We start from the raw sequence: 55025 nt of genomic DNA, 5'->3' as shown, positions 1-55025 counted from the left end.
AGAAGTGAAACCTCTTAGCGCTGATGGTAGTGTGGGGTTACCCATGTGAGAGTAAGTCATCGCCAGCTCATTATTCTAAACACCCCCTTCAATAGAAGGGGGTGTTTTTTTATATATATAAATTGAATTTGAAAATAATTAAAACCTTGTAATTAAATAAGAAGCTCCATTCAGTTAATTTATGCCAAAAGATTGATGATTCTTGCAATTAAAAAAAAAACAATAAATGTCAGTATGCCTATAAGGATTTAAATAATTTCAGGGACATAGTTGATGCAATACAATCCGATCTATTACACAGATGAACACTTTGCATTTGCAGATGCAGTAAAAAAATTTGTAGAAAAAGAAATTATTCCCTATGTAAATGAGTGGGATGAAGCCGAATCTTTTCCACGAGAACTCTACAAAAAAGCTGCAGAAGTTGGATTGATGGCATCAGGTTTTGATGAAAAATACGGTGGTATCCCTGATACAGATGCATTCTATACTTTATTGGGGTGTGTGGAGTTGGCAAAGGCTGCATCAGGAGGTTTAATCGCTTCATTACTTTCACATATGATCGGTGCACCGCCAATCAATAGCTTTGCAAGTGAAGAGGTGAAAGCAGAGGTTTTGCCACAAATCTTATCAGGTGAGAAGATTTCGGCATTAGCAATAACAGAACCGGGAGGGGGGTCTGATGTTGCAGCACTTAAAACAAAAGCAGTAAAAGAAGGTGATTACTATGTAGTCAGTGGCGAAAAAACCTTTATTACTTCTGGTATTCGCGCTGATTACTATACCGTTGCCGTTCGAACTGATCCTGAAGGAAAAGGACCCAATGGTATCTCAATGCTACTGATTGATGCCCATACACCAGGTATTACAAAAACGAAGTTAGATAAAATGGGATGGTGGGCTTCTGATACCGCTCATCTACACTTCGATGAAGTTAAAGTGCCTGCAAGAAATTTGATTGGTCCTGAGAATATGGGTTTCTTTGTTATCATGAATAACTTCAATATGGAACGTTTTTTCTTGGCTGCGAGTAGTTATGGTTATGCAAAAGTTTGTTATGAAGAAGCTCTAGATTGGGCTCAACAGCGACGTACTTTTGGTAAACGCTTGGTAGATCATCAAGTTGTTCGTCATAAATTGGTAGATATGGCAACACGTTTACAAACGACTCGCGCTTTACTTGAAGATACGGCATATAAAATGGGTCGTCCTGAACTTCAAGGGAATGAAATGATTGCACAAATTTGTATGCTCAAAAACGTAGCAACGCAAACTATGCAATTCTGTGCTGATGCAGCCGTTCAAACACTAGGTGGCATGGGCTTTATGCGTGGCATGAAATCTGAACGTATATATCGCGAAGTTAAAGTGAATATGATAGGCGGTGGAGCTGAGGAAATTATGAAAGATTTGGCAAGCCGACAGCTGGGCTTCTAAAAGAAATAAAAAGGTGGATTAAGCCACCTTTTTTAATTGATCAGATATAAAGTTAAGCATTCATTGCCATATCCCAGACGATATTGGTTAACTCATCAAGTGACATTTTCCCTTCTGGATTGTACCAAGTTACGGTCCAAGCGATTGAACCACCAATCAGTCTTCGCCAGATAAAAGGATCGTGCTTAATTTTGCCTTTGTCATGTAATACCTTGATGACACTCAGCCATATCCCTTCATAATCATTTCTTAATTTTAATAGTTTCTTCTGATTTTCCTCAGAAAGTGAAAACCATTCATAGACCAATACAGCCATAGCGGAACCTGTATCCCCAGAGATCGCATCGAGTTCAGCTTTAATCAGAGCCTTGAGTTGTTGCTCTGGATGGTCTGAAGTGGATATGGCACTTTCAAGGCAAGCGTGATTGTAAATGATGGTTTGTTCCATCACATGTGCCAAAATATCGTCTTTGGTTTTGAAATGATGAAATAAACTTCCAGATTGGATACCAATAAACTGAGCGAGTTCACGAACAGTGGTTTTGGCATAACCTTGTTTATGGAATAAATAAGCTGCCCCCAAAAGTAAACGACCACGTGGTGTATCGTCAAAGCAGGCTATTGGTTGAATTTGGTCAATAGAGGTCGCGATCATCTTGTTATTTTATCCTATTTTGTTTTCTAAACGCGTTGCTTCCATGCAAATTTTAGCGCAATAAGCAGATTTGCAAATAATAATAACATTTTGCACTTTACAAACCAAGCGCTTGCTTGGTAGATTAAGCTCAAATTCTAAACAGAATAATGAGATGGTTATGACAAATATTCAGGACGAACAAAAAATTGTAAAAATTGGCTGTGCTTCAGGTTTCTGGGGAGATACCAACACAGCTGCATTTCAATTGGTACACATGTCGGATATTAACTATTTAGTATTTGATTATCTTTCAGAAATCACCATGTCTATCATGGCAAAAGCCAAAATGAAAGATCCTTCTCATGGATATGCATTGGACTTTGTTAGTCGTGTTATGACACCGCTCATCAAAAAAATTGCGGACAAGAAAATCAAAGTTGTAAGTAATGCTGGCGGTGTAAATCCATTGGCATGCCGTGATGCACTTCAAGAAGTGATCAAAAATGCTGGTTTAGATTTGAAAGTTGCGGTGGTACTTGGTGATGATTTAATGGATCAGCACGTTGAACTTCAAAAACAAAATATAAAAGAAATGTTTAATGGTGAGGATCTTCCTCCACATGTCGCAAGTAGTAATGCTTATTTGGGTGCTGTAGGGATTCGTGATGCTCTGGATTTAGGTGCAGACATTGTGATCACAGGTCGAGTGGTGGATTCGGCTGTGGTGATTGGGCCTTTATTGCACGAATACAAATGGGATTTAAGCGATTACGACAAATTGGCACAAGCGGCGCTTGCAGGTCACGTGATTGAGTGTGGTGCACAGTGTACTGGCGGTAACTTCACAGATTGGCGTTTGGTTGAAGGCTTTGACAACATGGGCTTCCCAATTGTTGAAGTGAAAGCAGATTCATCATTTATCGTCACTAAACCAAATGGTACAGGTGGTTTAGTTTCTACAGGTACTGTGGGCGAGCAAATTGTGTATGAAATTGGTCATCCACAAGCTTATTTATTGCCTGATGTAACTGCTGACTTTAGCCAAGTAAAACTTGAGCAAGTAGGCGAGCACCGTGTATTGGTTACAGGTGCAAAAGGTAAAGCACCGACACAGCACTACAAGGTAAGCACGACCTATCCTGATGGTAACCGTGTTCTAGTGAGCTTCTTACTTGCAGGCCAAGATGCAGAAGAAAAAGCTTATGCCGTTTCTAATGCAATTTTAAATAAAGTTGAGCGTGTAATGGCGCTTCGTTCAATTCCACCATTTACTGAAAAATCTATTGAGATTTTAGGTACGGAAACAACCTATGGTGCAAACCGACGTGTGCAAAATCCACGTGAAGTTGTGGTGAAAATTGCAGTTAAACATATGTTTAAAGAAGCATGTATGTTCTTTGCTTCTGAAATTGCACAAGCTTCTACAGGTATGGCACCTGCATTAACAGGGATTGTGGGGGGGCGTCCAAAACCATCTCCAGTAATTAAATTATTCTCGTTCTTGGTAGAAAAATCGAAATTAAATATCGAAGTGGATATCAATGGCGAGCGTCATAAAGTTGATGTTCCGCATGGTGAAGCACCACAAGAAATCCCAACCATTCCAGCAGGTGAAGTGGCAACTTTAACAGGTAATGAAGTTGAAGTGCCTTTAGTACAAGTTGCACATGCACGTAGTGGTGATAAAGGTAACTACAGCAACATCGGTGTACTTGCACGCAAACCAGAATTTTTACCTTGGATTCGTGCATCTTTAACTGAAGCGAATGTTGCGGAATATATGAAGCATGTGTTTGAAGGTGGTAATGGTGGCGAAGTACGTCGCTATGAATTGCCGGGCTTAAATGCACTTAACTTCTTGTTAATTGATGCGCTTGGTGGTGGTGGTGTTGCGAGCTTACGTATTGATCCACAAGGCAAAGCATTTGCACAACAATTATTAGATATACCGGTAAAAGTTCCTGCAAATTTATTGTAAGCCAGCGTACGGGCATCATCTGATGCCCAAGCAAAATAAAAAAAACAATTGATTTAGATATGGAAGTGTAAGTAATGGGTTATCAGTCGATATTTAGAAATGATGCATTTGCTGGCAAAGTCGTGATTGTCACAGGTGGTGGCTCGGGCATTGGTCGTTGTACGGCGCATGAGCTTGCATCACTTGGTGCGCAAGTGGTGATTACAGGTCGTAAGATCGAAAAACTTGAAAATGTGATTGCTGAAATCACTGAAGACGGTGGTCACGCACATGGCATCGTGTGTGATAACCGCGAAGAAGTACAAGTGAAAAACATGATTGCGGAGGTGATCGAAAAGTTCGGTCGCATCGATGGTTTAGTCAATAATGCAGGTGGTCAGTTCCCATCAACATTAGAAAGTATTTCTGCCAATGGTTTTGATGCTGTCATCCGTAATAACTTACATTCGACCTTCTATCTTATGCGTGAAGCCTATAACCAGTGGATGGCAAAAAATGGTGGAGCCATCGTCAATATGGCAGCAGATATGTGGGGCGGTATGCCAGGTATGGGGCACTCAGGTGCAGCACGTTCAGGTGTTGATAACCTGACCAAAACGGCTGCGGTGGAATGGGGTAAATCAGGTGTGCGGGTAAACTGTGTGGCACCGGGTTGGATTATCTCATCAGGGATGGATACCTATTCAGGCCCTGTCGCAGAATTCATTATCCCTAACCTTTCTAGCAATGTGCCTTTACAACGTATGGGAACAGAGTCGGAAGTATCTTCGGCGATTGTTTATCTATTATCTGACGCTGCTAACTTTGTTTCAGGGATGACAGTACGTATTGATGGTGCGGCTTCACAAGGTACACGCGTATTCCCATTATCATCTGCAGAAAATAGTGAGTCTTATAACGGCTTCCACCGTGCATTTATTCCAGATGTACTAAAGAAAAAAGACGAAAAGAATTAATCGTGATTATAAGGAACAAGGAGGAAACGGAATGGCAGTGATTCAGTCCGAAGTTGCAGTAGGAAGCGAAGTATTTGAACAGAATAAAGCGAAATTGCTCGAGCAAATCGAAGAGATTCGAGCGATTCAAAAAAGTGCGCTAGATCGTTCTTATAAAGCTAAGCCTAAGTTTGATAAAAAAGGAAAGATTTTACCGCATGAGCGTGTACGTATGTTGCTCGATGCAGATTCTCCATTTGTAGAGTTGTGTGGTCTTGTGGGTTACAAGATGCATGATGATAAAGATGGTTCAGAAGCAGGTGGCGGGATCATTGCAGGGATTGGTTTTGTAAATGGTACACGTTGTATGGTGGCTGCCAATAACAGTGCGATCAAAGGCGGTACGATTGCCCCAATGGGTGTACACAAAAGCCTTCGTTTACACCAAATTGCGTTAGAGCAAAAATTACCAATCATTACTTTGGCAGAAAGTGGTGGTGCAAACTTAAACTACGCAGCAGAAGTATTTACTGCCGGTGGTACAACATTTGCCAACCAAGCACGTTTATCTGCAAAAGGGATTCCACAAGTTTCTGTAGTCCATGGTAACGCAACAGCAGGTGGTGCATACCAACCGGGTCTTTCTGATTATGTGATTACTGTACGTAAGCAAACTGAAATGTTGCTTGCAGGACCGCCATTGTTATTGGCAGCAACAGGGGAAGTGGCAACTGCTGAAGAATTGGGTGGTGCAGAAATGCATGCACAAGTGGCAGGTACAGCAGAATACTTAGCAGAAAATGATGCTGATGGTATCCGTATCGCACGTGAAATCTTTAAGCATTTAAACTGGAAAGAGCAAGTTAAGCTTGAAACACCAGAATATAAAGAGCCACGTTACTCGGCAGAAGAATTGCTTGGCATCATTCCTTCAGATCCAAAACAACCTTTGGATATGAAAGAAATCATTGCACGTATTGTTGATGATTCTGATTTCTTCGAGTTCAAAAACGAATATGACTCACATACAGTGTGTGGTTGGTCAAAAGTCGGTGGTATGCACTTAGGCATCATTACTAATAATGGCCCAATTACGCCACAAGGTGCAGCAAAAGCAGCGCAGTTTATTCAATTATGTGAACAAACCAAACGCCCAATTTTATTCCTGCATAACACCACAGGTTTTATGGTGGGTACAGATGCAGAACAAAACGGCATCATTAAACATGGTTCTAAACTGATCCAAGCTGTTGCGAATTGTACAGTGCCGAAGATTTCGATCATTGCACATGGTTCATACGGTGCAGGTAACTATGCGATGTGTGGTCGTCCACTTGGCCCACAATTTATCTTCTCATGGCCGAACTCTCGTGTTGCGGTAATGGGTGGTGCGCAAGCTGGTAAAGTTCTTCGTATTGTTGCAGAAGCAAAACAGCGTGAATCTGGCATGGAGCCCAATGAGCAAATGTTGGACTTCTTAGAGCAATCAACAGCAATGAAATTAGAGTCACAATCTACGGCGCTATTTAATACTGCAATGTTGCATGATGATGGCATTATCGACCCTCGTGATACACGTAAATTGCTGATTTTCTTATTGCAAACGATTAATGAATCACAAGCACGTGAACTAAATCCAACACGTTTTGGTGTACCAAGATTCTAATCAATTTCTCCTAACCTCCCTTTAAAAAAGGGAGGGACTTTACCCCTCTTTTTCAAAGAGGGGCAAGGGGAGATTAAAAACAAATATTGAAATTAAAGGACATAAAAATGAAATTTACTGAAGAACATGAAGCGCTACGCCGTACGACACGTCAATTTGTAGAAAACGAAATTAACCCATATACAGCAGAATGGGAAAAAGCAGGTCGTTTCCCAATCCACGAAGTATTCAAAAAAATGGGTGATTTGGGTTTATTAGGTATTTGTAAACCTGAAGAAAACGGTGGTTTGGCACTCGATTACTCTTATAACTTGGTGGTTGCAGAAGAGTTAGGTCGTATCAACGTGGGTGGTGTTGCACTTGCAATGGGTGTACAAACTGACATGGCAACCCCTGCAATTGCACGTTTTGGTAGCAAAGAATTACGTGATGAGTTTTTAACGCCAGCAGTTGCAGGTGAAAAAGTTGCAGCGATTGCGGTATCTGAAGTCCAAGCAGGATCTGACGTTGCAGCACTAAAAACCACAGCAACTAAAGATGGTGATGACTACATCATCAATGGTCATAAAATGTGGATCACAAACTCTCTACAAGCAGACTTCTTCTGTTTGTTAGCGAATACATCTGATGGTAAACCACACTTTAACAAGTCAATGATTGTTGTTCCTGCGAATACACCAGGGATTACATTCTCTGAGCCATTAGACAAGTTAGGTATGCGTTCTAGTACCACTGCACAAGTGTTCTTTGACAACGTACGTGTGCCACAACGTAACTTAGTGGGTCAAGAAGGCATGGGCTTTATGATGCAAATGCTTCAGTTCCAAGAAGAGCGTATGTGGGGTGCTGCAAATGCTATGGGCGGTATGTTGCAATGTATTGAAAAAACAATTCAGTACACGAAAGAGCGTACGACATTTGGTCAGCCGTTAATTGACAACCAATATATCCATTTCCGTTTTGCTGAACTCATGACTGAGATCGAAGCACTGAAAGCATTAACCTATCGTGCTTGTGAACTTCACATTGAAGGTGAAAATGTAACGCAAATGGCATCTATGGCAAAACTGAAAGCAGGTCGTTTAACGCGAGAAGTTGCAGATAGTTGCTTACAGTTCTGGGGTGGTAACGGCTTTATGGCAGACAACCCAGCAGCACAATTCTACCGTGATGGTCGTTTAGTTTCGATTGGCGGTGGTGCGGATGAAATCATGCTTGGCATTATCTGTAAGATGATGGACATCCTTCCTGGTAAGAAAAAATAAGCAGGAGATCTGAGATGACATTATCAAGTTCAATTGCCAATTTAGAAGTTGATGGCAGCATCATCCTAGAGCAAGACGGTGGCATTTTAACCTTATGGTTAAACCATCCTGAAAGCCGTAATGCGATGAGTCTAAAGATGGTGCAATCGATGCAAGCGGTATTTGCTGCGATCAAAGATGATGTGTCTGTACGCGCAGTAATTTTGCGTGGTAAAGGCGGTCACTTCTGTGCAGGTGGTAATATCAAAGATATGGCAGCGATCCGTGCTAAAGCAATGGAAGTGGGCAATAACACACCATATACCGAATTTAACCGTACCTTTGGTGCACTGATTGAGCAAGTGGATCAAGTACCACAAACTGTTGTGGCTGTACTTGAAGGTGCTGTACTCGGTGGTGGTTTTGGTTTGGCATGTGTCTCTGATGTGGCTATTGCGCATGCAGAAGCACAATTTGGCTTACCAGAAACAGGTCTAGGAATTTTACCTGCACAAATCGCACCGTTTGTAGTGACACGTGTGGGCTTAACACAAGCACGTCGCTTAGCATTATTAGGTATGCGCTTTAAGGGTCAAACCGCTTTAGAGGTGGGGATTGTGCATCAAGTGGTTGCAGATGAAGTTGAACTTGCATCAGCACTTGAAGAAACCATTACCCAAATTAAACGCTGTGCGCCATTGGCATCGCGTGCAACCAAAGCATTATTACATCGTACCACCAAAGAAGAATTGGGGCCGTTACTTGATGATGCAGCACGTCAATTTGCAGATGCAGTGGCAAGTGCAGAAGGAATGGAAGGCACAATGGCGTTTATCCAAAAACGCCAACCAAGCTGGGCAGAATAAACCACATTCCAACGCCTGTATGAATGTGAATTAAAAAGGATACGCTCCTCAAGATCAGAGGAGCCTAAAAAATTGGTGGAACTATGGCGTTTACAAAAGTATTAGTTGCAAACCGTGGTGAAATTGCTGCTCGTGTGATGCGTACAGCAAAAGCCTTAGGTTACGAAACCGTTGCTGTGTATTCTGATGCCGACAAAAATGCGCGTCACGTACAAGTCGCAGATGAAGCGGTTTATATTGGCCCTTCAAAAGTATCAGAATCTTATTTATCGATTCCAAATATTATCGAAGCGTGTAAGAAAACGGGCGCAGATGCTGTGCATCCGGGCTATGGTTTCTTATCTGAAAATACAGATTTTGCCGCAGCATGTGCAGAAAATGGTATTACCTTTATTGGTCCGCCAGCAGGTGCGATTGAGCTCATGGGTAGCAAGCGTTTGTCTAAAATCGCCATGATTGAAGCAGGCGTACCATGTGTACCGGGTTATGAGGGCGACCAACAAGACATCGACTTTTTAGCAGATCAAGCGAAAAAAGTAGGTTTCCCATTGATGGTGAAAGCATCAGCAGGTGGTGGTGGACGTGGTATGCGTCTTGTACATCAAGAAGCTGATTTGCTTGAAGCGTTAAAAACTGCCCGTTCTGAAGCAGAAAATGCGTTCGGTTCGGGTGAGCTGATTATCGAGAAAGCAGTGATTGCACCTCGCCATGTAGAAATCCAAGTCTTTGGTGATACACATGGCAACTACGTGTATTTATTTGAACGTGATTGCTCGATTCAACGTCGTCACCAAAAAGTGGTTGAAGAAGCACCATGTCCAGTATTGACACAAGAAACACGTCAAGCCATGGGTGATGCCGCAGTTGCCGCAGCCAAAGCTTGTAACTATGTGGGTGCAGGTACGGTTGAATTCTTACTAGATCAATCAGGTGAGTTTTATTTCTTAGAAATGAACACACGTTTGCAAGTAGAGCATCCTGTAACAGAGATGATTACAGGTCTTGATCTTGTGGAATGGCAGCTTCGTGTGGCAAACGGTGAAACATTACCGCTCAAGCAAGAAGAATTGACTATGAATGGTCATGCCATTGAAGTGCGTTTATATGCAGAAGACCCACGCCAAGACTTCTTACCACAAACAGGCAAAGTATTACGTTGGCAACCTTCGGATTTAGAAGGCGTACGTATCGATCATGGTATGATGCCAACTGATGAAGTTAGCCCATTCTACGATCCAATGGTGGCTAAAATCATCGTACATGGCAAAACACGTACCGATGCGATTCGTTTACTTGCACGTGCTGTAAATGATTCTGTACTGTTAGGTGTAAACAGTAATAAGGAATTTTTAGTTAACTTATTACGTCATCCACTTGTGGTGGAGGGTGATGTGAACACTGGTTTTATTCAACAGCATTTCCAAAGTGATGTGAGTTTGAATAAACAGAGTCTAAATTTAGAAAGCTTAGCATTGATTGCAGCGTTGTTGATAAATGCATCTGCGCAAACAGATTGGAACACAGGAGTTTCTTCAGCATTACCACTGAAACTTCGATATGATGATCAAAAGTTAGATCTCATTGTGCATCGTGATGGTCGTTCAGTGAGTGTTGAAACCTGTGGTGAAAGCCAGTCGATTGAGGTTGTAGCGCAAAATACACAGCAATTGATTTATAGCATTAATGGAATTCGACGTCGAATTGACTATGTTCTTGATGGTAATTTTGTTTATTTAGATCGCGCGAATGGCAACGTCATGGTGGAAAATATTACCTATTTACCACCTGAGACTGCCGATGTGGCAGGGGATGGTAAAATTCGTGCCCCAATGGATGGTGCAATTATAAATGTCAGTGCTCAACCTGGAGAACGTGTAACTAAAGGGCAAACATTATTGATTCTTGAAGCGATGAAAATCCAACAGCAAATTAAGTCAGATGTCGACGGTGTTGTGGGTGAAATCGTAGGACAAGTTGGTCAGCAAGTGAAAAAACGTCAAATCTTGATGAATATTGAGGTTGATGCTGAATAAGCAATAAAAAAAGCCATCTAAAGATGGCTTTTTTTATGACCGGATTTATGCAAATACTGTTTGTACGGCACAGTAAAGCACCCAAAGAATTGCAATCGCAACTACAGGTTCTAAAACTTTTGCCCAAGTTGGTGTAGCCACTACTTCTGGCTCAGCAACATCGTGGTGATCATGTTGAACTTGATTGACCATGTCATGAAACTCCTTCATCGTTTGGTCTAATGATATCTCTTCTTGAATGACAGGTTGAGAACCAATCAACTCATTTAGGTTATTTGTTAGCCAAACCCAATCTTTTGCTTTACCAGAGAGATGTTCAACTTGACCCTGAAGTAATTCATTCATGCCTTGTAGTTGATAATGACCTGTTACATCAAGTTGTTTAAGTTCATTAAGCTGTAAGGTTAAAATCTCTGATGTCGCAGTTTCAAGTTCTTGATGAGACAGCTTAGACTGATTATGTTGAGATGTCGTCAAATGCCGTGCGACTTCTTGAATATAAAGTTGGTCAGCGGCATGAATTTCTTGGTATATTTTTTTTTCGTCTTTACGCCATAGGCTGATGAGTTTACCTAAAGCTAAGATATTTAATTCATTGAGATATTCATGCCGTTGTTCAGCTGGATACTGTTTCAACAGCTGAGGCTTTTGAATTTTGGTCTGCTCAACAAAATATTGTACTAAATCAAAAGCCATTCAACTCTCCTGTAAGTTTTTAATCCAAAATTCTTAAACTCGGTTTTTTCTTTGGTGCTTCATTTTCTTGATTTTGTTGCTGTTTAGATTCTATCGGATTTTCATCCGTTTGTGCATTGGCATATTCATCAGGATCAAAGAATAATCCTTGACCATTTTCTTTTGCATATAACCCGAGTACAGCATTGATTGGCACATAAATATCTTTGGAAACACCACCAAAACGTGCAGAAAAGGTAATCGCTTCATTGCTCATGTGTAGTTGATGCACAGCATGTGGCACGATATTTAAAACAATCTGATCGTCTTGAACGAACTGTGTAGGTACATCGGTATAAGGCTGTGTGGCATCTACCAGTAGATATGGGGTGAGATTGTTATCGCAAATCCATTCATAAATCGCACGTGCTAAATACGGGCGAGTTGGACTTAATTTGATTTCTTGATCAGACATGTGACTCACTCTTTTGCTTTTTTAAGCGGATTTTAATTCAGGACTATAACGATTTTTTTCCTGAACCGTCATGGACTTAATGAAGGCTGGACGACTGAAAACACGCTGGCAATATAAATAAAACGGGCGGCATTGTTGCTTTGGAAGCTCAATACCCATCGTTCTTAACCGTATAAAAATCGGTGCCAACATGCAATCTAAAATTGTAAATTGTTCAGACATGAAATAAGGATAGTGCTGAAACAAAGGTGTCAGCGAGATAAGCGTATCTTTTAACTTTTTTTGAGCTGCCTTTTGTGCGTCAACATCAAGTGTGTCTGGGTGGCGCAACATATCATCTGCAAGTTTTAACCAGTCATTTTCAAAACGCCATATATATTGGCGTTGTTCTGCACGTGGAGCAGGAGCATCTGCATATAACTTATTCTGACGATAGCGATCATCTAAATATTCAGAAATGATGGATGTATTGAAAAGTTTTAACTCATTTTCAATCATCATTGGGAGTTGATTGTATGGGTTTAAACTCGCAAGATCCTCGTTGTCTTCGTCGACAATAAATAAATTGTGTTTAATTTGTTTTTCTGCCAGTAAGAAGCGAATCCAATGCGATCGAAAGTCATCTGCATGACTATAAATGGTGATGCCTTGTAATGGGGTAGTTTCGACTGACATATTCCAATCAAAGTATTAATGAATAGATAAGGATACTAAAAAAGCACGCTAAAATCATCGTTTAATGAGCGATGCCTATTAAAACACTTGAATTTCATATTGAATCGTATTTATGTCTGTAACGTGGTTTTTTAAATTTCTATCCTTGTATTGTTGAAATTTAATCTTTAGCTTTTTATCCAAAGCGATATAAAAAGCCGATCTTTAAATCGGCCTTGTGCACTAATGTATGATTCCACTCCACCATTGACGGACGTCGCGATTGTTAGTTAATGCACTTGTGTCGCCAGGTCTAAGTTTATAGCCACACTTGTAAACCATTGAGAATTTTTGACCTAAAGATCGATGTACCAGACTGTTATTTTGTACAGGATATCCATCTGAGCATCCAACTAACTCTAATGCTTTATTTATGTTTTCATATGAAGACATTAATCTTTGTATGGGTCCATCACAAACATGCTTACCCGTATTGGATTGCCAACACACGGCTAAAGCATCTATCGATTGTGAGTTATTTGCTTGTGCAATATTGGATGTACCTAATATTGTAGCGGCTACGGCGAATGATAAACATATTTCCCTATTTAACATTTTTATCCCTTTAATTTAAAAAACTGCATGAAAGTATTTTTTAATAAAGTTGTAAAAAGTTAACAATCCTCAAATTGGGATAGATGATTAAGCATATATTTGTTTAAGTCAGTCAAAATAGAGCAATAAAAACTAGCGTCTTTTTATTGATATCAGCGTTTAATATTCATTTTAAAGTATCGTGTACGACTGATTTTCATGAGTGAGGGAAAATATAAAGATGAAAAAAAACCTTGGCATAAGCCAAGGTTTTTTTGTCCGAATTCGGAAAACGAATTAACGTTTAGAGAATTGTGGACGTTTACGAGCTTTACGTAAACCAAGTTTCTTACGTTCAACTTCACGAGCATCACGAGTAACGAAACCAGCTTGACGAAGAGCAGGTTTTAAAGTTTCGTCAGCAGCGATCAATGCACGAGTAATACCGTGACGGATTGCGCCAGCTTGACCACCGATACCACCACCAGCAACAGTGATGTAAAGGTCATATTTCTCAGTAGCATCTAAAAGCTCTAGTGGTTGACGTACAACCATACGAGCAGTTTCACGACCGAAGTATTGTTCTAAAGAACGGTTGTTAATAACGAGTTTACCAGTACCAGCAGATAGGAAAACACGTGCAGTTGCGGTCTTACGGCGACCTGTACCATAGTTAGTAGCCATGTGCTGTATCCCTTAGATGTCCAAAACTTGTGGCTGTTGAGCTGTGTGAGGATGCTCAGCACCAGCATACACTTTCATTTTCTTGATCATAGCATAACCAAGAGGACCTTTTGGCAACATGCCTTTTACAGCGCGTTGGAAGATTTCTTCTGGCTTGTGAGCAACTAATTTTTCAAAGTTAGTTTCACGGATACCACCAGGGAAACCAGTGTGGCGATAGTATTTCTTATCAAGTGACTTATTACCAGTTACTTGAACTTGCTCAGCATTGATAATTACGATGTAATCACCAGTGTCAACGTGAGGAGTATAAGAAGTTTTGTGCTTACCGCGTAAACGACGTGCGATTTCAGTCGCAAGACGACCTAAAGTTTTGCCAGAAGCATCAACAACGTACCAGTCGTGTTGAACTTCAGCTGGCTTAGCGCTGAGAGTTTTCATTAACCACTACCTATTATAGTTGGTTTGGACGGTGGAATCTGTCCAAACAAAAAGGAGAGCGAATTCTAGCGGAAAAACACTAGAACCACAATCAAAATATTAAGATTTCGAGGGGCATATTCTATTTAATTTAGATTGAAAAGTATAGCGGTTTATTTAATCAATTTCGTTTGTAATGAGGAAATAATCATAATAATAGCTCGGAGTTTTGATGAGTTCACAAAATAATAATGATCGTTTCTCTCCTCCTGTTCGTCATTCAGATTTATCTTCACGCCATGATCAAATCAAAGTGAGCAAGGTGACGAAATTTTTGACCGGATTTTTATTCATTTTTCTCGGAATATATTTAGTGTTAGCATGGTGTTTGGCGCTATTTATGGAATCGATGTTTTAAGTGTCATTCTTATATATTCAATGTATGCACATTTTATGATTTTCCCTTGGATCATCTATTTAATCGGTGGCTTTGGTTTCTTGTGCATTAAAGATTCAGCATTTTATTCAGCGCGTTCAACGATTGGACGCATTCTTTTGTTGGGTTTGTTCTTCGTCATCGTGATTGTATGTGTATCCGAAGTCGCTCATGCTTTTGGTCTATTAGATGCAAGATTTCGTATGGATTGGCGCTAAAAGACTTAAAAGAACGATTAAAAAAATCAGAGGGCTAAGATTTTACCATTTTGGTATTGTTGAACATCGTACATTCGATCTGTATTAAAATAATAAAAATCCTTGAATGATGATCGTTATGCTTCCTTTGTATGTCACCAGCGGTGAGCCTGCTGGAATTGGTCCTGATATCTGTTTAAGCCTTGCGCAACGTTTGGATGAGCGTCCACTCGTCGTGCTTGCTGATATACAAATGCTCAAGCAACGTGCAGAAAAACTTCATCTTGAAGTTGAAGTGATTGAGTATCAAGGGCAACAAACATCGTCAAAAGTGGGTCAGCTTTATGTGGAACATATTCCTTTAAATGAAAGTGTAGTACTGGGTGAGTTAAATGCTCAAAATGCGAGTTATGTCTTAGAGCAACTCCGCCGTTCTGCAGACTATGCGATGTCAGGTAAAAGCGTTGGCGTGGCGACAGCACCTGTACAAAAGTCAGTGATCAATGAGGCAGGTATTCATTTCAGTGGTCACACTGAGTTTTACCAAGAGTTTGCTGGTGTATTACGCGTGGTCATGATGCTGGCAACCAAAACCTTACGTGTTGCACTTGCAACCACGCACTTACCCCTTCGTGCGGTTGCGGATGCGATTACAGCTGAGCGCTTGCATCAGGTCATCGACATTCTAATTCATGATTTAAGATCAAAATTTAAAATCGAATCTCCCAAAATTTTGGTGTGCGGTTTAAATCCTCATGCAGGTGAAGATGGTTATTTAGGAGTGGAGGAGATCGAAGTGATTAATCCTGTACTTGAACGCTATCGTGCGCAAGGGATAGACATGAGTTTATGTCTGCCTGCAGATACCTTATTTACACCAGAAAATTTAAAAGATGCCGATGCAGTTTTAGCCATGTATCACGATCAGGGATTACCTGTGTTAAAATCGCAAGGATTTGGTGAAGCCATTAATATTACTTTGGGCTTGCCGTTTATTCGCACCTCTGTCGATCATGGCACAGCACTCTCCCTCGCAGGTACTGGACTTGCGAAAAGCTCGAGCTTACATGTGGCTGTGGACTTAGCGCTCGATTTAGCGCGTCAGTGATCTTGTCTTAATTACACGTTGGAAATCCTTATGTATCAGATTAATGCCTTAAACCCGAAAGATGAAGGGCATCACACGCGTAAGCGTTTTGGTCAAAACTTCTTACATGACCAACGTGTCATTGCCAAAATTGTGCGTTCGGTGAACCCGCGTACTGGTGACAATATTGTTGAAATTGGTCCAGGTCTTGCTGCTTTAACATCGCCTTTAATTGGTGAATGTGATGCTTTGACTGTCATTGAATTAGACCGTGATTTAGCAGCTGGATTACCGGGTCGTGTACCGCATCCTGAACGTTTAACTATTGTGGAAACTGATGCTTTACGCTACGACTTCACTGAATTGTTTGATGGTCGTCCGTTGCGTGTTGTCGGTAACTTACCTTATAACATTTCTACGCCTTTGTTATTTCATCTCTTAGAGTTTGGTGACAAGGTTAAAGACATGCACTTCATGTTGCAAAAAGAAGTGGTCGATCGTATTACGGCATCACCAAATACCAAAGAATATGGTCGTTTATCAGTCATGATTCAGTACTACTGTAAACCGACATTCTTGTTTGAAGTGCCACCTGGTTCGTTCAACCCACCACCCAAAGTAACTTCTGCGGTATTTCGCTTAGAGCCGTATGATGTAAAACCAATAGTGGCGAAGAATGAAAAAGCCTTGGCACGTTTGGTCTCCCATGTATTTACACAACGCCGTAAGACACTTCGCAACAGTTTAAAAGGCATGTTGCAAGAGGAAGGATTTGAAAAAGCTGGTGTTGATCCAATGGCGCGTCCAGAAACATTAACACTTGCTCAATTTGTTGCACTTGCAGATCAAATGGTAGATGCATAAATGGCTGGTGAAAACATTCGATATAATTACGTGATTGGTGATGTTCAGGGCTGTTTTGAAGCTTTGAAAATGTTACTCAAGGAAATCAAATTTGATCCTGATCAGGATTTTTTATGGTTTGCGGGTGATTTAGTCGCACGTGGTGAGAACTCGATTGGCGCTTTACGTTTTATCAAGAAACTGGTCGATCGTGGCGTTGCTGCGACAGTCTTGGGTAATCATGATCTGACCTTGTTAGCGGGCGCAAGGGGCATTAAAGAGATTAAAGAGAAAGACAATACTCGTGATGTGATTGATGCGATTGACAGTGATGATTTAATCGACTGGTTACGCAAACAACCCTTATGTTTATGTCCAAATGAAAATATTGTCATTACACATGCGGGTATTCCACATATTTGGACAGTAGAGCAAGTGAAACAGTTTGCTCAAGAGGTTGAAACGGTTATTGCGCATGATGATTTTGATGTTCTGGATGCATTTTTGAAAGAAATGTATGGTAAAGAACCTACATTATGGTCAGATGATTTAACAGGACATGAGCGCTTACGATGTATTGTTAATTATCTAACCCGTATGCGTTTGACTGATCCAGAGGGACGACTCGAATTTAGTTTTAAAGATGCTTTAGATGAGCCGATGCCAGCTGGCTATCAGCCATGGTTTGAATATGAGTCAAAAGCTGCTCAAACTCATCAAGTCATTTTTGGACATTGGGCTGCCTTACAGGGCAAAACAATATCTGAGCATATTCAGAATGTTGACGGTGGTTGTGTCTGGGGCAATCAATTAATGGCGTATCGTCTTGAAGATCAGCAAATGTTTGCTGTTGATAATCCTATGTTTGCATAGAATCTACTTTTGGTCATTTTCGTCTAATAAAAAAGCCACTCATCAGTGGCTTTTTTATTTTCAGTTGTGGGTATATCAAGAGGTCGCTTTTAAAAAGTGAATAAAAGTAGGGAGCCAAACGGCTGTAAACGTTGCATTTACCGCCATACCAAATGCAGCATAACGACCAGCTACACTGCCTCGTTGCCAAGCTTGAGCTGTCCCAATCGCATGGGCTGCTAAACCGAGTGCTAAGCCTGAGGCACGCTCATCATTAATATGACGTAGTATGAGTGGTGAAAAAGCTGCGCCAATCACACCAGATAAAATAACGATTAAAATGGCTAAGCTAATTGGTGCATGGAGTAAGGTCGCAATATTAATTGCGATTGGTGTTGTCACTGCACGTGTAGCGAAAGCCATAATGGTCGAATCTGCCATATGCAGTAGATACGCTAAGCCCATAGGCAATGCGACAGCACTGACACTAGCAAACACTAATATTCCTAAAATGCCTTTGAGTGGTAAATCGTCATAACGCATCGCTGCAAGTGGGATCGCGAGAGCCACTGTGACGTATCCTAATAAATGATCAAAAATCGGATTGACATCTTTCATGTAGTGATCATAAGGAATACCAATAATCAGTAAGATGACGATCACAAAGAACATCCCGAATACAATTACAGGAATCTGTGGTACGACACGGTTACAGGGTTTTGAAATTAAATAGGCGAATAACGTAATAGCAAAGCCGATTAAAATTGCGAGCATATTTCTCTCCTATAACCAGCGTTTTGCCATTTTGGCGTAAACCCAAAGTGGAATAAGTGTACTTAACGTGAGTACGAGTAAAAAAAGAGGAATTTCTTTACCCATATGAACCAACATAACCAATGCCCCAGCACTAATTGGTAAAAATGCGAAAGCACTTTCTTTCATGATTTTATTATTTACATCGACAACTCTGGTTGGAAGAGTGCCAAATCTACGCCAAGCAAACAGTACAAGTAGTAAGGAAAGCAACCCGACAAGATTGCCCAGTTCGGGATGATTCAATTGAGTCATAAGCCAAACTGAACCTTCTCGGAAGCCAATAATAAGCACTATGGTGCCAATCCATGCTGGCCAATCTATCGTTTTCATCCACTGCATCATGATTATACTTTTAACATTATTTATCACGTTTTAACTGATTTATGATTTGATTTCAAACTCTTCTAAAGGTCTTTTAAATTGTTGCGCCTTCTCACCAAGAATTTGATCAATTGGTAAATGTGCTTGTTTTATAAGTTGCTCTAATTTATGTGGCGCAATTTGAATATTTAAAATCAAATGACCTAGATCATCATAATGTTCAGACTGAATCACATTTAATTCATACAGTTGATTGCGTAATTTGCCATATTCAGGTCTGAGTGTGAGTTCAAATTGTTGTATTTGCCCCATTAAACATTCTTGAACGGCTTGTCGCAGTAAATCTAAACCTTGACCTGAGTGTGCTGAAACATAGACTCGATCGGGCAAATTGGGAGAAGCATAAATGATTTTAGGCTCTTCACCCGTTTGATCAATTTTATTGTATACGCGTAGTATTGGCACCTGAGCCCCAATTTCTTTCAGGACTTTTTCAACAGCATCAATTTGCTCAAGCTTTTCTGGACTATTTGAATCGATAACATGCAAAAGCAAAGTCGCCTCAAGTGTTTCTTCAAGGGTTGCTTTGAATGACTCTACTAAGGAGTGTGCAAGATTGCGAACGAATCCCACTGTGTCAGCCAAGACCAATGTTCCAATGCCATCCCAATTTAATCTTCTTAAAGTTGGGTCAAGAGTTGCGAACAATTGATCTGCTGCATACACATCACTTTCAGCAAGAATATTAAATAGGGTGGATTTTCCTGCGTTGGTATAACCGACTAGAGACACTGTTGGAATAGACGCTTTTTGACGCGCTGCACGGCCTTGGATTCGTGTCTGGCGGACTTTTTCAAGTTTGTCTTTAAGCTGGTTTATGCGGAGGCGGAGTAAACGACGGTCTGTTTCTAATTGTGTTTCACCTGGACCACGTAAACCAATACCCCCTTTTTGGCCATCTAAGCCCATGCGACCACCCACTAAACGTGAAGCGAGATGGTCTAACTGAGCCAATTCAACTTGTAGTTTACCTTCATGTGTTCGTGCGCGTTGTGCAAAAATATCTAAGATAAGGCGAGTACGATCGATGACACGACATAGAATAACACGCTCGAGATTACGTTCTTGAGATGGTGTGAGGGAATGATCGAAAATGACAATATCAGCTTCTACCGCTGCAACAAATTCGGCGATTTCTTCAGCTTTACCCGAACCAATAAAAAATTTAGGGTCAGGTTTAATACGTTGAGCTTGTATATGTTCAAGAATCTCTGCACCAGCAGATTTGGCCAATAAACGAAATTCTTCTTGATCAAGATCTTCTAATATTTGGACATTAACACTCACCAAGACCGCACGTTCATTTGCTTGATTTTGTCCAGTAACTTCCACTCAGCTAATACTCCACATCAAAACTCTAGTGTAGAGGAAATTGAACAATTGAGGGAAATAGATTTAAATTAACCTAAAGCAGTTTTGAACATAAGTATAAACGCCAGCATAAATAAAAAGACGCCACCGACAATTGATGCCAATGAGAAGAGTGCCGACCAGATGGGAATGACTTGATTTGATGGTGATTGAGTTGTAGTTTGCATAATTTTTAAATCTATAAATTCGATTTAAAAATTATATTTTATTGGGTATTTGAATTGAAATTGAATTTTCAAATCTATGTATACGGTTTTTATAATCAATGCATCTCTGGTGAGCTCAGTATAGAATGGAGCTATAGTGGATAACGCCTGTTATTATTTAGTGAAATAATTTATGACAACATTAAAGCCTAAAAAACTCAATTTATTTTCAAAAACAGCGCTATATAGCCAAAAAATCATCTCAGGTACTGCTGCTGTCACTGAAGGGTTTTATTTAATTTTTAGGCATCAAATGTATAAAAATCCGAATAATCCAAACAATACTCGTTATGTACAACATTTTTGCCGTCGCTTATGCAAAGTTTTTAATATCGATTTACAAGTACATGGCAACATTCCTCGTGAACCCGCATTATGGGTGAGCAATCATATCTCTTGGTTAGATATTCCTGTATTAGGTTCGAGTGCGCGTGTATTTTTCTTAGCAAAAGCAGAAATTGAAAATTGGCCGATTTTTGGGAAACTTGCCAAGGGTGGTGGAACACTGTTCATTAACCGAGGTTCAGGAGATTCGGTCCGTATTAAAGAGCAAATCACAGAATTTTTGAAGCAAAATATTCCTGTCCTATTTTTTCCAGAAGCAACCACGACTGATGGAACTAAAGTCAAAAAAGTGCATGGAAGACTTTTAGCTGCAGCTATCGAGGCTCAAAAACCAGTGCAAGTTTGTTTAATCTGTTATGTCAATCAAGAGGGGGAGTTAGATCAGGTTGCTCCCTTTATCGGAAATATTGGATTTACAGCGCATCTCAAAGCAGTATTGGAAATGCCTCAAGTCGTTGCACATTTAACAGCTTTGCCCACGATTGATGTTACTGGACATACAGTTGAAAGCTTAACGAGAGAAGTGCAACTCAGAATGCAGGAAGGATTGGAAGTATTACATCAAAAAGTACTCAAAGCTTAATCAGTAGAAGAAAAGCAGGGATCATGATGATCCCGCTTTTTACATGAATCCTTCTATTGGCAACCACGAGATAACTTTCAAGCTTGCTTTTTGCCACCATTTCATTTTTGGTTCTTTGGTATAGATTTTAATACCTTCAGGTGTCGCTTGTTTCCAATTAATATTATTTTGTGAATCTAGAACTAATTTATAGGCATATTTTTTTAGGTTCTGATCCATGGTTTTATGCACAGCTTGCGCTAGGGGCTGGCTGTTTAAAATGACGCCAATTTCAGTATTTAAATTGGCTGAACGTGGATCAAAATTAAATGATCCGATAAATACTTGCTTATCATCCAAAGCCATCATTTTTGCATGCAGGCTTGAGCGACTCAGCCCTTTAAGGCTCACTTTGGACTGCTTAGAAATTTCAATATTATTTTTATTTTGGAATTCTTCTGGCAAAGCAGGGAGGAACTCATATAACTCTACGCCGTTTTGCAGTAAATCCTGACGATATTTCGCATAAAATGCATGTACAAGCGCAACATCATTGGCTTTAAAAGAGTTGGTCAGTACGCGAACTTTAACGCCATCTTGTGCGATCGTACTTAAGCGTTGCTCACCCTTGCGTTCAGGAACGAAGTAAGCGGAAATGATATCGACACTTTTTTCTGGTTTCTCTAAGCGTTCAACCAGTTGAAAGTTGAGATGTTCTTCTTTCTTAGCTTTCGCTTTGATTTTTTCAGGAGAATCTTTGATGACTTCTGCTTTCACCCAATCCAGCTTAATTTCTTGATTGAGCCAACGATCAAAATCATGAGATTCACGAGTAATTTCAACATAACTACGTACAGCACCATCATCAAAGTGCTCTTGCAGTTGCTGTTTTAAACCTTCATAGCGCAATGTATATTGTTGATGATTGACAATATTTTTAACTGGATAGGCATATTCATGATTCCAGTACTCATCAAATGAGTGTGTAATATCACTTACTGCATGACCGACAAGCATGACATCAACATCTGAAAATTGATATCGGTCACTGACATTGTAGTATTGATTACTCATATTTCGGCCGCCAATCAGGGTAATTTGATTGTCAGCTGTAAACGTTTTGTTGTGCATCCGTCGATTGATACGTTTCAGATCCAAAATCATATCAACGGGTCTAAGGCGTCGGAATTTATAAGGATTGAATAACTTTACGTCAATGTTTTGATGTTGATCCAGCGCGAGATAAATACTTTCCATCGTCTTAGCGTTATTGTCATCCATTAACAATCTGACTTTTACACCACGATCAGCAGCTTGAATGATTTTATAAAGAGCCAATGCACCTACACGGTCGTTATCCCAAATGTAATATTGAAGGTCGAGTGTTTTTTCGGCTTTCTCAATTAATTGAAAACGTGCAGCTATCGCTTCGATTGGATCATATAAAACATGAAAACCTGTTAATTCAGGATTCTTAATTTTCAAAGGTTCGACAATTTGCGCCAATGAAGTGTCATGAGTGTCGATGTCATACGCATATTGAGGTGCAACAGCTTGTTGAGTGGGTAAAGTTGAGCATGCGGGTAAAGCAAGAATCAAACATGAACTCATGATGAAGCGCATTTTAAAAGATGTTTTCTTTTGGCGATTCAATTGTTGAGATTGATTCTTTTCCATGTGATTTGCTTGCATAATCTATTCTTTGAACTCAATGTGCTAAAGTATAAAGAGCACCATTTAAAAGATAAATGAACCACTCAGATTATTCGTCTGATTTAATGAAAGAGATTGAATATGTGGACAACAAATAACATCCTTGCTGCGTTCTATATTATTTTCTCGCTCTTCGCTATTTGGGGAGTCACGCAAGCATGGATGAGCCAATCTCGAACTGAAACCATACATCCATTTAAAGCCTTTGTTCATCTCTTGGCATTTTATCTTTCTTATTTACTTGTTCCGTTGTGGTTTTTTAGTATTTTTGCTACTTGGCAAGGTATATTTTCATTGCATGAAGGTGTGTTTATTTTCTTGTTGAGCAGTGTATTGATTTATGCACGTTTCATTGAGCCACATCGTGTAGTAGTGAATAACCTGAGTTACAAGTTAAGTTCGGCGCAACCCTTTAAACATCCGATTAAAGTGGCATTAATTGCAGACTTACATATTGGATTGTTTTCTGGGCATGAAAGACAACTGAAAATTATCGTGAATAAGATTAATCAAGCTCAACCAGATTTAGTGGTTGTGGCAGGTGATTGGACCTATGAACCAGAAAATAAGCTGGCAGAAGAGCTCCGAGTATTAAGAGAAATTCAAGCGCCTGTCTATTCTGTGAATGGTAATCATGATGAGCAATATCCAGGTCCACCGATTCAGGCATTATTAAAAGATGCGCTAGCTTCAAATCAGGTGATGGATATTGAAGGTAAGATTGTTGAGTTTGATGAGTTTAGATTGATTGGTGTGGGGGATTTGTGGGCAGGTAAGGCTGACATGCGGGATATGCCTGATTTACCACAAGATAAGCCGTGGTTAATTCTGTCACATAATCCGGATACGGTGGATATGGTGCCAAAATTGCCAACTCATCCGTTGATGTTGTCAGGGCATACTCATGGGGGACAAGTGGAGCTTCCGTGGTTGACAGATTACATCATGAAAAAAGTGTCTATCTTGGGTCATAAACGTGGTTTATATAAGCATAAATATGCCAATGTTTATGTGTCCGTAGGTACTGGCATGGTAGGTGTCCCATTCAGATTCAGAGTACCACCGATGATTGATATCATTGAGCTCAGCTAATAAAAAAACCGGCTTAAGCCGGTTTTTTATTAGCTGAAAGCATCAAATTTGATTATTCACATCATCATGTTTCGTTTCGCGAATCATCAGGAAAGCAATCAGTGAAAGGATTGATGCAGCCGTCAAATAATAGCCTACTGCAGACAAACCATATTCAGTTGCTAATTTCGTTGCAATCAAAGGTGCGAAAGATGCACCAAAAATACCAGCAAGGTTAAATGTTAACGCTGAACCAGTATAACGCACCGATGTCGGGAAGATTTCTGAAAGTACCGTACCGATTGGACCATAGGTTAAGCCCATAATCGCAAGACCAATACATAAGAATAAGAACACAATCAGTGTGCTTCCTGACTCCAACATGTCCGCAAAGAAAATACCAAAAATAGCAGAAATTACACACACCGCAATCGAAGTGGTTTTACGACCGAACTTTTCCGCAAAAATTGCAGAAAGGGGAATAAATGCTGCAAAACAAAGCGTTGCAACCAACTGAAGTTGTAGGAACTCTTCACGAGAGTAACCTAATTGTTTTGTACCCCATTGCAATGCAAATACAGTGGTTAAGTAAAAAACTACGAAAGTACAAATGGCTGCAATCGTTCCGAGTACAAGCATTTTTGAATGCTTTTTAAAAACTTGTACAAAAGGGACATTCACTTCTTTTTGTTTATCAAGCACATTTTGGAATGCTGGCGTTTCATGCAACTTTAAGCGAATCCACAAGCCTACAATCACCAATAAGGCACTTGAAATAAATGGAATACGCCATCCCCATGACATGAATGCTTCTTCACTCATGAATGCCCCAAGCGTAAGGAAAGAGCCTGTGGCAAGGATGAAGCCGATAGGTGCACCAAGTTGAGGGAACATACCGTACCAAGCACGTTTGCCTTCTGGCGCATTTTCAGTTGCGAGTAGAACTGCACCTGACCATTCGCCACCTAAACCTAAGCCCTGACCTAATCGGCACAAAGCTAAAAGTAAGGGTGCCACAATGCCAATTTGCGCATAGGTTGGAAGTAAACCAATCGCAACGGTAGAAAGTCCCATGGTTAGCAAGGCTGCCACTAAGGTTGCTTTACGACCGATTCGATCTCCCAAATGACCGAATAGTGCGGCGCCGATAGGACGTGCGATGAATGCGATTGCAAAAGTTGCTAATGATTGAATCGTTGCTGTCATAGGATCTGTGCTTGTTGGAAAGAACAAGTAGGGGAAAATTATGACCGCAGCTGTTGCGTAAATATAAAAATCGAAGAACTCGATGGTTGTACCAACGAGGCTTGCAGTTAATACCCGAGTTTTAGAGTTTGCGGGCTGAGCTTGTTGTGATGCTGTATTAGACGCCATGAGAGACCTTACACTTACTAAAAATAAAAAACTTAGATTTAATAGCGTAATCTTTTTAAAAAAGGCGTAATTTCTTAAAAAAATACGAAATACCAGCTTGCTCTACGGTGTTAGGGTTGCTAGACGATGTAGTTAAAGTGGTTATAGCACGTAAAGATAAATAGACAGAAAATGTGATCCTGCACCTATCAATACAAAAATATGCCAGATAGCGTGAGTGTATCTTACCTTTTTTAAGGCATAAAACAATGCGCCTATGGTGTAAGCAAGACCACCAACAATAAGAAAGGTTAAACTTTGATCAGATAAATATGTGCGCATATCATCGATCACAAGTAATGCTAACCATCCCATTGCGAGATAGGCAAAAAGCGATATTTTTTGAAAATGGTGAATAAATACCAATTTAAATAAAGTGCCAATCGCCGCAATTACCCAAAGTGCAATTAATAAATAGTGAGCTTTTTGCGTTGGTAAAGCTATAGATAGAAAAGGCGTGTATGTTCCTGCGATGAGATAATAAATAGCCGTGTGGTCCAATTTTTTAAACCAACCCCGACGCTCAGGTGTTTCCGCAAAATGATAAAGACTAGACGCCGTAAAGAGTAGAACTAAACTAAGTCCATAGACCCAAAGCCCGATCCATTGTGCCATAGGATAAGCAGCACCTTTTATAATCAATAAAATGGCACCGATGACGGCCAAGACAGCACCAATGGCATGACTGATGAAATTAATTTTTTCTTCTAATGGATCATACGAAGCAGGAGATGCTTTCATTGTTCACTTACACATTTAATTATACATCTGTATCGTAATTGAATTTTGCTTTTCGCGTAAGACGCATTAAAATTTAATAGCATTTCTTTTTTTGGCACTGTTTATGACCGTTTCGGCATCCTCCACACCGCAAGAGCAACAATTTCTTGAAGCATTTCATCAAGCATTAGCTTCTCAGCGTTTTGATCGTATGATTCTGAGTCAGTATCAGGGCGAGATAGAAGCTTTAGAGAAGATGACTTTACGCATGATTCGATTACAAGATGAATGGATGCTGAATGTTCTGTATCGCTTTAAAACTCAAGATGTGACCAAAAATTTTCCAATTGATGAAGCTGATCCGTTGGTGAGTAAATTGGTCAGTGAATGCAAACAAGCCAATCTTTTTACATTGGACAGCGAGTTACAGCTCAAGAAAAATAAGAAAAAAGCGATCTTAACTCAAAGTAAAAAGGCTTCAGTCTCCAAGATCATTGAAAAATCACACGACCGTCAAAAACACCGTTTTGTTGAGCAAGAAAGTTATTTTCTTCAACCGTTGGGTATTACGGATCAAAAAGAACAAATTATTCCAAGCATGGCGCGTAAGTGGAAACAGATTAATAAATTTGTTGAGATTTGCTCAGGCGCATTAAACCAAATTCAAGTTGATCAGCAGCTCAACGTTGTCGATTTTGGCTCAGGTAAAGGTTATCTCACCTTTGCACTGTATGACTACTTACAAAAAAATGATTATAATCCTTATGTTACAGGTGTGGAACTGAACGAGAAAATGGTTCAATTCTGTCAAGATGTTGCCCGTAAATCAGATTTTAAGCATTTAGATTTTTTCCAAGGAGATGTACGAACTTACTCGCCTGAAAAACTCGATGTCATGATTGCGTTGCATGCCTGTGATGTAGCAACTGATTTTGCGATTCATACCGGTATTCGATTGAATGCGCAAATGATTATGTGCGCGCCGTGCTGCCACAAAGAGTTGAGACCTCAAATGCAAAGTCCCTCTGTATTAAAACCAATGTTGCAGTTTGGTATTCATGAGGGGCAACAAGCTGAAATGCTGACAGATACAATTCGAGCGCTATTGTTAAAAGCCTATGGTTACGAGACTAAAGTTTTTGAATTTGTGGCTTTGGAACATACTAGCAAAAATAAAATGATTTTAGCCACCAAGCGCAAAGATTTGAACGCACCAGATCAGCAAGTGTTAGATCAAATAATTGCATTAAAAAATATGTATGGTATTCAAAAGCACTCATTAGAGTTGCTTCTAAAAGGAGAGTGGGAGCAACAAAATATTGGTGAAAAGTGCTAACACACCTTTGGGAATTAACACATGAGTAATGTCTTCGATGTTCAAGTAGGTTCATGGTCGCAATTAAAGTGCTACGCGATGCAGATACGAGAGCAAGTATTTATTCTGGAACAACAAATTTCACCTGAAGACGAATGGGATATGGAAGATGAGACATCGATTCATTTCGTTGTTTTCCATGAAGGTGAGGCAATCGCCACGGCTCGACTACTTCAAAACAATAGTATTGGAAGGGTAGCAGTCATAAAGGCTTATCGAGGAAAAGGTGTTGGGTTTGAGCTCATGAAATTTATAATTGAGTTTGCTCAAAGGGAAAAGCGACCAACCTTGAATCTTTCTGCTCAAGTTCATGCATTACCATTTTATCAACGTTTAGGGTTTGAGCCCCACGGTAAGGAATACTTAGATTGTGGTATTCCTCATGTTTATATGACGATGCAGCTTGAATAAAAAAACGGAGCCAACGCTCCGTTTTTTCATCACAAATATCAATGACTATGTGAACCTGATTCACCATCATGTGTATGACTGTGTTCGCCCATTGCTGCGTGTTCTTCTTCAGTCATATTGTGCTCAGTTGCACTAGCTTGAGCAGCTTTGTTGGCTTCTATTTTTGCTGCTGCTTCTTCAGACATCACAGGTGATGCTTTGAATGCATGATGTTCACTGGTTTCTGTTCGTTGTTTACTTGGCATATAGTCAGGTTCATTTTCAATGGCTACATAGAAAATCACCATAAATATAATACTTAAAATGATCGCGATAATTAGCGCTTTCCAACCCCAAGGAGATTTTTCTGGTGAAGAATGATCAGTCATAATGCTATACCAAGTTGGGTAAAATGAATCTGAGAATATGTTACTTTATAACACATATTTATCGACAAGACCGAAAAAAACCTCTCCGAAGAGAGGTTTTTAGTTTATATCAATCAAATCGACTGACCAGACTGAACTTTGTCCTTGAGGAGTTGAGGTGCTTTAAAACGCTCACCATACTTCGCTTCAAGCTGATTCGCGCGCTCAAGCGCTTGTGCGAGTCCATATTGATTGAGGAACTGTAAAGCGCCGCCAGTCCAAGGGGCGAATCCTATGCCAAAAATAGAACCGATATTTCCATCAATGACAGACTCTAAAACACCCTCTTCAAGACAACGTAAGGTATCTAAAGATTGCACAAACAAGAAGCGATCAATCATTTCTTGCTCAGAAATATCAGCCTCTTTCGTCCAATGGTTTAAACCATCCCAAAGGTATTTTTTACCACCTTCTGGATATTCATAAAAACCAGCACCAGCAGCTTTCCCTTTACGCCCAAACTCATGGATCATTTGCTTTAAAACATCTTCAGCAGGGGAGTGTGGTAAATCTTTGCCTTCAGCCTGAAGCGCTTTACGCGTTTCGTTGGTCACATGCTCAGACAAGGTTAATGCGACTTCATCTTGGATTGCTAATGGACCGACTGGCATACCTGCTTTTAAAGCAGCCATTTCAATTTTGGCTGGATGTACTCCCTCAGCCAGTAAACGCAAACCTTCGTTGACAAAAGTACCAAATACGCGGCTGGTGAAGAAACCACGACTATCATTCACAACGATAGGTGTTTTTCCAATTTGTTGAACATAATCATAGGCTTTAGCTAGTGTCTCAGCTGAAGTCTCTTTACCTTTAATAATTTCAACCAACTGCATTTTATCAACAGGGCTAAAGAAATGCAGTCCAATAAAGTTTTTCGCATCTTTGCTTGCTGTTGCAAGACCTGTGATCGGTAAGGTGGATGTATTAGAAGCCATCACACCGCCGTCAACCAAATATTGCTCAGCTTCTTGAGTTACTTTGGCTTTGAGTTCTTGATTTTCGAATACAGCTTCAATGATTAAATCACAGCCTTGTAGATCGGATGCATTTGCTGTAGGGGTAATGAGAGATAAAATTTGTTCGCGCTTTTCAGCAGTCATTCGACCTTGTGAAACACGTTTATCTAACAGTTTTTGACTATATGCCTTACCTTTTTCTGCATTTTCAATCGATACATCTTTAAGGACGACTTGAATCCCCTTAATCGCTGTCGAGTAGGCAATGCCAGCGCCCATCATTCCAGCGCCTAAAACACCTACTTTCGTCGCTTGCCATTTTGCAGGCTCTTTAGGGCGGCTTTCACCTGATTTGATTGCATTCAGTCCATGCCAGAACGTACCAATCATGTTTTTCGCAACTTGACCAGTTGCCAGATACGTAAAATAGCGAGATTCGATGGTTAATGCAGTATCAACATCTACCTGAGCACCTTCAACGGCAGCAGCCATAATGGCTTCAGGAGCTGGATAGCAACCTTTTGTTTTATCACGCAGCATCGCTGGTGCAATCGCAAGGACTTGAGCCACTTGAGGTGATGATGGCGTACCACCTGGAATTTTGTATCCTTTAACATCGAATGGTTGTTGAGATTTTGGATTTGCTTTAACCCAAGCAATCGCTTTATCCATGAGCTCTTGTTCAGAATCAGCCGTATCTTGAATTAAGCCTAGAGATTTTGCTTTTTCTACACCAAATTGTTTACCTTCCATCAAGAAAGGAAAAGCATTCTGCAAGCCGAGCAGTCGTACCATACGCACGATACCACCGCCACCTGGTAACAATCCTAAGGTAACTTCAGGTAGACCAAATTTCGCTTTAGGATCATTTAATGCAATACGAGCATGACAGCCTAGTGCGATTTCCCAACCACCACCGAGAGCTGTTCCATTTAATGCAGCAACAACAGGTACACCCAAGGTTTCAATATATCGGAATTCCGCTTTCATTTTTTGGATCATGCCAAAGAATTCAGTGGCGTGTTCTGGTTGAGCTTGAATCAACTCATCCAAATCACCGCCTGCAAAAAAAGTTTTCTTTGCAGATTTAAAAATGATACCTGTAATGCCAGATTCGGCTTTCAGTTTTGTTACCGTCTCTTCCAAAGCAACTCGGAAATCTGCATTCATGGTATTGGCAGACTGATTAGGTGAGTCTAAGGTGAGAATAACAATGCCATCAGCATTTTTTTCAAATTGAATTGCACTCATTATTCTTCTCCTTATACCAATTCAATGATCGTTGCGATACCCATACCACCACCTACACACAGTGTAGCCAAGCCACGTTTTTTACCTTGACGCTCAAGTTCATCGAGCAACGTACCTAAAATCATGGCACCTGTCGCACCGAGTGGATGACCCATTGCAATTGCACCACCATTTACATTGACTTTTGCAGGATCGACATTGAGTTCATTAATAAAGCGCATTACTACAGCCGCAAACGCCTCGTTCACTTCAAATAAATCGATATCATCAATGGTTAAGCCAGCTTTTTCCAAAGCTTTGCGTGCCGCAGGTGCTGGACCAGTTAACATGATTGTTGGATCAGTTCCGACAAGCGCAGTTGCTAATACTTTGGCACGTGGTTTTAAGCCTTGTTCTTGAATCGCTTTTTCAGATGCAAGTAGAACAACAGCAGCGCCGTCTACAATGCCTGAAGAGTTTCCTGCATGGTGAACGTGATTAATCTTCTGAGCTTCTGGATATTTTTGTAATGCGACTGCATCAAATCCCATACCGCCCATCATTTCAAAGCTTGGATTTAATTTGGCTAAGCCTTCAACGGTAGTCGTTGGTTTGATGAATTCGTCTTTATCTAAAACGACAACACCAGCTTTATCTTTTACTGGTACAACTGATTTATTGAAGTAACCATTCGCTTGAGCCGCTGCTGCTTTCTTTTGTGAATCTGCAGCAAAAGCATCTACATCAGCACGAGAGTAGCCATCTAAAGTTGCGATTAAATCAGCACCAATTCCTTGTGGAACAAAGGTAGATTTCAGGTTTGTTTCTGGATCGAGTGCCCATGGTCCACCATCGGAGCCCATTGGAATACGCGACATTGACTCTACACCACCTGCAACGACAACATCTTCCCAGCCTGAACGAACTTTCTGAGCAGCAAGATTGACAGCTTCTAGTCCTGAAGCACAAAAACGGTTGATTTGAACGCCTGCTACATCATCATTCCAGCCTGCTGCAATTGCAGCAGTTTTAGCGATATCACCGCCTTGATCACCAATTGGAGTTACACAACCCAGTACGATGTCATCGACTTTAGAAGTATCGAGTTGATGGCGAGTTTGAAGTTCATTTAACAGCGTTGTGAGTAATGTGATTGGTTTTACTTCATGTAAAGAACCATCTTTTTTTCCTTTTCCGCGTGGTGTGCGAATGGCATCAATGATGTAAGCCTCGCTCATAATAGTTCCTTTTTTATAGGTTGAAATTGTTATGGTGTTTTGAGTGTAGATGATCTATGTGATTGTGCAATGACGAGAACGGATGAGTCGTTTGATATTTTTGGTCACTGAAAAATTAAATGTTTTAGATTGTGAAATAAAAGTTTTTGACGAATTAAAAAACAAATTTGTATTGTGAATGCTTTGATTATAATTTTGCTATATCAAATCTTTGGCGTTTGATATGGCAAGCTTTACACCATAAGAACCTTCATCATCTTCATCAACATACCAACCACCGTTAATTACAGCGGGCACTTTTTTATCGATAATCTGCCCTTTCAGTTTTTCAGCTTCTAATTTACTTAAATAGCCAACTGTTAATCCGTTGATTTCAACTTTGATCGCATTTGGATCGTATTGGTTAAATGGTTCTGATAGAACATGAGCAGTACATTCATGAAATTTAGATACAGATTTTTTTTGACCAGCTATTTTAAGTAAATTTTTTTGATATGCATTTTCTCCGACAATATTATAAGTGTACCGTATATCAGCTTGAGGTCGAGAGCTGTGCGATTTTACACTGTAAAAATAAATTGCTATTCCAATCAAAATTGAGATTAAGATTGCAGTAAGTGTCATCTTATTATTCCTTTAAATATTACGAATATTTTAATTTCAACTTGAATATTTTTGTTAAATAAGCACTTAAATCCATATGTAAAAAAAAGCCTGAACAATGTCAGACTTTTTTATGTTTGAATAAATTAATGATAACCATGTAATTGACGATACAGTCCTGGTGTTACCCCTGTCCACTTTTTAAATGCTCGGTGGAAGGTACTGGTTTCACTAAAGCCGACTTGTTGTGCCACATCTTCTAAAGTTAAAGATGGGTTTAACAGTAAGTGAATTGCAGCGTCTCGACGTAAGGCATCTTTTACACCTTGATAGCTCTTACCTTCAGCAGCTAAGCGACGGCGAAGCGTCTGTGGTGATAAATAGAGCATGGCTGCAACATCATTTAATGTTGGCATTTCTTCACCAATTTGGCTCTTCAATACTTCGCGAATACGTGATGTGAGTGAATTGGTATTCTTGAATTTCACCAACAGTTTCGCTGGAGCACCTTTTAGAAACTCTTCCAAGGTGTTTTCATCTTGGCGAATTGGAAGATCTAAGTAGTCTGCAGCAAATGTGATTTCAGTACGAGCTGAATCAAATTGGATTACTGGCGCAAAAAATAACGCATCATATTCATCTGCATGTTGTGGGCGTGGATATGAAAAATGTACACGCTCTAACGGGATACGACGCTCAATGAGCCACGATGCCAAACCATGCCAGATCATGAGCATACTTTCAGTAATGAAATGGTCAGGATCCATTGTTTTTGGAATGAGTGGAACTAAGCGTGCTTCATGCTTATCGCGCTCTAAAGTCACAGACCACTCATCACCAAATAACTTGTAGAACTGTGATGATAACTCAAGCGCATCACCTAAAGTTTTGGCATGTATGATCAATTGACACATGATCGCAAAGGTCCCTAAGCGACGTGGCTGGATATCAAAACCAACGTGTTCATCTTGGGTGACCATCCACAGCATTTTAACAAAGCGTGTGTACTGCTCAGGAGAAATACGTGCTTTAGGTTGGCGGAGTAGTTCAGCTTCAATGCCGACATGTGAAAGTAAAGTGTCAACATCCATCCCTAGACGTTTTACCCCAGTCAGGGCTGCATTCACAAAATGGATACTTATCGTATCGCGACTCATGTTAAATCCTTCAGTCTCTTTGATGTTCACTGCTACTTGACCTAAATGACACAAAAAATAATTTAATTGGCAATTATCACTAGAGTAATTGCTCTTTTACATCATAAATTGCCGAAATGATCAAGGTAAATGGCTGAACATGACATTGTTAATCTTGTTTTATATTTCTATTATGGGTGAAAAATCAACATATTCTTGGTGAAAATAACAATGACAGCTGCATTAAAGGGATTGAAAGTTTTAGATTTTTCCACATTATTACCCGGACCCTTTGCGACCTTGTACTTAGCAGATCTAGGGGCAGAGGTAGTCCATATAGAGTCACCAAATCGACCAGACCTTGTCAGAATGTTGCCACCTTATGCAAATGGTCAAGCCACGGCGCACAGTTATTTGAATCGTAATAAGCAGTCGATTGCCCTAGATTTAAAAGATAGTCAGAGTATTGAACTCATTAAATCAAAAATTTCAGAATACGATATCGTCATTGAGCAGTTCCGTCCTGAAGTGATGCGACGTTTAGGACTCGACTATCAAACTTTATCTGAAATAAACCCACGTCTGATTTATTGTTCAATAACAGGATATGGGCAAACAGGTTCTTATAAAGATAAAGCGGGACATGACATTAATTATGTTTCGCTTTCAGGGATTGCTGGACATTCAGGTCGACAGGAAAATGGACCACCACCAATGGGGATTCAAATTGCAGATGTCGCAGGCGGTTCTTTACACGCAGTGATCGGCATTTTAACAGCCGTGATCGAAAGGCAACGAAGTGGTTTAGGTCAATATATTGATATCTCTATGACGGATTGTGCGGTGACTTTAAACAATATGGCCGCGGCAGCTGTACTTGCAGGTGGGCAGAATCAGTACCCTGAAAATGAACATCTGAACGGGGGGACATTTTATGACTATTATCAAACGCAAGACGGGCGCTATATCTCAATTGGAAGTTTAGAACCTCAATTTATGACAGGTCTGGCAACTGTATTAGAACTGCCTATCTTATTGGAAAAAGGAACTTCATTTGATGTTGAAGATCGAAAAGCAGTCAAGACTGCCATCGCTAATAAAATCAAGGAAAAAAGTTTTGATGTATGGCGTAAAACATTTTCTGAATTAGACGTATGTGTAGAACCTGTGTTAAATCTAGACGAAGCTCTGACGTCAGATTTGGCTCAACAACGTGCTTGGACAGTAGATGTACCTCTAAGGAAAGATGCAAATGAGGTAGAAAAACAGTTGGCTTGCCCAATTAAATTTTCAAGATCCAAGGCACAGTATCATTATATCGGCCAAACACTGGGTGAAGGGAACTGGTAGTCAAAGTATTGAATATATGAAAAAAAAGAACCGATCTGTATCGGTTCTTTAATCTATGTTTTCATACAGTAAATGAAATACTTTAGACTAAAGTCTATAATTGTCATGGAATGAAATTAGGCTGAGTCCCAATGGATTTAATTCAAGTAAATGGTCAACCGCGCTATGGGCGTTTTACAGAATTGCCAAGTGCAATTTCTGTCTCAAAATATATTTATAAAACGCCATATGGCAAAGTGCTCAAAGGATGGAGAAAAAAACTTAAATATAAGAAATTTAAGTTTTGTAGTATCCAACATGAGCATTACAGCATTGGGATGGCTATCGTCGATATCGCTTGGGCGGGACATGGTTTCATCTATATTTATGACCATAACACCGGACAAGTCGTCGAGTGGAATGCGATTAATGTATTGGCACACAGTACGGTTCTAGATGAACAGCCACTATTTAATCATAGCCATTTTCAACATGGAAAAATCCAACTCGATATCCAACATGCCAATGGTGTTCGTTATATCAAAGTGATCAAACATGGTGAAGAAAAACTGTCTGCACGAATCTTTTGTGCTGGAACAGATCCTTTGTCGATGTGCAGTCCTACTGGTATAAATGGTTGGACCTATACTCAGAAACTAACTACATTGGCCGTTGAAGGGTATTTCATTAATAAACAAAAAGAAAAAATTGAATTTAACTCACGAACTTTTGCTTCGCTTGATGATACTTGCGGTTTTCTAAGACCTGAAACGGCTTGGTTTTGGCTATCTTCTAATTTTTGGGATGCGCAAGGAAACCGTGTGGGTTTGAATCTTGCCTCTGGCGTGAATGAAAGCTTTGGCAATGAAAACTGTTTGTGGATTAATGGGCGCCTTTATGCGTTGACGGATGTTCTTTTTGAAATGCAAAATGATCAGATGTGGACCATACGATCTATGGATGACAAATTACAATTGACCATTGAAACAGGCTGGCGCCGTTATGAAAATCTTAATCTTAGAATGGTAGGCAGCCAGTTCAGTCAGTGGCAATCTAAAATTACGGGTTTTATTATTTCAGATGATGGTCAGCATATTGAGCTTAATCAAGAGTATGGACTATTAGAGCAACATTACGCTAAATGGTAATGGCGTCATAACAACAAAAAAGTCCGATTGATCGGACTTTTTTACATTCTTTTTTATATCGCAGCTTGCCAAAAAGCTTCACCTGCTTGAATTGGATCTTGAGTTTCAGCGAGCGTATCAACCCAAACTTGGTATTGATGAATAATAGGGTGTTGGTTTGGGTGGAAATCAGGTTTAAACCAGTCTAAATATTCTCGTTTTTTTGCCGTTAAAATGCCATCTTTTCCAAGCAACCATTTCAAGCCTTGAGCAAACATTTTTAACCTTTCAATTCGAGTAAAGCCATCTTGTTTGAGAAGTCCATGTGTTCTTTGCATGGTAAATCCAAACATCATAAGCGTAACTAAAACCAAGGCGGTATAACGTGTAAGGTTTGAAGTCTGCGCTACCTCGATCATGACATCATAAGCTACATCGCGATGTTCCATTTCTTCAATACTATGCCATGCAAATAAACCACGGACAAAAGGATGTGCGTGGGCCATCGTACTTTTATGACTGAAAAAGGTCGTTGCCATTAAAGCGGTTAAGTGTTCGCATGAAGCGGTAATCGCAATATTAAAACGATCAGGATACCTTTTTAACGCATGTTTGAAACGTTGATTGACTTGATGAATATATTTTTCAATTGGCATACCTTGCTCAATTAAAATTTTATTCATTTTGTCATGGGTAATACCGTGTTGCGCTTCTTGTTGAATAAAGTCTTTCACACGTTGGGCTAAGACAGGATCTTGAATATGCGGTTGAAATAGTCGGACACACTGTATGAAATATCGTTCTCCATCTGGAAATGTCAAACTCAAAGCATCAAATACACGTGTTTTAAAAGGATCGTTGTTAAACCAAAATCGTGGTACTTCGTTGAGTCGGAAATCAAGGTGCTTACGAATCACTGGATGGTATGTGGTAATTGCATTCATTTTATTTTTATCACTTATGCAGAAAGAACAAGTATGTAAAAAAATCACATTAAGGTCATTATCTCTACAGGACAAAAGAAGAGAGAGAAGGAGATTAAAACTGTAAGTAATGTCGGCTAAATCATCCGAATAAAAATGATTTAGCCAGTAATAGAAATACTATCGAGCTGCTTGCCAGAATGCTTCACCAGCTTGAATTGGATCATTGGTCTCGGCTAATGTTTTTACCCAGACATCATATTGGGCAATCACAGGATGTTGGCTTGGATGGAAGTCTTTTTTAAACCAATCTAGGTATGGACCTTTCATTCTCGTTAACATGCCATTTCGACCGATAAACCATGGAAGTCCTTTGACGGTCATTTTGAAACGGTCTAAACGACTAAATCCGTCATACTTCAACATGATATTGGCACGATAAGTTGTAAATCCAAGCATCATGAAAGTTGTAAATGCCAAAGCAAATTGTCGAGTAAGTTCTGGAACATCACCGACTTGTTTCATGACATCAAAAGCCACATCACGATGCTCCATCTCTTCGATAGCATGCCATGCTAAAAGCGCGCGCACATAGGGGTGAGCATCTTCAAGGGTTGCTTTTTGACTATAAAAAGTATCAGCCATTAATGCAGTTAAGTGTTCGGCTGCAGCAGTCATGGCAATATTGTATTGAGGTGAACGACGTGTCAGTTCGAATTTAAAAATTTTGTTAAGAACTTTAATAAATTGATCGACAGGCATACCTTGATCTTTCATGACCTTATTCATCTTGTCATGCGCAATTCCATGCTGTGCTTCTTGTCGAATAAAATCTGCGACGCGTTTTTGTAATTCAGGGTCTTTGATTTTATCTCTAAATAATCGAACTGATTCAATGAAGTAGCGCTCTCCGTCTGGGAAAGTTAGACTCAATGCATCAAACATACGGGTTTTGAATGGATCTCCACCAAACCAAAAACGAGGAATTTCTGAGAGCTTGAAATTGAGATTCGTGCGTACGACAGGATCGACCTGATATTTTACCAATGCGTTCATCTTATTTTCATTCATCCGCTTTAGATCGTTTAAGTATGTATGGCATTGGTCTGATTGTTTTGACAGTACTTGCCATTTTTTATACATTTTACGACAAATGAAAATGAATAAAGTCAAATTTGCCTAAAGGAATAGTGCATCGTGAAAGATATTCAAATACCCAATGGATATTTCCATTTATGGCAAACATTTATTCAAGTGAAACAGCTCGATAAAGAGATAAAGACTGCATTAAATCAGGATGTTGATACGCTGAATAAGATTTTGGCAGCACCGATTGCCATGCAATCATCTTATTCTTTTTTCTTAAAGCTTAATTCTCTCACGCAGGTTTATTTGAATCGCGCCAATTATATTTTTGAAATGGCTCAATATGTGAAACCTGAGCATTTTGGTGTGCTTGGATATATGGCGACACGAAGTGAGACGGTGGCGGAAGCACTGAACTATATTTTAAGATTTAGCCGCTTGGTGATTGATGGTGAAGAGATTACTCCCATGCAGATTCACCAGAACGGTGAAATACTGATTTTAAGCTGGCCGTTTATTTGTGATGACTATAATTTTATCAATGAGTTGACGAATGCCATGATGGTTTCATTGGCAAAGCAAATATTAGTGCATGATACCTTTCCACTGTATAAAGTGATCATGGCGCATGAAGCTATCGCACCATTGTATGAATATCAAAAGTTCTATGGTTGTCAGGTAGAGTTCAGCCAAGTTGAATATCAGTTTCAAATTCGCACGCAGGGGTTGCAGCTAAAACCCCAACAAGCAGATCCTTCACTTATGCAATTGTTGGTTCAACAAGCGGAAGAGGCGATTGCATCAAAACCCGTTCAATCGAGTCTTGATCGGCAACTCCACTTAATTATTGCTGAGTATTTGCGTATTCGTCACGAAGCGCCAAAGATTGAAGATATTGCGACAGAATTATGTTTGTCGGTGAGGACTTTGCAACGACAATTAAAAGATCGCGGAACATCATTTAAACGCATACTTGAGCAAGAGCGGATGTCACAATGTGAGCGCCTATTAAATCAGGGGCTAGAGTTAACGGATATCGCAGTGCAACTCGGTTACTCAGATCAGTCTGCGCTTGCTAGAGCATTTAAAATGTATAATGGAATAACGCTGTTGCAGTTTAAAAAACAACTTAAACAACGACCAACTCACCAACATAATCTAAGTTAGATTATGGAAATAAAAAAGGTAAGCATGTAGCTTACCTTTAAAGACTTAATTTTTATGCCAGTCTAAAATTGATTCATCTGTATTTTGGGATATCTAAAAGCAATGGAGAGTATAGCAATCACCGCTAAGATCCAGCAGTAAAAAACGTTTTGGATCATTTCCATTGGCGATAATTTTGCAATTGAACACGCCAATAATAATTGTGCGCCAAACGGAATTAAGCCTTGAACAACACAAGAAAAAATATCCAACAAAGCAGCCGAGCGTTTTGGGTCAACACCATATTCTTTAGCAACTTCACGTGCCATATCGCCAGATAGAATAATGGCAACCGTATTATTTGCCACAAAGAAATTAGACAAGATTACCAGAAGGCAGATTCCGATTTCACCAGCTCTTTGCGTTCCCACTTTGAATAAACGCGTAAGTTGATAAATGCGTTGTATTAGCCACTCTAAGCCACCTTCTTTTCGCATAAGGGCAGAAATACCACCGAGTAACATTGAAAGCAATGCGACTTCAAACATGCCCAAAAAGCCATCGTAAATCGCAATATTTAATTTAAGTAGGTTAAAGTCGGGGGCTTGAATCAGACCGACGAGTCCAGACATAACAATGCCCAGCATAAGTACAGCCAACACATGTAATCGGGTAAAAGCCAAAGCAAATACAGCTAAATAAGGCAAAATCAGCCAAAAATTATAGTCATTGAAAGAAATTTGTTGCGTATCACGACTCATCACAAAATAAATCAAAATCGTGAAAAGTGCTGCTGGTACTGCAATCCATACATTGACTTTAAATTTATCTTTTAGTTCTACACGTTGGCTACGAGTTGCGGCGATAGTAGTATCTGAAATCATCGACAAGTTATCACCAAACATGGCTCCTCCAACCACAGCGCCAATCGCAACAACAGGATTTATATCGGTGACTTGAGTGAAGCCAAATGCGATCGGCGCACAAGCAGCGATAGTACCCATCGAGGTGCCCATCGCAGTAGCAATAAACGCTGAAATAACAAAGAGCATTGGCAGGACAAAAGCCGAAGGAATGAGAGATAAACCTAATTGTACTGTTGCATCAACACTACCAATGGCACTACTAATACTGGCAAAAGCACCTGCCAGCATAAAGACCATAAACATTAAAATAAGATTAGGATGGCTTGCCCCACGGAGAAACTCATCTATACCTGTATTTAATTTGCCACGATAAAGTAATACCGCAAGAATAAGGGCGGGGATAGCAGCAATCGGGGCTTTAATTTGGTAGAAGGCAAACTCAGTGCCAATCAGAGTGTGATAAATACCGCTGCCCAAAAAAATGGCTAAAAACACAATAAGCGGTAGAAGGGCAAGCGCTCGCGGAGAAGCTTTGCCTGGGGAGATTGTGGTCATAACATAAGAAATAAAAGAGTAAGCATGTATAGTATAGAACAGCTTTGGCTAATTCAGAAAAGTTAAAATGTAAGTGCTAAGCTATTTGTTTTTAAACATTTTTAATCAATAAACATAAGTTCATATAAATATTCATGATTTAGAAAAAACAGAAAAAATCGAGCTTTTTGATCATTGTTAAAAAAATCAAAACATTGATAAATATGCACTTGGAATACTTAACTGAAAAGAGTGTTTGGTGCTTTTCATCACACTCTGTTCAATGAGTAAAAAATAGCGTTACAATGGGCCGTCTTGTATTTTACAAAACCAACTCCTCAATTCTATACAATTCAAGGAAAGTACATCCCTATGTCACGTTTAGCCACACGATTTGCACAGCTTAAATCTCAACAGCGTAAGGCTCTAGTTTCTTATGTCATGGCAGGTGACCCTCATCCACACGTAACGGTTCCTTTGTTACATCAAATGGTGGAAGCAGGTGTGGATGTAATTGAACTTGGCTTACCATTTTCAGATCCAATGGCCGATGGTCCAGTGATTGCACTTGCGGCTGAGCGAGCATTGGCAGCCGGTACAAATACATTGGATGCATTGGAAATGGTCAAGCAATTCCGTGAAAAGGACACAGATACACCAGTGGTGTTGATGGGTTATTTGAATCCTGTAGAAGTCATTGGATATGAAAAATTTGTATCAACTGCTCATGACTGTGGTGTGGACGGTATTCTTTTGGTGGACTTACCACCTGAAGAAGCACAAGCGCTCGATGTTGTCTTGAAAAAGTTTGATATGGATCAGATCTTCTTGTTGGCGCCAACATCTACAGATCAACGTATTCAACATGTCGCTAATCAAGCGAGTGGTTTTATTTACTACGTGTCTTTGAAGGGTGTAACAGGTGCAGCGACTTTAGATGTGAATGAAGCTGCTCAACGCATCGAAAAAATCAAGTCGATGACGGATGTACCTGTTGGTGTAGGTTTTGGTATTAGTGATGCAGCCTCTGCAAAAGCAATCGGAAGCGCAGCGGATGCGGTCATTGTTGGTAGTGCTTTTGTTAAACCATTTGCACAGACAACTCCTGATCAAGCAGTTGAACAGGCGGTCAATAAAGTCAAGGAGCTTCGAGCAGCGCTCGATGAGTTAGTATGAATCAAGAAGTTAAATCAGGGAAAACTTTAGCACCTGCAACACCTTGGACAGATCGTTCAGTACCAGGTATTCAAATCCCTGATCAACAGCAATCGTTAAAAGCGACGTTTACTGAGCCTACGATTGAATGTCCAGAATGTCATGCTCTGGTGACTCGTACGGCGATGTCTTTCAATGCTTATGTTTGTCCTCAATGTGATGAGCATTTAAAAATGAAAGCACGTGACCGCTTAAATTGGTTCTTTGATCAAACCGCAAAAGAATTAGGTCAAGAGTTTGTTGCAAAAGACCCACTCAAGTTTGTCGATAGCAAAGCTTATCCTGTGCGTATGAAAGAAGCACAAGAGAAAACTGGCGAAACTGAAGCACTCGTGGTGATGGAAGGGCAAATCAAAGGTTTATCATTAATCGCTTGTGCATTTGAATTTGATTTCATGGGCGGTTCGATGGGTACTGTAGTTGGTGATCGATTTGTACAAGCAGCAGAGCGTGCGATTGAAACCAAACAGCCAATGATTTGTTTTGCTGCCTCTGGTGGTGCTCGTATGCAAGAAGGAATGTTATCTTTAATGCAAATGGCACGTACATCAGCTGCGATTCAAAAAATGAAAGATGCTCGTATTCCGTACATTGTTGTATTAACTCATCCAGTATATGGTGGTGTGACCGCATCTTTAGCTATGTTAGGTGATGTGCATATCGCTGAGCCTAAAGCAATGATTGGTTTCGCTGGTAAACGTGTCATTGAACAGACTGTACGCGAAAAGTTAGAAGAACCGTTTCAACGTGCTGAATTCTTGCTTGATCATGGTGTAGTCGATCAAATTGTTCATCGTCACGCATTACGTGATACAGTTTATCGTATCGTAGCGAAATTGATGAATTTGCCTTGAACCTCACTGCTCCACTCAGTACAGATAATTTACAAACATGGCTCGATTATTGGAGCCATGTTCACGTTACAGGAATTGATTTAGGGCTTGAACGCGTCATTCCTGTGGCTGAAAAATTGGGCGTTACACACCCGCAAGCGAAAGTCATTACCGTTGCTGGTACGAATGGTAAGGGTTCAACAACCACAACCTTAGCTTCTATTCTGAATGCTCAAGGATATCAAGTCGGTCTGTATCAATCTCCGCATATCTATCGTTTCAATGAGCGTGTAAAACTCGCAGGTCAGGAAGTTTCAGATGAGCTTCTGATCGAAGCATTTGTTCAAGTTGATCAAGCACGACGTGAATGTGATTTAAGTTTATCTTTCTTTGAAGCAACAACCCTTGCAGCTTTTGTCATCTTCAAACAACAGAAATGTGATGTTTGGGTATTGGAAGTTGGACTTGGGGGACGTTTGGATGTTGTGAATGTCGTTAATCCAAATGTTGCGGTCATTACCAATATTGGATTGGATCACACAGATTGGCTGGGTGACACCATTGAAAAAATTGCTTTTGAGAAAGCGGGTATTATTCGTCCAGATATTCCAGTCATTTTTGGTGGGCAACAAATACTTCCAACATCAATTCAGGATAAAGTCATTGCATGTAATGCGACGCTGTCATGTCTAAATCAGGATTATTTTTATCAAGCAAATGGTGATGGTAAAACTTGGACATTTTCAAGTTCAGCACTGACCTTAAAATTACCATGTGGTCAGTTGGCCCTAGATAATGTTTCTACTGCCGTAGCTGCATTATTGGTCAGTGGATTGAAAATTTCTCAAACTGCACTAGAGCAGGGCATTATTCAAGCACATTTACCAGGTCGATTTGAAATAAGGGAAATCGCAGGAAAAACAGTGATTTTCGATGCGGGACATAATCCGCATGGTGTAGAATTTTTGTTAAAGCAATTGCGAAATTATTTAGAATACAATAAACAGTACACAGAAGTTATCGCTGTGTTTTCGATGTTAGCGGATAAAGATATAGATTCAGTCGTTAATTTATTGAAAAACACGGTATTTATGTGGAAAATTGCGCCGATGGATGTGCCTCGTGCAGCACCATTAAAACAATTAGAGTCAGCGCTTCAAGGTGAGACAGTACAACAGTATTCAAATGTACAGGTCGCATTTAAATCAGCACTTGAAGAAACAAAAAATAATCAGTTGATTTTGGTGTGTGGTTCGTTTCATACCTTAGAAGCGGTCTGGGAGTATTTAGAGAATGTCAATGAATAACAAACAACGCTGGATGGGTGGTGTTGTTTTATTGGGTGGTGGTGTTTTATTGGCAGCATTACTTCTAAAAGGCAAAGAAGAGATCCACCAAAATAATGTTGAACAACCGGTTGAAGCTGTTCAACAAAAAAAGAATGAACCTGAAGCAGTACAACTTCAACCTCTCACAGTTGATGTGGAAACTGAAAAGCGTTTACTTGAAGAGCAACGACGCGCTCGTGAGAAAGCTGTGGCAGAGCAAGAGGCTCGTGCTGCTGAATATTTAAGAATGCAACAAGAGGCCGAAGCTGAAGCCGCACGTCGCGCTGCTGAAGAATATGCTGCAATGAATGCTCGTCGAAACGCTGCTCAGCAAAGTTCAGACAATATTCCTCCTGAATTGGTTGAGGATGAAGCTGAAAAGCAAAAGCGTTTGGCTGAAGAAAAACGCATAGCTGAACAGAAGCGTTTAGCTGAGCAAAAAGAACAACAGGCGAAATCCTCAGAAGAACAAAAGCGTAAAGCCGAAGCAGAAAAACGTGCAGCTGAAAAGAAAGCAGCAGAGCAAAAAGCTGCTGAGGAAAAACGTAAAGCAGAAGAGGCGAAGAAGAAAGCTGAAGCTGATAAAAAAGCTGCAGAAGAGAAAAAACGCAAAGCTGCTGAAGAAGCGAAGAAAAAAGCTGAGGCAGAAAAAGCTCGTGATCTGCTGGAAAATGGAGATCGTCAATGGATGGTTCAAGTGGCATTGGCTGCGAATGAGGCGAATGCAGATGCGCTTGCGGCTAAGCTTCGTGCCAAAGGATATAAGGTAACGAAGAGTCCAACGTCGAAAGGTATTCGAATTATGGTTGGTCCATCTAAAGATCGTGATTCGGCAGATGCGTTACGTAAGAAAATTAACAGTGATGCAAGTTTAAATATGAAATCAGCATGGGTGATTGATTGGGTACCACTGGATAAGCGTCAGTAGTTTCTTGCTTTGTTTTAGAAAAAAGGATTCAAACTATAATTTGAATCCTTTTTTAAATTAATAGGTTAAAGAATATAAGCCATAATCAAAAAAAGCCTATCTGAGGATAGGCTGAACGCTGAAACTTGATGGCTCGTCAAAATTAATCAAGATCAGGTTGAGGTGTTAAACGTAGATAAGGTGTCACTGCCTTGTACCCTTTAGGGAAGCGTTGTTGAATTTCATTTTCGTCTTTAATAGAGGGAACAATCACAACATCTTCACCATGCTGCCAGTTTGCAGGGGTTGCCACTTTATAGTTATCTGTTAACTGTAATGAATCTATAACACGTAAAATTTCATGGAAGTTGCGACCAGTTGACGCTGGATAAGTAATAATCAAGCGTACTTTTTTATTTGGATCAATGATAACAAGAGATCGGACGGTTAGGGTCTCGCTGGCATTGGGATGGATGAAATCATATAAAGTCGAAACTTTACGATCCTGATCAGCAATGATTGGGAAATTTACCGTGGTAGACTGAGTTTCATTGATATCTTTAATCCAACCATGATGTGATTCAACATCATCTACAGAGAGAGCAATCGCTTTAACATTACGTTTTTCAAACTCGTTTTTTAGCTTTGCTGTAAAACCTAATTCCGTCGTACATACGGGAGTGTAGTCGGCAGGGTGTGAAAATAAAACTCCCCAATGATCTCCTAGAAAATCATAAAAATTAATTACTCCTTCACTTGATTGCTGTTCAAAGTCTGGAGCGGTGTCACCTAAACGTAATGCCATATAAACCTCTATTTTTATCAAAACCTTAATGTGCTGAAATTAATATGGCGGAAACTCTTTATAATTAAAAATAGTGTTTTTTTATTTAGTTATGAAAAAAACAGATTTATTTGAATGTCTGAAGGCAAATAAACGTTCATAAATTTGAATTTGAACGATATATATTTCTGATCAAATTTGCTACATTAACTCGCCGTTGCTCATGCGTCATGGAAAATAATCCAGAAATTTTTTGATTGCATTTGTTTAAAACCCTTGTACTTCAAATTTCTAGCACCATAATAACGTTTGAGAAAAATCATTTTGATAAGTAAGTTTTAGAGAGTCTATATGTTGGCAAGTCTGATCGGAGGAATCTTCGGTACTAAAAACGAGCGCGAATTGAAGCGTATGCGTAAAATTGTCGAGAAGATCAATGCGCTCGAGCCGACGATATCTGTGTTAAGTGATGCAGACTTATCTGCAAAAACAGAAGAATTCAAACAACGTTATAAAAACGGTGAAAGTCTTGATCGCTTGTTACCAGAAGCTTTCGCAGTATGTCGTGAAGCTGGTAAGCGTATTATGGGTATGCGTCATTATGACGTACAGTTGATTGGTGGTATTACCCTACATGAAGGTAAAATTGCAGAAATGCGTACAGGTGAAGGTAAAACCCTAATGGGTACTTTGGCTGTATATTTAAATGCAATTAGTGAACAAGGTGTTCACGTTATTACTGTCAATGATTATCTGGCGCAACGTGATGCTGAGTTAAACCGCCCACTTTATGAATTTTTGGGATTATCTGTTGGGGTGATTTACTCCATGCAGAATCCTGTCGAAAAAGCAGAAGCTTATCGAGCAGACATTACCTACGGTACAAACAACGAATTTGGTTTCGACTATCTTCGTGACAATATGGTGTTCTCGTTAGCCGAGAAAAAACAACGTGGTCTTGCTTATGCGATTATCGATGAGGTTGACTCGATCTTAATTGACGAAGCACGTACTCCACTTATTATTTCGGGTCAAAGCGAAGATTCTTCGCAACTTTATGCGGCAATGAATGCGATTCCGCCAAAGTTACATGCTCAAAAAGAAGAAAAAGTTGCAGATGGTGGGCACTTCTGGATCGATGAAAAGCAACGTTCAGTCGAAATTACAGAAGCTGGTTTTGAAGCCATTGAAAGTGAACTTATTGCGATGGGTTTATTGGCAGAGGGTGAAAGTCTATATTCTGCAGCCAACTTAAATCTTGTTCATCATGTCACAGCTTCTATTCGTGCACATTACTTGTATCATCGTAACGTGCATTATATCGTCCATGACGGTGAAGTGATTATTGTCGATGAAAATACAGGTCGTACGATGCCTGGTCGTCGTTGGTCTGAAGGTTTGCATCAAGCGGTAGAAGCAAAAGAAGGTTTAGAGATTCAACCTGAAAACCAAACGCTTGCAACGACCACATTCCAAAATTATTTCCGTTTATACCGTAAACTTTCAGGTATGACAGGTACAGCAGATACTGAAGCTGCTGAAATGAAAGAAATTTATGGCTTAGATGTGGTGTTGATTCCAACCCATCGTCCAATGATTCGTAAAGATCTGAATGACTTAATTTATTTGAATCGTAATGGTAAATACAATGCGATTATTGAAGAAATTAAGAAAATTCATGAAGCTGGTGTTGCACCGATTTTGATTGGTACGGCAACAATTGAAGCTTCTGAAATCTTATCGGATAAACTGAAAGAAGCGGGTATCGCACACGAAGTGCTGAATGCCAAACAGCATGAGCGTGAAGCGGATATTATTGCACAAGCCGGCTCTCCACGTGCCGTGACTATTGCGACCAACATGGCAGGGCGTGGTACGGATATCTTGCTCGGTGGTAACTGGAAAGCGAAACTGGCGAAAATTGAAAATCCAACTCCTGAAGATGAAGCACGTTTAAAAGCAGAATGGGAACAAAATAACCAACTGGTGCTGAATTCTGGTGGTTTACATATTATTGGTTCTGAACGTCATGAATCTCGTCGTATTGATAACCAATTACGTGGTCGTTCAGGTCGTCAAGGTGATCCAGGTGTTTCGCGTTTCTTCTTATCGTTAGAAGATGATTTGATGCGTATCTTTGCGGGTGATCGTGTCGTCGCAATGATGCGTGCAATGGGTCTGCAAGAAAATGAAGCCATTGAACATAAAATGGTGTCTCGTTCGATTGAAAATGCGCAACGTAAAGTTGAAGCGCGTAACTTCGATATTCGTAAGAACCTGTTAAAGTATGATGATGTAAATAACGAACAACGTAAAATTATATACTCACAGCGTGATGAAATTCTGGCAGAAAGTACATTGCAAGAATACATCGAGTCAATGCATGAAGAAGTGATGAAAGGGGTGATTGAAACGTATATCCCACCTGAATCAATTCATGATCAGTGGGATGTACCAGGTCTTGAATCTGCATTACGCTCAGACTTTAATATTGATCTTCCTGTGCAGCAATGGTTGGATCAAGATCGTCGATTAGATGAAGAAGCATTAGCACGTCGTATCACTGATGAGGTTTTACAACGCTATCGTGCGCGTCGTGAACAAATGGGTGCTGAATCTGCAGCAGTGTTAGAACGAAACTTTATGTTAAGTTCTTTAGATCGCCACTGGAAAGATCATTTAGCAGCGATGGATTATTTACGTCAAGGTATTCATTTACGCGGTTATGCGCAAAAGAATCCTGAGCAGGAATATAAGAAAGAAGCATTCAATCTGTTTGTAAATATGTTAGCTGTCATTAAGTCTGATATTGTGACAGATCTTTCATTAGTACGTTTACCAACGCCTGAAGAGCTGGCAGAAATGGAAGCACAGCAGCAAGCTCAAGCTGAAGCGATGCAACTTTCACTTTCTCATGCTGAAGTTGATGGTTTAACAGGTGAGCAAACAGTTAATACTCAAGAATTGGATCAGAATGAAGTTGAGATTACGCCACCTCAAAGCCGTAATGCACCTTGTCCATGTGGTTCTGGTTTAAAATACAAGCAGTGTCACGGTAAAATCTAAATTTCATGAAGCAGAACTTAGGTTCTGCTTTTTTTATTTTATTATAGTGCTTGGTCAGTTCATGTGAATAAGCATTGCCAATTTTCTCAGTTAATGCTATTTAATTTTGCATGATTGAATATATGGAAGCGACAATGAAAAAAATACTAAAACCGGCTTTATTTGCAGTTTTTGCTTTACCAGCTTTTGCATTTGCCAATACTGATACAAAAACTGTACCTCTAGCGAAAGTTCAAGCAGCTGCGGGTGTTACTCAAGCACAAACTGAAGTTAAAAATGACTCCACAACGGTGATAAGTCCACGCACTGGTATTCGTTATACACTTGGTAATACGGCTGGTCGACCAATTATTCTTCAAACAGCTGCAATAGCACCAGCAACACCAGCTACAGCAAATCGTATTGTTGCATCAAATCCAGCTCTTTCAAGTTCAAGTCAAGAAAAAGCAAAACAAGCTTTATTAGAACAAACTGTATCTAATTAATTTTAGAATTTCGTACTAAAGCCAGTCTTTGACTGGCTTTATTGTTTTTAGGGATCGAGATTTATTTCAAATCATTCATTTCAATCAACCCTAATGCCTTATTCACTCGATTTTTTTTCTAATTTCTAATAAGCTTAGCCATCATTTTTTTTAATTCGGACAATCAAAAATGGCGGTGGGTGACGTATCAATGCCACAAATGCATGTGGTAAAGGGTGTAAGAATTGGCTCAGCAGAAGCGTATGTACGTTACCCAAATCGACGTGACTTGGTTGTATTTGAATTTGCACAAGGCACTCAAGTTGCAGGTGTATTTACCCAAAATGCTTTTTGCGCAGCGCCAGTACATATTTCAAAACTGCATTTGTCTCAAACAAATCCACGTTACCTTGTAATTAATACAGGCAATGCGAATGCAGGTACTGGTCCTACAGGTATGAAAAATGCAAAGGACACTTGTGCTGAATTTGCCAAAATTGCTGGTGTAAATGAGAACGAGGTTTTGCCATTCTCAACAGGCGTAATTGGTGAACAATTACCAATGGAGCGTTTGATTGCTGGGTTAAAACCAGCATTTGAGAGTCTTGAAGATGATGTATGGCCTCAGGCAGCATCAGGTATTATGACGACGGATACTTTACCTAAGGGTGCTTCTGAACAATTTGAAATTGACGGGGTTGTTTATACAATGACGGGGATTTCAAAAGGTGCAGGAATGATCCGTCCTAATATGGCAACAATGTTGTCTTTCGTAGCGACAGACGCGCCTATTGCTCGTGAATTGGTTCAAAAACTATTAAAAACCACGGTTGAACAATCATTTAATCGCATCACGATTGATGGTGATACATCTACTAATGACTCTTGTATTTTTGCAGCAACTGGTCAAGCAGGTGGTGCTGAAATTACATCTAAAGAAGATGCTCGTTACTCTGTTGTTTTAAATGTACTTACACGTGTCATGAAGCGCTTGGCTCAGTTGATCGTTCGAGATGGTGAAGGTGCAACCAAATTTATAACTGTTTCAGTTGAAGGTGGTGCAAATACGCAAGAGTGTTGTGACATCGCTTACAGCATTGCACATTCACCTTTGGTAAAAACAGCGTTCTTTGCTTCTGACCCTAACTGGGGGCGTATCTTGGCTGCAATCGGTTATGCTGGTGTCCCAGATTTAAATGTCGACAAAATCCAAGTATGGTTAGATGATGTCCAGATCTGTAAAGATGGTGGTGCAGCGGCAGATTACACAGAAGAGGCTGGTGCTAAAGTAATGAATCAATCAGAAATTACTATCCGCGTTGATTTGGGCCGTGGTTCTGCCAAAGATACGGTTTACACCTGTGATTTGTCATATGATTATGTCAAGATCAACGCAGATTATCGTTCTTAAATAAATTAAGCCTCCTGTTGAGGCTTTTTATTTATCAAATTTTAATGATTGGTCAAATCCAATCGGTGTGTAATTGCTTATATTGATAAGCGCTATGGATAGAGATGCAAATAATGAATGATGCAACCAATTTAATTGCAAATGATGCGAAAGCAATTGTTCAAGCTCATTTAGACCTGATTGGTGAATCTAACAATCAAGATTTAACACCAGAGTTAAAGCAGCAAAAATTTGCTGAGATCCAAGCCGAATTGGAAAAGCGTAATGCGGTATTGGTTGCTCATTATTATTGTGATCCAGTCGTACAGGAGCTTGCGGAGCTGACTGGTGGTTGTGTTTCTGATTCACTTGAAATGGCACGTTTTGGGCGTGACCATGATGCGACAACACTCGTTGTGGCTGGTGTGAAGTTTATGGGTGAAACTTCTAAAATTTTATCACCTAACAAAACCATTTTAATGCCTACTTTAGAGGCAACTTGTTCACTCGATCTAGGTTGTCCTGTAGATGAGTTTAGCAAGTTCTGTGATGCTCATCCTGATCATACTGTTGTGGTTTATGCAAATACCTCAGCTGCGGTAAAAGCACGTGCAGATTGGGTGGTAACATCCAGTTGTGCTGTCGAAATTATTGAGCATTTAGATAGTTTAGGTGAAAAAATTATTTGGGCACCTGATCAGCATTTAGGACGTTACATTCAAAAGAAAACTGGAGCGGATATGTTGCTCTGGGATGGTTCTTGTATTGTACATGAAGAATTTAGAGCACGTGGTATCGCTCAAATGAAAGCCATCTATCCTGATGCTGCAGTTTTAGTCCATCCCGAATCACCAGAATCGGTGATTGATGTTGCTGATGCAGTAGGAAGTACCTCACAATTGATTAAGGCTGCAAAAGAACTACCGCATGAAACAATGATTGTTGCGACCGATCGCGGTATTTTTTATAAGATGCAGCAAATGGTGCCGAATAAGACTTTGATTGAGGCTCCTACGGCAGGTGAGGGAGCGACTTGTCGTTCTTGTGCACACTGTCCATGGATGGCAATGAATGAATTGGATGGCATTTTGCATGTTTTACGACATGGTGATCAAGAAGTCCATGTTGATCCCGCTTTAGCAGAGCGCGCTAAATTACCATTAGATCGAATGTTAAACTTTAGTGCGTCATTAAAGCGTTAATATTAGTCAAAATGCTTGATAAATATACATTTGAAGTGTTTTTTTGATTTTTTTTGAAGATAGGTGTTGACGTTATCCAGCGTCACGCCTAGAATGCACACCGTACCGAACGATACATCAAACGATAAGTTGAACGGTACAAAAGCTGAGATGAATCGGAGTATAGCACAGCCTGGTAGTGCACCTGGTTTGGGACCAGGGGGTCGTAGGTTCGAATCCTACTGCTCCGACCAATTCTTCAAGGCAAAGGTTTTCCAATGATCTCGCAATCATGGGTAATGCGCCTGTAGCTCAGTTGGATAGAGCATCCGCCTTCTAAGCGGATGGTCACAGGTTCGAATCCTGTCAGGCGCGCCATTGGTCGCTTGATTTTATAGAGCCAAATTTTGTGATGGTGGATGTAGCTCAGTTGGTAGAGCCCCGGATTGTGATTCCGGTTGTCGCGGGTTCGAATCCCGTCATTCACCCCAACACAAACCGATGTAATCGGAGTATAGCACAGCCTGGTAGTGCACCTGGTTTGGGACCAGGGGGTCGTAGGTTCGAATCCTACTGCTCCGACCATTTATTTCAATATAAATGGTCAGATAAAAGATACCGCGTTAAGCGGTTTTTTTATGTCTGATTTTTGCTGATAAAAAAAAGATCCTATCAGGATCTTTTTTGTTGAATGTTTAAGGCACGATAATAACAGCAACGCGTCTATTTTCTGCATGGGCAGCGTCAGTATTTGCAGTATTAATAGGTTGGGTTGAACCGCGACCAATAGTTTGGATATGAGCAGGGTTAAAACCCTCTTCGATAAAAATAGTGCTTACGCTTCGGGCACGGCTTTCAGAAAGTTTAAAATTATAATCTGGATTGCCAATAAGATCGGTATGACCGACGATACGGACTTTCTTTAAATTGTACTTTTGTAGTTGTGCTGCGAGATGTTGAATCTGTTCACGATTTTTTTTAGAGATTTCAGCCTGATCGAAATCGAAAAGAAGTCGTTCGGGTAGTCCCAAACTCCAACCTTCCTCTGTGAGTACGAAACCTTGTTGTTTTAACATTTTTACTTGTTTATAGCTTAAAGATCCCATACCCAAGCATGCACTTAATCCTATACAAAGAATGCTCATGATAAAAAGTTTGAAACTACGATTGAGCATAGGTATTAATCCTCAGTAAAAACTTTATTGTTGAAATATGTGCCAATGATGTTTTAGATTCTTCGCTTTGTACATCGCTTGGTCTGCTTGAGAAATTAAGTCCTCTGGGTTATGAGCTTCTTTAGCCAAAGCAATACCAAGACTAAAGCTAAAATGAATTGATTGTCCGTTATATTTTAAGGGCTCATCAGAACATTTTATAAGATTTTCGGCGATCGAAATTAAGTGATCCACCTGAATGACAGGACTTAGGATAATTGCAAATTCATCACCGCTTAATCTTGCGACAAAATCATTTTGACGAGTGTTTTGTTTTAATCGTTTAGCCATCTCTTTCAACACTTCATCCCCTACTAAATGACCATATTGATCGTTAATAGACTTAAATTTATTGTTATCTATAAAAATCAAAACAGTATTTTCACGTTTATCAGGCTGATCGAAAAGACTACACAAAACTTTATAAAAATAATGTCGGTTTGGTAATTGTGTTAATTCATCGTGTTGTACTTGATAATTCAGCTGCGTATTTTCAGACTGTAATTGGTTGTGCCAAGATTGAATTTCTTCTAACAGCTGATTAAATACTGAGTTTAGATGATGAAATTCTTGAATATCATTTTTTGGAAAGCGGAGATTATATGCTTTTTGTTGACTCACTAATTGTGCTGTATGAATAATTGGTGATATAGAATTCATAATATGACGATAGGTTGCATTAACCGACCACCATAAGGCGAAAATCATAAAAAGCATACCTAAGATCAAGGCTAAACAAATCTTGATAATGAATAAAATGATATCTTGAGAACTGCCGAATAGATGAAGCTCACCGACCAATTGTCCATTGTGAGTAACTTCAATTTGAATCGGCTTAGAAAAAAATAATCCATCAAACCAAGTTTGAAGTTCTGAATGGCGATCTATCAGTTTGCTGCTTTCAGTGATTTTAACTTTATTACTATCCAATACTTGGATAAGGCGAATTGAATGTTGTTGTGTGTACTCGTGTAAAATATTGTCTAAAGTGTATTTATCTTGGAAAACAAGAGCAGGTTGAATGCGTTCCGCAATTGTGCGACTCACTAAGGTTAAGTTTTGATTGGCGTATGATTTCACCGTAAAGATTGAAATCGTTGCAAAAATTAAAGTGCAGATCAAAAAAGTGATCGCAAAAATTAAAAATTGTGATCTTCTGAATAGTGATTGGAGTGAAGTTAATCCAAAAAATTTATCAATCATCTGAATTACTCCATATTCTGCGCAAGAAGTAATACACGAGGATCAACGTGAATTTTGGTTTTTGCAAGACTGTCTAAATTGACTTTAAATTTTGTAATACCTGCTTTATTGCTATAGAGACAGAAAACACTTCCAACCTCGCAATCTTCATTATTTGTTGAAAATGAGAGAATTGACTTATTTAGTGATTCTCGGATGAGCTTTTGTTCGACTGTTGGAGAAGATTTAGAGAAAAATATAACATCACAATTGGTCTTGTTTAATTCATAATCATGAATATTTTGTGCTTTGATATTTGAATTTTGCTTTTGAATAGTTTGATTAAACTCTGCTAATGCCATAGTGTTATCAATTAGACATAAATCTGGTTGTGGAGATGAAATTTTGGCATAGCTCAAAATAGATAGAGTCATTTGATAAATGTTCTGGTTGGAATTGGCATGGCTAAAGCTGCACATCAAAAGCAGTAGGGAGATCAATACGGCTTTTTTGATTTTAAATATAGCCATTTAGTAACATAGTTCTAGTCAGTTAAATAATAGTGACTATTCTAATCTAATTTTAATAAAGTTAAAGTGTTCGATTTTTTATCAATATCATACTGAATGATGTGAATTTGACTATTAAATACTCAATCAAAACTCATAATTTAAAAAAATACTAAAATATTGAAAAAAGAGGTTGCATTGGATATGAAATACTGTAGAATGCACATCCATCGGCGGTGATGTTGATTAAAACTTGTTGAAAAACAAGGGTTTA

General features: G+C 39.7%; 50 protein-coding genes and 4 tRNA genes. 30 read left to right on the top strand and 24 right to left on the bottom strand.

Features of this window, described 5'->3' with window-relative positions; all coding sequences use genetic code 11:
• Positions 1 to 273: 273 nt before the first annotated feature.
• The gene (locus AC1M9H_RS13575) at positions 274 to 1437 is read left to right on the top strand and encodes an acyl-CoA dehydrogenase family protein (protein WP_481608225.1); all 1164 of its coding nucleotides are present in this window, start codon (positions 274 to 276) and stop codon (positions 1435 to 1437) included.
• Positions 1438 to 1489: 52 nt separating this feature from the next.
• On the opposite strand, the gene AC1M9H_RS13570 is transcribed toward AC1M9H_RS13575, so the two are convergent.
• Positions 1490 to 2092: a TetR/AcrR family transcriptional regulator gene (locus AC1M9H_RS13570; RefSeq protein ID WP_035269534.1), complete on the bottom strand. Its 603-nt coding sequence runs from the start codon at positions 2090 to 2092 to the stop codon at positions 1490 to 1492.
• Positions 2093 to 2246: 154 nt separating this feature from the next.
• Here AC1M9H_RS13570 and AC1M9H_RS13565 point away from each other — a divergent pair, with 154 nt between their 5' ends.
• The 6 genes from AC1M9H_RS13565 (at position 2247) to AC1M9H_RS13540 (ending at position 10796) form a co-directional block, all read left to right on the top strand.
• Positions 2247 to 4052, top strand: coding sequence for an acyclic terpene utilization AtuA family protein (locus tag AC1M9H_RS13565; RefSeq protein WP_481598033.1), 1806 nt, complete (start codon positions 2247 to 2249; stop codon positions 4050 to 4052).
• 74 nt (positions 4053 to 4126) lie between these two features.
• The gene (locus AC1M9H_RS13560) at positions 4127 to 5008 is read left to right on the top strand and encodes an SDR family oxidoreductase (protein WP_481613591.1); all 882 of its coding nucleotides are present in this window, start codon (positions 4127 to 4129) and stop codon (positions 5006 to 5008) included.
• A 31-nt stretch (positions 5009 to 5039) separates the two neighbouring features.
• Positions 5040 to 6653, top strand: coding sequence for an acyl-CoA carboxylase subunit beta (locus AC1M9H_RS13555; protein WP_092768482.1), 1614 nt, complete (start codon positions 5040 to 5042; stop codon positions 6651 to 6653).
• Between the two features lie 107 nt (positions 6654 to 6760).
• The gene (locus tag AC1M9H_RS13550) at positions 6761 to 7918 is read left to right on the top strand and encodes an acyl-CoA dehydrogenase family protein (protein ID WP_481594002.1); all 1158 of its coding nucleotides are present in this window, start codon (positions 6761 to 6763) and stop codon (positions 7916 to 7918) included.
• Between the two features lie 14 nt (positions 7919 to 7932).
• The gene (locus AC1M9H_RS13545) at positions 7933 to 8763 is read left to right on the top strand and encodes an enoyl-CoA hydratase/isomerase family protein (RefSeq protein ID WP_481613590.1); all 831 of its coding nucleotides are present in this window, start codon (positions 7933 to 7935) and stop codon (positions 8761 to 8763) included.
• An 83-nt stretch (positions 8764 to 8846) separates the two neighbouring features.
• Entirely contained in the window at positions 8847 to 10796 is a 1950-nt protein-coding gene (locus AC1M9H_RS13540) for an acetyl/propionyl/methylcrotonyl-CoA carboxylase subunit alpha (RefSeq protein WP_481613589.1), read from the top strand.
• A gap of 45 nt (positions 10797 to 10841) precedes the next feature.
• On the opposite strand, the gene AC1M9H_RS13535 is transcribed toward AC1M9H_RS13540, so the two are convergent.
• From AC1M9H_RS13535 to rplM, 5 genes are all read right to left on the bottom strand, one after another.
• Complete coding sequence (locus AC1M9H_RS13535; protein ID WP_481613588.1) at positions 10842 to 11492, bottom strand: hypothetical protein; 651 nt, start codon at positions 11490 to 11492, stop codon at positions 10842 to 10844.
• Positions 11493 to 11511: 19 nt separating this feature from the next.
• A complete protein-coding gene (locus tag AC1M9H_RS13530; RefSeq protein ID WP_481613587.1) occupies positions 11512 to 11946 on the bottom strand; it encodes a ClpXP protease specificity-enhancing factor in 435 nt (144 codons plus the stop codon).
• Positions 11947 to 11967: 21 nt separating this feature from the next.
• Positions 11968 to 12621, bottom strand: coding sequence for a glutathione S-transferase N-terminal domain-containing protein (locus AC1M9H_RS13525; RefSeq protein ID WP_481613586.1), 654 nt, complete (start codon positions 12619 to 12621; stop codon positions 11968 to 11970).
• 870 nt (positions 12622 to 13491) lie between these two features.
• Positions 13492 to 13878: a 30S ribosomal protein S9 gene (rpsI, locus tag AC1M9H_RS13520; protein WP_035270019.1), complete on the bottom strand. Its 387-nt coding sequence runs from the start codon at positions 13876 to 13878 to the stop codon at positions 13492 to 13494.
• A gap of 12 nt (positions 13879 to 13890) precedes the next feature.
• Complete coding sequence (gene rplM / locus AC1M9H_RS13515; protein ID WP_035270016.1) at positions 13891 to 14319, bottom strand: 50S ribosomal protein L13; 429 nt, start codon at positions 14317 to 14319, stop codon at positions 13891 to 13893.
• A 360-nt stretch (positions 14320 to 14679) separates the two neighbouring features.
• On the opposite strand from rplM, the gene AC1M9H_RS13510 reads away from it, so the two are divergent.
• The 4 genes from AC1M9H_RS13510 to AC1M9H_RS13495 all read left to right on the top strand — a co-directional run bounded on the left by AC1M9H_RS13510 (position 14680) and on the right by AC1M9H_RS13495 (position 17734).
• Positions 14680 to 14952 carry a hypothetical protein gene (locus AC1M9H_RS13510; RefSeq protein WP_481598026.1) on the top strand — a complete coding sequence of 91 codons (273 nt, stop codon included), beginning with the start codon at positions 14680 to 14682 and terminating at the stop codon, positions 14950 to 14952.
• A gap of 118 nt (positions 14953 to 15070) precedes the next feature.
• On the top strand, positions 15071 to 16039 hold the full coding sequence (pdxA, locus tag AC1M9H_RS13505) for a 4-hydroxythreonine-4-phosphate dehydrogenase PdxA (protein WP_481613595.1): 969 nt from the start codon (positions 15071 to 15073) through the stop codon (positions 16037 to 16039).
• Between the two features lie 30 nt (positions 16040 to 16069).
• Positions 16070 to 16882: a 16S rRNA (adenine(1518)-N(6)/adenine(1519)-N(6))-dimethyltransferase RsmA gene (gene rsmA, locus AC1M9H_RS13500; protein ID WP_035270009.1), complete on the top strand. Its 813-nt coding sequence runs from the start codon at positions 16070 to 16072 to the stop codon at positions 16880 to 16882.
• Complete coding sequence (locus tag AC1M9H_RS13495) at positions 16883 to 17734, top strand: symmetrical bis(5'-nucleosyl)-tetraphosphatase (protein WP_481613585.1); 852 nt, start codon at positions 16883 to 16885, stop codon at positions 17732 to 17734.
• 75 nt (positions 17735 to 17809) lie between these two features.
• On the opposite strand, the gene AC1M9H_RS13490 is transcribed toward AC1M9H_RS13495, so the two are convergent.
• From AC1M9H_RS13490 to hflX, 3 genes are read right to left on the bottom strand one after another with little or no spacing between them, the layout of a single operon-like run.
• Complete coding sequence (locus tag AC1M9H_RS13490) at positions 17810 to 18487, bottom strand: LrgB family protein (protein ID WP_035270007.1); 678 nt, start codon at positions 18485 to 18487, stop codon at positions 17810 to 17812.
• Between the two features lie 9 nt (positions 18488 to 18496).
• A complete protein-coding gene (locus AC1M9H_RS13485) occupies positions 18497 to 18868 on the bottom strand; it encodes a hypothetical protein (protein ID WP_092768555.1) in 372 nt (123 codons plus the stop codon).
• A gap of 42 nt (positions 18869 to 18910) precedes the next feature.
• Entirely contained in the window at positions 18911 to 20242 is a 1332-nt protein-coding gene (gene hflX, locus AC1M9H_RS13480; RefSeq protein WP_481613584.1) for a ribosome rescue GTPase HflX, read from the bottom strand.
• 378 nt (positions 20243 to 20620) lie between these two features.
• On the opposite strand from hflX, the gene AC1M9H_RS13475 reads away from it, so the two are divergent.
• On the top strand, positions 20621 to 21415 hold the full coding sequence (locus AC1M9H_RS13475; protein WP_092768504.1) for a lysophospholipid acyltransferase family protein: 795 nt from the start codon (positions 20621 to 20623) through the stop codon (positions 21413 to 21415).
• Between the two features lie 39 nt (positions 21416 to 21454).
• Here the strand turns inward: AC1M9H_RS13475 and AC1M9H_RS13470 are convergent, their stop codons facing one another.
• On the bottom strand, positions 21455 to 23017 hold the full coding sequence (locus AC1M9H_RS13470; RefSeq protein ID WP_481613594.1) for a phospholipase D family protein: 1563 nt from the start codon (positions 23015 to 23017) through the stop codon (positions 21455 to 21457).
• 171 nt (positions 23018 to 23188) lie between these two features.
• Between AC1M9H_RS13470 and AC1M9H_RS13465 the strand changes: the two genes are divergently transcribed.
• Positions 23189 to 24199 (top strand): metallophosphoesterase, encoded by a 1011-nt coding sequence (locus AC1M9H_RS13465; protein WP_481613583.1) that lies wholly within the window; start codon positions 23189 to 23191, stop codon positions 24197 to 24199.
• A gap of 42 nt (positions 24200 to 24241) precedes the next feature.
• Here the strand turns inward: AC1M9H_RS13465 and AC1M9H_RS13460 are convergent, their stop codons facing one another.
• Together AC1M9H_RS13460 and trhA are read right to left on the bottom strand one after the other, a co-directional pair.
• On the bottom strand, positions 24242 to 25552 hold the full coding sequence (locus tag AC1M9H_RS13460) for an MFS transporter (RefSeq protein ID WP_035267948.1): 1311 nt from the start codon (positions 25550 to 25552) through the stop codon (positions 24242 to 24244).
• Between the two features lie 141 nt (positions 25553 to 25693).
• Entirely contained in the window at positions 25694 to 26332 is a 639-nt protein-coding gene (gene trhA / locus AC1M9H_RS13455; protein WP_092768508.1) for a PAQR family membrane homeostasis protein TrhA, read from the bottom strand.
• A gap of 103 nt (positions 26333 to 26435) precedes the next feature.
• Here trhA and AC1M9H_RS13450 point away from each other — a divergent pair, with 103 nt between their 5' ends.
• Positions 26436 to 27647, top strand: a complete 1212-nt coding sequence (locus tag AC1M9H_RS13450) for a class I SAM-dependent methyltransferase (RefSeq protein WP_481589547.1) — start codon at positions 26436 to 26438, stop codon at positions 27645 to 27647.
• Positions 27648 to 27668: 21 nt separating this feature from the next.
• Positions 27669 to 28097, top strand: a complete 429-nt coding sequence (locus AC1M9H_RS13445; protein WP_481613582.1) for a GNAT family N-acetyltransferase — start codon at positions 27669 to 27671, stop codon at positions 28095 to 28097.
• A 38-nt stretch (positions 28098 to 28135) separates the two neighbouring features.
• Here the strand turns inward: AC1M9H_RS13445 and AC1M9H_RS13440 are convergent, their stop codons facing one another.
• The 5 genes from AC1M9H_RS13440 to AC1M9H_RS13420 all read right to left on the bottom strand — a co-directional run bounded on the left by AC1M9H_RS13440 (position 28136) and on the right by AC1M9H_RS13420 (position 33688).
• Complete coding sequence (locus AC1M9H_RS13440) at positions 28136 to 28465, bottom strand: hypothetical protein (RefSeq protein WP_179999860.1); 330 nt, start codon at positions 28463 to 28465, stop codon at positions 28136 to 28138.
• 113 nt (positions 28466 to 28578) lie between these two features.
• The gene (locus AC1M9H_RS13435) at positions 28579 to 30711 is read right to left on the bottom strand and encodes a 3-hydroxyacyl-CoA dehydrogenase NAD-binding domain-containing protein (RefSeq protein WP_481613581.1); all 2133 of its coding nucleotides are present in this window, start codon (positions 30709 to 30711) and stop codon (positions 28579 to 28581) included.
• 11 nt (positions 30712 to 30722) lie between these two features.
• Positions 30723 to 31928, bottom strand: coding sequence for an acetyl-CoA C-acetyltransferase (locus AC1M9H_RS13430; protein WP_481609289.1), 1206 nt, complete (start codon positions 31926 to 31928; stop codon positions 30723 to 30725).
• A 198-nt stretch (positions 31929 to 32126) separates the two neighbouring features.
• A complete protein-coding gene (locus AC1M9H_RS13425; RefSeq protein ID WP_481613580.1) occupies positions 32127 to 32552 on the bottom strand; it encodes a hypothetical protein in 426 nt (141 codons plus the stop codon).
• A 125-nt stretch (positions 32553 to 32677) separates the two neighbouring features.
• Complete coding sequence (locus AC1M9H_RS13420) at positions 32678 to 33688, bottom strand: AraC family transcriptional regulator (RefSeq protein ID WP_092768523.1); 1011 nt, start codon at positions 33686 to 33688, stop codon at positions 32678 to 32680.
• 210 nt (positions 33689 to 33898) lie between these two features.
• On the opposite strand from AC1M9H_RS13420, the gene AC1M9H_RS13415 reads away from it, so the two are divergent.
• Together AC1M9H_RS13415 and AC1M9H_RS13410 are read left to right on the top strand one after the other, a co-directional pair.
• A complete protein-coding gene (locus AC1M9H_RS13415; protein ID WP_481613579.1) occupies positions 33899 to 35017 on the top strand; it encodes a CaiB/BaiF CoA transferase family protein in 1119 nt (372 codons plus the stop codon).
• Positions 35018 to 35148: 131 nt separating this feature from the next.
• The gene (locus AC1M9H_RS13410) at positions 35149 to 36144 is read left to right on the top strand and encodes a DUF2804 domain-containing protein (protein WP_180028606.1); all 996 of its coding nucleotides are present in this window, start codon (positions 35149 to 35151) and stop codon (positions 36142 to 36144) included.
• Between the two features lie 53 nt (positions 36145 to 36197).
• Here AC1M9H_RS13410 and AC1M9H_RS13405 read toward each other — a convergent pair whose 3' ends face one another.
• Both AC1M9H_RS13405 and AC1M9H_RS13400 read right to left on the bottom strand, forming a co-directional pair.
• Positions 36198 to 37067 carry a metal-dependent hydrolase gene (locus AC1M9H_RS13405; RefSeq protein ID WP_481613578.1) on the bottom strand — a complete coding sequence of 290 codons (870 nt, stop codon included), beginning with the start codon at positions 37065 to 37067 and terminating at the stop codon, positions 36198 to 36200.
• Positions 37068 to 37226: 159 nt separating this feature from the next.
• A complete protein-coding gene (locus AC1M9H_RS13400; protein ID WP_481613577.1) occupies positions 37227 to 38102 on the bottom strand; it encodes a metal-dependent hydrolase in 876 nt (291 codons plus the stop codon).
• 141 nt (positions 38103 to 38243) lie between these two features.
• Between AC1M9H_RS13400 and AC1M9H_RS13395 the strand changes: the two genes are divergently transcribed.
• Positions 38244 to 39299, top strand: coding sequence for an AraC family transcriptional regulator (locus AC1M9H_RS13395; protein WP_481613576.1), 1056 nt, complete (start codon positions 38244 to 38246; stop codon positions 39297 to 39299).
• Between the two features lie 62 nt (positions 39300 to 39361).
• On the opposite strand, the gene AC1M9H_RS13390 is transcribed toward AC1M9H_RS13395, so the two are convergent.
• Positions 39362 to 40699 carry a Na+/H+ antiporter NhaC family protein gene (locus tag AC1M9H_RS13390; protein WP_180028609.1) on the bottom strand — a complete coding sequence of 446 codons (1338 nt, stop codon included), beginning with the start codon at positions 40697 to 40699 and terminating at the stop codon, positions 39362 to 39364.
• Between the two features lie 351 nt (positions 40700 to 41050).
• Between AC1M9H_RS13390 and trpA the strand changes: the two genes are divergently transcribed.
• From trpA to AC1M9H_RS13370, 4 genes are read left to right on the top strand one after another with little or no spacing between them, the layout of a single operon-like run.
• Entirely contained in the window at positions 41051 to 41854 is an 804-nt protein-coding gene (gene trpA, locus AC1M9H_RS13385; protein ID WP_035267926.1) for a tryptophan synthase subunit alpha, read from the top strand.
• The gene (gene accD, locus AC1M9H_RS13380; RefSeq protein ID WP_035267924.1) at positions 41851 to 42747 is read left to right on the top strand and encodes an acetyl-CoA carboxylase, carboxyltransferase subunit beta; all 897 of its coding nucleotides are present in this window, start codon (positions 41851 to 41853) and stop codon (positions 42745 to 42747) included. Before trpA ends, accD begins: the two co-directional genes overlap by 4 nt.
• Positions 42744 to 44033, top strand: a complete 1290-nt coding sequence (folC, locus tag AC1M9H_RS13375) for a bifunctional tetrahydrofolate synthase/dihydrofolate synthase (protein WP_481598014.1) — start codon at positions 42744 to 42746, stop codon at positions 44031 to 44033. The genes accD and folC overlap by 4 nt, the downstream gene beginning before the upstream one ends.
• Positions 44020 to 44982, top strand: coding sequence for an SPOR domain-containing protein (locus AC1M9H_RS13370; protein ID WP_481587984.1), 963 nt, complete (start codon positions 44020 to 44022; stop codon positions 44980 to 44982). The genes folC and AC1M9H_RS13370 overlap by 14 nt, the downstream gene beginning before the upstream one ends.
• 142 nt (positions 44983 to 45124) lie before the next feature.
• Here the strand turns inward: AC1M9H_RS13370 and AC1M9H_RS13365 are convergent, their stop codons facing one another.
• Entirely contained in the window at positions 45125 to 45766 is a 642-nt protein-coding gene (locus tag AC1M9H_RS13365) for a peroxiredoxin (protein ID WP_481596629.1), read from the bottom strand.
• A 330-nt stretch (positions 45767 to 46096) separates the two neighbouring features.
• Here AC1M9H_RS13365 and secA point away from each other — a divergent pair, with 330 nt between their 5' ends.
• The 8 genes from secA (at position 46097) to AC1M9H_RS13325 (ending at position 52431) form a co-directional block, all read left to right on the top strand.
• Complete coding sequence (gene secA / locus AC1M9H_RS13360) at positions 46097 to 48811, top strand: preprotein translocase subunit SecA (protein WP_481613575.1); 2715 nt, start codon at positions 46097 to 46099, stop codon at positions 48809 to 48811.
• Between the two features lie 134 nt (positions 48812 to 48945).
• Positions 48946 to 49296 (top strand): hypothetical protein, encoded by a 351-nt coding sequence (locus tag AC1M9H_RS13355; RefSeq protein ID WP_092768561.1) that lies wholly within the window; start codon positions 48946 to 48948, stop codon positions 49294 to 49296.
• 169 nt (positions 49297 to 49465) lie between these two features.
• Positions 49466 to 50686 carry a bifunctional glutamate N-acetyltransferase/amino-acid acetyltransferase ArgJ gene (argJ, locus tag AC1M9H_RS13350; RefSeq protein ID WP_481613574.1) on the top strand — a complete coding sequence of 407 codons (1221 nt, stop codon included), beginning with the start codon at positions 49466 to 49468 and terminating at the stop codon, positions 50684 to 50686.
• A gap of 113 nt (positions 50687 to 50799) precedes the next feature.
• A complete protein-coding gene (gene nadA, locus AC1M9H_RS13345; RefSeq protein WP_481613593.1) occupies positions 50800 to 51867 on the top strand; it encodes a quinolinate synthase NadA in 1068 nt (355 codons plus the stop codon).
• A gap of 156 nt (positions 51868 to 52023) precedes the next feature.
• Positions 52024 to 52100: transfer RNA gene (locus AC1M9H_RS13340), tRNA-Pro, on the top strand.
• Positions 52101 to 52147: 47 nt separating this feature from the next.
• A tRNA-Arg gene (locus AC1M9H_RS13335) sits at positions 52148 to 52224 on the top strand.
• Positions 52225 to 52261: 37 nt separating this feature from the next.
• Positions 52262 to 52337: transfer RNA gene (locus AC1M9H_RS13330), tRNA-His, on the top strand.
• Positions 52338 to 52354: 17 nt separating this feature from the next.
• Positions 52355 to 52431, top strand: a tRNA-Pro gene (locus AC1M9H_RS13325).
• Positions 52432 to 52541: 110 nt separating this feature from the next.
• Here the strand turns inward: AC1M9H_RS13325 and yfiB are convergent.
• The 3 genes from yfiB to yfiR are packed head-to-tail and all read right to left on the bottom strand — an operon-like array spanning position 52542 to position 54721.
• Positions 52542 to 53021, bottom strand: coding sequence for an outer membrane lipoprotein YfiB (gene yfiB, locus AC1M9H_RS13320; RefSeq protein WP_035267906.1), 480 nt, complete (start codon positions 53019 to 53021; stop codon positions 52542 to 52544).
• Between the two features lie 24 nt (positions 53022 to 53045).
• Entirely contained in the window at positions 53046 to 54263 is a 1218-nt protein-coding gene (gene dgcN / locus AC1M9H_RS13315) for a diguanylate cyclase DgcN/YfiN (RefSeq protein WP_481613573.1), read from the bottom strand.
• 5 nt (positions 54264 to 54268) lie between these two features.
• Positions 54269 to 54721 carry a regulatory sequestration protein YfiR gene (gene yfiR, locus AC1M9H_RS13310; RefSeq protein WP_481613592.1) on the bottom strand — a complete coding sequence of 151 codons (453 nt, stop codon included), beginning with the start codon at positions 54719 to 54721 and terminating at the stop codon, positions 54269 to 54271.
• Positions 54722 to 55025: the final 304 nt, after the last annotated feature.

The sequence above is a fragment of the Acinetobacter sp. ANC_7512 genome, assembly GCF_056779935.1.
Note: the sequence above shows the minus strand (reverse complement) of the source record. Positions and strands in the feature narration are given on the sequence as shown.

Coding starts and splice junctions, on each gene's coding strand:
- pdxA (WP_481613595.1), top strand. CDS start 15,071: ATGCTTCCTTTGTATGTCACCAGCGGTGAGCCTGCTGGAATTGGTCCT.
- accD (WP_035267924.1), top strand. CDS start 41,851: ATGAATCAAGAAGTTAAATCAGGGAAAACTTTAGCACCTGCAACACCT.
- yfiB (WP_035267906.1), bottom strand. CDS start 53,021: ATGCTCAATCGTAGTTTCAAACTTTTTATCATGAGCATTCTTTGTATA.
- AC1M9H_RS13435 (WP_481613581.1), bottom strand. CDS start 30,711: ATGAGTGCAATTCAATTTGAAAAAAATGCTGATGGCATTGTTATTCTC.
- AC1M9H_RS13390 (WP_180028609.1), bottom strand. CDS start 40,699: ATGACCACAATCTCCCCAGGCAAAGCTTCTCCGCGAGCGCTTGCCCTT.
- AC1M9H_RS13445 (WP_481613582.1), top strand. CDS start 27,669: ATGAGTAATGTCTTCGATGTTCAAGTAGGTTCATGGTCGCAATTAAAG.
- AC1M9H_RS13465 (WP_481613583.1), top strand. CDS start 23,189: ATGTGGACAACAAATAACATCCTTGCTGCGTTCTATATTATTTTCTCG.
- rplM (WP_035270016.1), bottom strand. CDS start 14,319: ATGAAAACTCTCAGCGCTAAGCCAGCTGAAGTTCAACACGACTGGTAC.
- secA (WP_481613575.1), top strand. CDS start 46,097: ATGTTGGCAAGTCTGATCGGAGGAATCTTCGGTACTAAAAACGAGCGC.
- trpA (WP_035267926.1), top strand. CDS start 41,051: ATGTCACGTTTAGCCACACGATTTGCACAGCTTAAATCTCAACAGCGT.
- AC1M9H_RS13370 (WP_481587984.1), top strand. CDS start 44,020: ATGTCAATGAATAACAAACAACGCTGGATGGGTGGTGTTGTTTTATTG.
- AC1M9H_RS13540 (WP_481613589.1), top strand. CDS start 8,847: ATGGCGTTTACAAAAGTATTAGTTGCAAACCGTGGTGAAATTGCTGCT.
- rpsI (WP_035270019.1), bottom strand. CDS start 13,878: ATGGCTACTAACTATGGTACAGGTCGCCGTAAGACCGCAACTGCACGT.
- AC1M9H_RS13490 (WP_035270007.1), bottom strand. CDS start 18,487: ATGCTCGCAATTTTAATCGGCTTTGCTATTACGTTATTCGCCTATTTA.
- AC1M9H_RS13570 (WP_035269534.1), bottom strand. CDS start 2,092: ATGATCGCGACCTCTATTGACCAAATTCAACCAATAGCCTGCTTTGAC.
- AC1M9H_RS13535 (WP_481613588.1), bottom strand. CDS start 11,492: ATGGCTTTTGATTTAGTACAATATTTTGTTGAGCAGACCAAAATTCAA.
- AC1M9H_RS13410 (WP_180028606.1), top strand. CDS start 35,149: ATGGATTTAATTCAAGTAAATGGTCAACCGCGCTATGGGCGTTTTACA.
- AC1M9H_RS13525 (WP_481613586.1), bottom strand. CDS start 12,621: ATGTCAGTCGAAACTACCCCATTACAAGGCATCACCATTTATAGTCAT.
- AC1M9H_RS13530 (WP_481613587.1), bottom strand. CDS start 11,946: ATGTCTGATCAAGAAATCAAATTAAGTCCAACTCGCCCGTATTTAGCA.
- AC1M9H_RS13420 (WP_092768523.1), bottom strand. CDS start 33,688: ATGAGTCGCGATACGATAAGTATCCATTTTGTGAATGCAGCCCTGACT.
- AC1M9H_RS13575 (WP_481608225.1), top strand. CDS start 274: ATGCAATACAATCCGATCTATTACACAGATGAACACTTTGCATTTGCA.
- nadA (WP_481613593.1), top strand. CDS start 50,800: ATGAATGATGCAACCAATTTAATTGCAAATGATGCGAAAGCAATTGTT.
- rsmA (WP_035270009.1), top strand. CDS start 16,070: ATGTATCAGATTAATGCCTTAAACCCGAAAGATGAAGGGCATCACACG.
- AC1M9H_RS13485 (WP_092768555.1), bottom strand. CDS start 18,868: ATGCAGTGGATGAAAACGATAGATTGGCCAGCATGGATTGGCACCATA.
- AC1M9H_RS13355 (WP_092768561.1), top strand. CDS start 48,946: ATGAAAAAAATACTAAAACCGGCTTTATTTGCAGTTTTTGCTTTACCA.
- AC1M9H_RS13565 (WP_481598033.1), top strand. CDS start 2,247: ATGGTTATGACAAATATTCAGGACGAACAAAAAATTGTAAAAATTGGC.
- AC1M9H_RS13460 (WP_035267948.1), bottom strand. CDS start 25,552: ATGGCGTCTAATACAGCATCACAACAAGCTCAGCCCGCAAACTCTAAA.
- AC1M9H_RS13555 (WP_092768482.1), top strand. CDS start 5,040: ATGGCAGTGATTCAGTCCGAAGTTGCAGTAGGAAGCGAAGTATTTGAA.
- AC1M9H_RS13510 (WP_481598026.1), top strand. CDS start 14,680: ATGGTGTTTGGCGCTATTTATGGAATCGATGTTTTAAGTGTCATTCTT.
- AC1M9H_RS13430 (WP_481609289.1), bottom strand. CDS start 31,928: ATGAGCGAGGCTTACATCATTGATGCCATTCGCACACCACGCGGAAAA.
- AC1M9H_RS13545 (WP_481613590.1), top strand. CDS start 7,933: ATGACATTATCAAGTTCAATTGCCAATTTAGAAGTTGATGGCAGCATC.
- AC1M9H_RS13450 (WP_481589547.1), top strand. CDS start 26,436: ATGACCGTTTCGGCATCCTCCACACCGCAAGAGCAACAATTTCTTGAA.
- AC1M9H_RS13475 (WP_092768504.1), top strand. CDS start 20,621: ATGACAACATTAAAGCCTAAAAAACTCAATTTATTTTCAAAAACAGCG.
- AC1M9H_RS13425 (WP_481613580.1), bottom strand. CDS start 32,552: ATGACACTTACTGCAATCTTAATCTCAATTTTGATTGGAATAGCAATT.
- AC1M9H_RS13440 (WP_179999860.1), bottom strand. CDS start 28,465: ATGACTGATCATTCTTCACCAGAAAAATCTCCTTGGGGTTGGAAAGCG.
- AC1M9H_RS13550 (WP_481594002.1), top strand. CDS start 6,761: ATGAAATTTACTGAAGAACATGAAGCGCTACGCCGTACGACACGTCAA.
- AC1M9H_RS13415 (WP_481613579.1), top strand. CDS start 33,899: ATGACAGCTGCATTAAAGGGATTGAAAGTTTTAGATTTTTCCACATTA.
- AC1M9H_RS13470 (WP_481613594.1), bottom strand. CDS start 23,017: ATGCGCTTCATCATGAGTTCATGTTTGATTCTTGCTTTACCCGCATGC.
- AC1M9H_RS13495 (WP_481613585.1), top strand. CDS start 16,883: ATGGCTGGTGAAAACATTCGATATAATTACGTGATTGGTGATGTTCAG.
- AC1M9H_RS13400 (WP_481613577.1), bottom strand. CDS start 38,102: ATGAACGCATTGGTAAAATATCAGGTCGATCCTGTCGTACGCACGAAT.
- AC1M9H_RS13405 (WP_481613578.1), bottom strand. CDS start 37,067: ATGAATGCAATTACCACATACCATCCAGTGATTCGTAAGCACCTTGAT.
- AC1M9H_RS13365 (WP_481596629.1), bottom strand. CDS start 45,766: ATGGCATTACGTTTAGGTGACACCGCTCCAGACTTTGAACAGCAATCA.
- trhA (WP_092768508.1), bottom strand. CDS start 26,332: ATGAAAGCATCTCCTGCTTCGTATGATCCATTAGAAGAAAAAATTAAT.
- AC1M9H_RS13560 (WP_481613591.1), top strand. CDS start 4,127: ATGGGTTATCAGTCGATATTTAGAAATGATGCATTTGCTGGCAAAGTC.
- dgcN (WP_481613573.1), bottom strand. CDS start 54,263: ATGATTGATAAATTTTTTGGATTAACTTCACTCCAATCACTATTCAGA.
- argJ (WP_481613574.1), top strand. CDS start 49,466: ATGGCGGTGGGTGACGTATCAATGCCACAAATGCATGTGGTAAAGGGT.
- yfiR (WP_481613592.1), bottom strand. CDS start 54,721: ATGTGCAGCTTTAGCCATGCCAATTCCAACCAGAACATTTATCAAATG.